The organism is Vibrio zhanjiangensis (assembly GCF_030161235.1).
In the GTDB taxonomy this organism is placed as follows: domain Bacteria; phylum Pseudomonadota; class Gammaproteobacteria; order Enterobacterales; family Vibrionaceae; genus Vibrio; species Vibrio zhanjiangensis.
In genome coordinates this window covers 1-42,142 of sequence record NZ_BSPW01000038.1, presented here as the reverse complement: position 1 = coordinate 42,142, position 42,142 = coordinate 1, and the positions used below count along the sequence as shown (strand labels likewise).

At 42.0% G+C, this 42,142-nt stretch carries 34 protein-coding genes and 1 pseudogene; 10 read left to right on the top strand and 25 right to left on the bottom strand.

Going from position 1 to position 42,142, the window contains the following annotated elements:
- Positions 1-56 precede the first annotated feature (56 nt).
- The 3 genes from QQK21_RS10805 to QQK21_RS10795 form a co-directional block, all read right to left on the bottom strand.
- On the bottom strand, positions 57-452 hold the full coding sequence (locus QQK21_RS10805; protein WP_284192204.1) for a winged helix-turn-helix domain-containing protein: 396 nt from the start codon (positions 450-452) through the stop codon (positions 57-59).
- 697 nt (positions 453-1,149) lie between these two features.
- Positions 1,150-4,269, bottom strand: coding sequence for an efflux RND transporter permease subunit (locus tag QQK21_RS10800; RefSeq protein WP_284192203.1), 3,120 nt, complete (start codon positions 4,267-4,269; stop codon positions 1,150-1,152).
- Between the two features lie 10 nt (positions 4,270-4,279).
- On the bottom strand, positions 4,280-5,425 hold the full coding sequence (locus QQK21_RS10795; protein WP_284192202.1) for an efflux RND transporter periplasmic adaptor subunit: 1,146 nt from the start codon (positions 5,423-5,425) through the stop codon (positions 4,280-4,282).
- Positions 5,426-5,753: 328 nt separating this feature from the next.
- Here QQK21_RS10795 and QQK21_RS10790 point away from each other — a divergent pair, with 328 nt between their 5' ends.
- Complete coding sequence (locus tag QQK21_RS10790) at positions 5,754-6,272, top strand: flavodoxin family protein (protein WP_284192201.1); 519 nt, start codon at positions 5,754-5,756, stop codon at positions 6,270-6,272.
- Here QQK21_RS10790 and QQK21_RS10785 read toward each other — a convergent pair.
- A complete protein-coding gene (locus QQK21_RS10785; protein ID WP_284192200.1) occupies positions 6,262-7,623 on the bottom strand; it encodes a diguanylate cyclase domain-containing protein in 1,362 nt (453 codons plus the stop codon). The two genes, QQK21_RS10790 and QQK21_RS10785, sit on opposite strands and share 11 nt — an antisense overlap.
- A 3-nt stretch (positions 7,624-7,626) precedes the next feature.
- The gene (locus QQK21_RS10780) at positions 7,627-8,622 is read right to left on the bottom strand and encodes an ABC transporter substrate-binding protein (RefSeq protein WP_431313109.1); all 996 of its coding nucleotides are present in this window, start codon (positions 8,620-8,622) and stop codon (positions 7,627-7,629) included.
- 215 nt (positions 8,623-8,837) lie between these two features.
- On the opposite strand from QQK21_RS10780, the gene QQK21_RS10775 reads away from it, so the two are divergent.
- On the top strand, positions 8,838-9,545 hold the full coding sequence (locus tag QQK21_RS10775) for an SDR family oxidoreductase (protein WP_284192198.1): 708 nt from the start codon (positions 8,838-8,840) through the stop codon (positions 9,543-9,545).
- Positions 9,546-9,584: 39 nt separating this feature from the next.
- Positions 9,585-10,058: a peptide-methionine (S)-S-oxide reductase gene (locus QQK21_RS10770; RefSeq protein WP_284192197.1), complete on the top strand. Its 474-nt coding sequence runs from the start codon at positions 9,585-9,587 to the stop codon at positions 10,056-10,058.
- Between the two features lie 94 nt (positions 10,059-10,152).
- Here QQK21_RS10770 and pulA read toward each other — a convergent pair whose 3' ends face one another.
- Both pulA and soxR read right to left on the bottom strand, forming a co-directional pair.
- A complete protein-coding gene (pulA, locus tag QQK21_RS10765; RefSeq protein ID WP_284192196.1) occupies positions 10,153-15,156 on the bottom strand; it encodes a pullulanase-type alpha-1,6-glucosidase in 5,004 nt (1,667 codons plus the stop codon).
- A gap of 315 nt (positions 15,157-15,471) precedes the next feature.
- Positions 15,472-15,945 carry a redox-sensitive transcriptional activator SoxR gene (gene soxR / locus QQK21_RS10760; RefSeq protein WP_284192195.1) on the bottom strand — a complete coding sequence of 158 codons (474 nt, stop codon included), beginning with the start codon at positions 15,943-15,945 and terminating at the stop codon, positions 15,472-15,474.
- 244 nt (positions 15,946-16,189) lie between these two features.
- Between soxR and QQK21_RS10755 the strand changes: the two genes are divergently transcribed.
- On the top strand, positions 16,190-17,782 hold the full coding sequence (locus QQK21_RS10755; RefSeq protein ID WP_284192194.1) for a bacteriohemerythrin: 1,593 nt from the start codon (positions 16,190-16,192) through the stop codon (positions 17,780-17,782).
- Positions 17,783-17,949: 167 nt separating this feature from the next.
- On the opposite strand, the gene QQK21_RS10750 is transcribed toward QQK21_RS10755, so the two are convergent.
- The 7 genes and pseudogenes from QQK21_RS10750 to QQK21_RS10720 form a co-directional block, all read right to left on the bottom strand.
- On the bottom strand, positions 17,950-18,792 hold the full coding sequence (locus tag QQK21_RS10750; protein WP_284192205.1) for a DMT family transporter: 843 nt from the start codon (positions 18,790-18,792) through the stop codon (positions 17,950-17,952).
- Between the two features lie 277 nt (positions 18,793-19,069).
- Complete coding sequence (locus QQK21_RS10745; RefSeq protein WP_284192193.1) at positions 19,070-19,729, bottom strand: HAD family hydrolase; 660 nt, start codon at positions 19,727-19,729, stop codon at positions 19,070-19,072.
- 2 nt (positions 19,730-19,731) lie between these two features.
- Positions 19,732-20,751 (bottom strand): ABC transporter ATP-binding protein, encoded by a 1,020-nt coding sequence (locus tag QQK21_RS10740; protein WP_284192192.1) that lies wholly within the window; start codon positions 20,749-20,751, stop codon positions 19,732-19,734.
- Complete coding sequence (locus QQK21_RS10735; protein WP_284192191.1) at positions 20,751-21,536, bottom strand: ABC transporter permease; 786 nt, start codon at positions 21,534-21,536, stop codon at positions 20,751-20,753. The genes QQK21_RS10740 and QQK21_RS10735 overlap by 1 nt, the downstream gene beginning before the upstream one ends.
- Positions 21,537-21,540: 4 nt before the next feature.
- A pseudogene (locus QQK21_RS10730) lies at positions 21,541-22,374 on the bottom strand (ABC transporter permease); the annotation flags it as partial.
- Positions 22,375-22,403: 29 nt separating this feature from the next.
- Positions 22,404-23,210 (bottom strand): alkaline phosphatase family protein, encoded by an 807-nt coding sequence (locus tag QQK21_RS10725; RefSeq protein ID WP_284192189.1) that lies wholly within the window; start codon positions 23,208-23,210, stop codon positions 22,404-22,406.
- An 11-nt stretch (positions 23,211-23,221) separates the two neighbouring features.
- Positions 23,222-24,289: an ABC transporter substrate-binding protein gene (locus tag QQK21_RS10720; protein ID WP_284192188.1), complete on the bottom strand. Its 1,068-nt coding sequence runs from the start codon at positions 24,287-24,289 to the stop codon at positions 23,222-23,224.
- 212 nt (positions 24,290-24,501) lie between these two features.
- Here QQK21_RS10720 and QQK21_RS10715 point away from each other — a divergent pair, with 212 nt between their 5' ends.
- Positions 24,502-25,227, top strand: coding sequence for a UTRA domain-containing protein (locus tag QQK21_RS10715; protein WP_284192187.1), 726 nt, complete (start codon positions 24,502-24,504; stop codon positions 25,225-25,227).
- 41 nt (positions 25,228-25,268) lie between these two features.
- On the opposite strand, the gene QQK21_RS10710 is transcribed toward QQK21_RS10715, so the two are convergent.
- The 3 genes from QQK21_RS10710 to lamB form a co-directional block, all read right to left on the bottom strand.
- Positions 25,269-25,997 carry a substrate-binding periplasmic protein gene (locus QQK21_RS10710; RefSeq protein ID WP_284192186.1) on the bottom strand — a complete coding sequence of 243 codons (729 nt, stop codon included), beginning with the start codon at positions 25,995-25,997 and terminating at the stop codon, positions 25,269-25,271.
- A 119-nt stretch (positions 25,998-26,116) separates the two neighbouring features.
- Positions 26,117-26,968 (bottom strand): MalM family protein, encoded by an 852-nt coding sequence (locus tag QQK21_RS10705; protein ID WP_284192185.1) that lies wholly within the window; start codon positions 26,966-26,968, stop codon positions 26,117-26,119.
- A 112-nt stretch (positions 26,969-27,080) separates the two neighbouring features.
- On the bottom strand, positions 27,081-28,289 hold the full coding sequence (lamB, locus tag QQK21_RS10700; RefSeq protein WP_284192184.1) for a maltoporin LamB: 1,209 nt from the start codon (positions 28,287-28,289) through the stop codon (positions 27,081-27,083).
- Positions 28,290-28,735: 446 nt separating this feature from the next.
- Between lamB and glgX the strand changes: the two genes are divergently transcribed.
- The 3 genes from glgX to QQK21_RS10685 all read left to right on the top strand — a co-directional run bounded on the left by glgX (position 28,736) and on the right by QQK21_RS10685 (position 32,027).
- A complete protein-coding gene (glgX, locus tag QQK21_RS10695; RefSeq protein ID WP_284192183.1) occupies positions 28,736-30,685 on the top strand; it encodes a glycogen debranching protein GlgX in 1,950 nt (649 codons plus the stop codon).
- A 105-nt stretch (positions 30,686-30,790) separates the two neighbouring features.
- Complete coding sequence (locus QQK21_RS10690; protein WP_284192182.1) at positions 30,791-31,651, top strand: glycerol kinase; 861 nt, start codon at positions 30,791-30,793, stop codon at positions 31,649-31,651.
- Between the two features lie 127 nt (positions 31,652-31,778).
- Positions 31,779-32,027: a hypothetical protein gene (locus tag QQK21_RS10685; protein ID WP_284192181.1), complete on the top strand. Its 249-nt coding sequence runs from the start codon at positions 31,779-31,781 to the stop codon at positions 32,025-32,027.
- Between the two features lie 24 nt (positions 32,028-32,051).
- Here the strand turns inward: QQK21_RS10685 and QQK21_RS10680 are convergent, their stop codons facing one another.
- From QQK21_RS10680 to QQK21_RS10655, 6 genes are all read right to left on the bottom strand, one after another.
- Complete coding sequence (locus QQK21_RS10680; protein WP_284192180.1) at positions 32,052-33,479, bottom strand: NAD-dependent succinate-semialdehyde dehydrogenase; 1,428 nt, start codon at positions 33,477-33,479, stop codon at positions 32,052-32,054.
- Positions 33,480-33,696: 217 nt separating this feature from the next.
- Entirely contained in the window at positions 33,697-34,404 is a 708-nt protein-coding gene (gene folM, locus QQK21_RS10675) for a dihydromonapterin reductase (protein WP_284192179.1), read from the bottom strand.
- Positions 34,401-35,039, bottom strand: coding sequence for a GTP cyclohydrolase I FolE (folE, locus tag QQK21_RS10670; RefSeq protein ID WP_284192178.1), 639 nt, complete (start codon positions 35,037-35,039; stop codon positions 34,401-34,403). Before folE ends, folM begins: the two co-directional genes overlap by 4 nt.
- Positions 35,040-35,417: a dihydroneopterin triphosphate 2'-epimerase gene (folX, locus tag QQK21_RS10665; RefSeq protein WP_284192177.1), complete on the bottom strand. Its 378-nt coding sequence runs from the start codon at positions 35,415-35,417 to the stop codon at positions 35,040-35,042.
- Between the two features lie 461 nt (positions 35,418-35,878).
- The gene (locus QQK21_RS10660; RefSeq protein WP_284192176.1) at positions 35,879-37,060 is read right to left on the bottom strand and encodes a right-handed parallel beta-helix repeat-containing protein; all 1,182 of its coding nucleotides are present in this window, start codon (positions 37,058-37,060) and stop codon (positions 35,879-35,881) included.
- Between the two features lie 244 nt (positions 37,061-37,304).
- A complete protein-coding gene (locus QQK21_RS10655) occupies positions 37,305-39,014 on the bottom strand; it encodes a methyl-accepting chemotaxis protein (protein WP_284192175.1) in 1,710 nt (569 codons plus the stop codon).
- A 169-nt stretch (positions 39,015-39,183) separates the two neighbouring features.
- Between QQK21_RS10655 and QQK21_RS10650 the strand changes: the two genes are divergently transcribed.
- A complete protein-coding gene (locus QQK21_RS10650) occupies positions 39,184-39,699 on the top strand; it encodes a GNAT family N-acetyltransferase (protein ID WP_284192174.1) in 516 nt (171 codons plus the stop codon).
- Positions 39,700-39,850: 151 nt separating this feature from the next.
- Here QQK21_RS10650 and QQK21_RS10645 read toward each other — a convergent pair whose 3' ends face one another.
- Positions 39,851-40,696, bottom strand: a complete 846-nt coding sequence (locus QQK21_RS10645; RefSeq protein ID WP_284192173.1) for an alpha/beta fold hydrolase — start codon at positions 40,694-40,696, stop codon at positions 39,851-39,853.
- 107 nt (positions 40,697-40,803) lie between these two features.
- Here QQK21_RS10645 and QQK21_RS10640 point away from each other — a divergent pair, with 107 nt between their 5' ends.
- Complete coding sequence (locus QQK21_RS10640; protein ID WP_348541482.1) at positions 40,804-41,694, top strand: LysR family transcriptional regulator; 891 nt, start codon at positions 40,804-40,806, stop codon at positions 41,692-41,694.
- Positions 41,695-41,866: 172 nt separating this feature from the next.
- Here QQK21_RS10640 and QQK21_RS10635 read toward each other — a convergent pair.
- The coding region (locus QQK21_RS10635) for a hypothetical protein (RefSeq protein ID WP_284192171.1) at positions 41,867-42,142 on the bottom strand (276 nt) is incomplete at its 5' end.

Here is a 42,142-nt window from a genome sequence, read left to right as displayed (position 1 = left end):
GTTAACGTAATGACAAAGTCGCTTGGTAATTAAGGTACGACAGAATCGCTTGGTGATCACACAGGTTGCGCCTCAATTTGAAATGGCTCTGTGGACAACTCGGCAGAGTTATCGCTCGGCACTTGCTCGATTTCGACCAGTTCTACGACATTTTCAAACAACATATAGCCATGCGATGGCACCGTTTTGATAAATTTTTGCTCTTTACCGCTATCACCAAGCGCAACACGAAGCTGAGCAATACACTGAGTCAAGCTGTTTTCGGAAACGATTCGCTGTCCCCAAACTTTTTCAAATAACTCTTTCTTAGATACAACATTCCCTTGCTGGGCGATCAAAATCTCCAGCACTCGACACTCTGTTCCTTTGAGTTTTTTGGCACTCCGAGTTTTCACATGGACCAGTTGCTCTCTCGCAAGAGGGTACAACTGCCACAAAGATTCATAATTCATAAACGCTTAATTATTAAGTTTTCCAACAAAATTTCAGGATACAAACCCGAGCCCCCTGCTTTCCTTAAGCTTAGCCGCAACTGGCCTTTACACCCCATATTTCAGAGTTTGACACCACTCTATCTTGAAGCCACATAATAGAAAACGATAAATCGAGGGGTAAAAGTTATCTCCTGAAAAGGATACTTATTCTCTCAGTCGTCTTGATGGGATGACTCTACCAGTCACTTTCAGAGTACGATACTGATTAATATTATAAAAAACAATAGTCGAATATCCCACCCCGACATAAGCAACAACCACCTAAGCACTCAGACGCATTTGATCAATTTCCGTGCAAGCAACCCATTAGCGGCATGTGGTTTTCGTTAAGTATTTTGGAAGAATATCTTTTTAAATTAACAAGATAAAAACAGTGAATATGAAACACACCTTTGCATTAGAACAATAACTAAACTATGAGATATTTTTCTGGGGATCGTTCCCAAACAACACATTCTTACAAGAAGAAAATCAAGGAGGTAAGACCAGTTTTCTACATTTCTAACCCTGACAACATCATATCTTCAGGTGAAAACAGATGAAGCACAGTGAAATATCAACACACCCATCAATCAAACCTCTCGTTAAGAGCAAAAGGAAATCCATGTATGCAAATAAGATGGTTTTTATTTAACCATCTTAATTGCTAAACTTATCATCTAGAACTTAACCATTGCTTCCCTGTTAACTGGGATTTCAATTTTAGCCCTAAGTCCTTTAAATCATCCAAAATCAAGTATAAGCATGGCACCAAAATCAACGTGAGTAGAGTGGCGAATAACACCGCGAAACCCAAAGCCACTGCCATGGGAATGACAAACCTAGCTTGTAGACTGGTTTCAAACATAATAGGTAAAACGCCAGCAAATGTCGTAATAGACGTTAATATAATAGCTCTAAACCGAGCACATCCAGCCTCAATGACCGCCTGTTTAGTTGAACATCCCTGCTGCCTAACTTGATTTACATAATCAGTCAAAACCAGAGAATCATTGACCACCACCCCCGCGGCGGCAATAAGACCAAACGTTGACATCATACTCAAATCAATACCAAACCAGTAATGTCCCCAAATGGCACCAGTAAGACTGAATGGAATTACCGACATGATAATTAAAGGTTGAGTGTAACTCTTTAGCGGCACGGCAAGTAAAATGTAGACAATTATCATTCCGGCGACAAAGAAAATAATTTGCTCATCTTGTTGTGCTTGCTGCTCTTCAATTGAGCCACCCAACTCGCTTTTCACACCAGGATATTGAGCTAAAATGCTTGGCATAATACTGCCATTTACCTGCTCTACGACTTTATCTGGTTCAATGAGCTCCTCATCGATAGAGCCATAAACATAAACGCTACGAAACCCACCTTCACGACGAATGCTGCTAACTCCCGGCTGCTGAACAATATCAACGACATCACCTAACATCACCTTTTGCCCTTCGGGAGTCGTGATTAATGCGTACCGAAGCGATGCAAACGCTTCTCGAGTTAGCAGAGGGTAACGAACCATCACTCTAATTTCCTCTCCGTCTCTGATCATGCGTTGCGCTTCACCACCGTAGAAGCTTCCTCCAACCTGAGCACCAATATCGGACAAGTTGATACCCAAGTCATAGGCTACAGGCTTGAGTGAAAGTAAAACTTCCCTGCTTCCTGTGTCCATAGATGAGGAAATATCGAATAGTCCCTCCTGCTGCTGGAGCTCCCAAATCAGTGCCCTTCCCGCAGCATTGAGCGTTTCGATATCCGAGCCATACAGTAAGAACCCAAATTCATCCCCTTTCCCACTATCGTTTACGTTATCTGATACCGTCAGCATTTTCTTACCCGCAATATCAGGGATTGCCTCTCGCCATTGTCGAGCCAACTCAAAAGTGTTCAAAGGACGTATCTCTTCATCAACAAGCGCAATCACCATTAGGCCTTCCTTGCGACTTTGACTGAATGTGAGTATGTCTCGAATCATCTTTTGACCTGTTTGCTGCTCAATTTTTTGGTCAATATCTAACACGGTACGCTCAATGATCTTGAGTGCTTGAATCGTCTGCTCGCTGGAGACATTATCATTCATCACAAGTTTTATGCTGGGAAAATCGTGCGGTACTTTGGGGGAAGGAATGATCCGCACATAATTGCCCATTACTAACGCAATACTCAGCGCCAATATTGCACCAAAACCGGCCAACACGCTCCAACGCCAATATGTACAAACAGTTACACACTGGCGATATGGACCATTCACAAAGTCAAAAAACCTTTTGTTGAAACGGTCTCTCCAACTGCCTTCCTTTATTGGCGCAAACTTCGAATGGGCTAAATGCGCGGGTAAAATCAACTTAGATTCAATCAGGCTAAACACTAAGCAAAGAATGACGATTGCGGCAATCCCAAAAAAGAAGGCACTTTCAATACCTTTTGACATGAGGAAAGGCGCAAAAACAGCAATCGTTGTCAGGACTCCAAAGGTCGCAGGAGTGGCGACTCGTAATGTCCCTTTCACAACACTGTCTATCCCACTACCTTGTTTTTCTATTTCAGTGTAGGCACTTTCACCAATAACAATTGCATCATCCACCACGATCCCAAGTACCATGATAAAGGCAAATAAGGATACGATATTGATACTTACACCGATAAGTGGCATAAGCATGACCGCTCCCAAAAAGCAGACAGGTAAACCAATCATTACCCACATAGCAAGCTTGACACGAAGGAATAGGCTCAACATCAAAGCAACAAGTACCGCCCCCTGCAATAGGTTCTTTAACATCATGTCAAGACGAGCATTAAGATAATAGGTCATGTCGACTAATGTCTTTATCTTGAGATCAGCGGGAAGCTGCCGATTCTTTTGATCAATGTATGTTTTTACCGACTCAGCAACAGAGACCATGTTTTGATCTTTGGTGGCTTTGACAGAAAGGTATATCGCATTCTGGCCAGAATACTTGAAGTAACGTTCATTTTCTGTAAAGCCATCTTTAATCTTGGCGACATCTTGAAGCAGTACCTTTGCACCGTTTGCCCCAACTTTGACGGGGATTTGTCGAAATTCATCCCCTTTGTAATATTGGTTTTCAATTCTGACTGATATCAGACCGGCGTTGGTTCGAACTTCACCAGCAGAATAATTGGCGGAATAGTGTTGAATAGCACGACTTATATCGGCCAACGTCAAACCGTATTTACGCAGCATTTCAGGGGCAACTTCAATACCGATTTCGTAATCTGGAGCACTAAGATCAATCAAAGCAACATTGTCCAATTGCAGCAATTCATCTTCAATTTGCTTTGCTATTGGTTTTAGTTCCAATAATGAGCGCTCACCCACCAGCACCATTTCTATAACATCTTGCTGAAATTCATATTGATAAACCTGAATAGGCTCCATGCCTAACGGGAAGTTGGATATAGAGTCGACTTTTTGTTGCACCTTAACCAGTACATCCTCGACCTTGCGATCAACATCCACTTCTATTTCTATAGAACCACTTCCACGATAGCTTGTTGATATTGCACTTTTGATTCCGGATACATTTTTCAAAGACTCCTCAATTTTAATCAGAATACTTTCTTCAATTTCCTGAGGAGAGGCCCCTGGGTACTGGACATTGACGTTAATATAATTAACCTCAAGATTGGGAAACATCTGTCTTTGAATAAAAAAGAAACTCACTGTACCAACAATCAGAACAAACACCATAAGAAGATTGGCAGCGACCGGGTTATGTGCAAAGTAGGCAATTAAGCCTGTGTGTTTTCTAACATCCATGTCACTAACCCTATTGTTTCAACGGATTATCTAGAACGCTGAGTTGAACACGAGTACCTTGTTGTGGATACTCTGGCACAGTCAACACAAGGCGATCATTGTCTTTAAGGCCTTCATTAATAAGCATAAATTCTTTTTCAGCCCTTAATACATTGACAATGCGAGGCTCAAGTTCATCATTTTCGTTCACAACCCATACTTGACGATTATTCACCAACTCTTGCGGTAACCTATATATGTGTTTTAACCGTTTACCGACAAACTGAACTTCCACGTAAGAGCCAAACTTAAGCGGAGCTTCATTGGAAACCAATGCATAGGGATCATTCACTTTAACGACCAAACTCGTCATTCGCGTCGCACTGTCGATAACCCCCAAATCCCGTTCGATATTTCCCTCACGCTCAACAGTTACTACGCCTTCTCTGATCACTTTAGCAATCACTTGAGAATAATCTTCGGGAAGAAAAACACTGTCAAAACCCGCAATCGGTATATGAATCTCAGCAGTTGCAAGGTTATTTAATGTCGCAACACGAGTGCCTGCCGCAATATATTGTCCAACACCAATTTCTCGCTCTACAACCAAAGCATCATAGGGCGCTACCACGCGACAATTGGCAAGGTCTCGTTGTGCTTTTTTAAGTGATGCGGTAGCAAACTTAACCTGAGCTTGTGCACTCAGCACCTGAGGTTTGCGCAGATATAAATCCGTTACTTGGCTAGCAGGGAGTTTTTTTGCTTGACGCTTTGCGACTTCTGCTTTGGCATTTTCTTCTATTAACGCCGCTTGAGCATTCGCCAAAGCAGCCTCTGCCTGAAGGACAGCAGCATAGTAATTTTCACTCTCAATCGAAAATAAGGTTTCACCCTTTTTGACAATACCACCTGCGACAAAACTCGGATGCCAGCTCATCACTTCGCCTGAAACTTGAGCTGAAAGTTGAGTCACCTCAACAGGGCTAACCTCACCATGACTGGTAATCACAACATTATGATCGCTAGAGCGTAGAGGAGAGACTTTAACAGTCAGAGGTTTATCATCAGGCTTAGTGGCTAACCCTCCCGCATTACTTGACGAGATAGCACTATAGCCTCCATAGGCAACTGCCAATATGATAATAGGAAGGCACCAACGCAACCGCTCCACTCTCATATATAATCCTTTTCAAACATGAATACCGTTTTTATACGGACAAAATACAAATAAGCTACCAATAGTATACGAACAAATAGAATCATTAATATTTATGTTTCCATTTGATGACTCAGCTAACAAATATGAAAATTATTGCTTATTTTTTATAAAGAATAATAACTTACAATAAATTGAGCTTTTAAAAAACTATCTATGATGAGACACAATAACTGAAGTTAGCTAACTGAGATAAAAGACCAGATTGAAAAACGCTCACACTTATTATTGACCTCAAGTAAGGTTGAGCTCTTAGGTTTGGGTCTTTTCCACTAACAAAAGGCTAACAATGAACACATTAATCCTATTCTCAAGTGCAAATCAAACAGGCAACACAGCAAAAACTATTAACAAGATAAAAGCTGATCATAGGTGTGAAATTGTTGATATTAACTCTCTGAACATCACACCATATCGCTATGATAATCAGTATCCCGATGATGATTTTTATTGCTTGCTCGATAAGATAGATTGTGCAGACAATATCGTATTCGCCTCACCAGTCTATTGGTACTCGGTCACTGCACCAATGAAAAACCTTATTGACCGTATGACGGAAATTGGTGAATCCGACAAACTCAAAGAGCGAACAAATATGCTTATATCAAAGCGAGGGTTTGTTGTATCAAGCTCCGGAAATCGTAGAATTTGTCCCGTATTTAGAGCATTTTTCAGTGAGTTTTTTGACTATAACAAGATCGAGTACGTAGCCACTCTTCATGCAAGTAATCGTAATGGTTATCAGATCAGTAGCAAGGAAATTGAACAGTTTAATTGCGCGTTAAATGGCAGAAAGATCACCGATTAATCGAGGTTAACCGGACTGGCAAAGCGTCCTTAGTGCAAACCGTTTTTCGGCCATCACAACAGGCAGAACCTGACATTTGCTTGGCTCGATACATAGCTTCGTCTGCAAGATTAACCAATACTTCCTTGTTCCTTGTATGGTCAGGGAAGTAACTCACTCCAATACTAGCCCCTACCTTTAAGGTTCGACCATTAAACTCGATAGGCAGACTGATGGCATCCAGCAATTGTTGTGCCTTGGCTGAGACAATTTCAAAATCTTGAAGCAAATCAAGGCAAATAACAAATTCATCTCCTCCTAAACGGCACGCAAAATCTGATTCTCGTACTGCCATAAGAATTCGATTAGAGACTTCAACTAAAATCGCATCACCAGCATCATGACCAAATGTATCGTTAATTGATTTGAACTCATCAAGGTCGATAAAAAATATCGCAAGTTTGCAACTCGTCCGATTTGCCTTAACGATAGCACTTTCTAAAGCTTTATCGAACGCTCTGCGATTCATTAAATTAGTCAAAGGGTCATGCTCAGATAGAAAAATCAATTGTTCTTGTTTGTTCATTAGTTGTTTTGTTTGACGTTTAACTTCATCTTCCAATTCTTGTTTCGTCACCGTAGTATCACGAAGAGAAATCGTCATTTCATTGAAAAAACGAGCCATTCTACGAAACTCGACATCCATACCAACGGCATCAACTTTCGCATCGAGATTACCGTCAGCAAGATTTACAATGGCCTTTTGCATCACTTCGGCATCAGCTTTAAATCGAAACGAAATCAACCAAGCAGTCGCGCTTACTAGAATAGAACAAATAATTAACCAAGCAGCCGCATAGACCATGACGTTATGGATGTTATCAGCATTGCGGTTCAACGCTGACTTGTGCACATACACCAACTCTTCCGTCATATTTTGCACAATCATATTGTACCTAGAGTGAAGAAATTCTAAGGAATTAATGTTCTCAGATTGCCCCCCTTCTAAGCCATCTTCCTTAGCGAGGTAGAATTGTATTTCTTTGGTTAATAAAGCATTCAAGCTAGAGTTCATCCTCTGAATATTGCCCAGTTGGTTGTTGTTTTTTTTATACTTTGCTAGCTTATTGGAAAGTTCGGTTTGAGCCAGCTCAACCTGACTTAAGCTTAATTCATCACCAAACTGCAAAAAAAACCATAACTGGCTTCTGAGCAAATCCACCGAAAGTTGAAGATCAATAATTTGATCCAGCTCTCCTTTAGTTTCTCTCTGCTCTGCAGCCACTCTCGTAAAAGAAATAATGATGAATAATGTCAACATTAAGGTCGTCGTTGATAAGACAAACAGCTTCTTAAACAGTGAATTCAACATAGCTCAGTCTCTCAACGCAGTTATTTGCTGGAAGGGTTGTTCATAAAACAATTCTCTAAAATCAGGCTGTTGATTTTTAACTAAACCCTCTTTTAACGCCCATCTTGCCTGTAGTTGCAAATTTGATAAGAGCGAATTTCCCAAAGACAAACGAAAAACGTAATCTTCCCACGACCATTTGACTTGATTCAGTGGAATATTCAATCTCTTGGCAATGAGTCTTGAAGCCTCATCAGGATGAGCGTTGATCCAATCCACTGCTTCATCAAGAGCGTTCAGGAGATGAACTGGCTCTTGTCCCGCGAATTCCAAGTAAGGCGCTGTCGATAACAAATTGAATGAATGCTGATAAATCCCCGGGGTGCCGAGATTTCTTACCGTTGAGGCTGACTGAATATCGGCCTTATATCCCATAGGCTCCCAAGCAGAAATTGCGTCAACACTAAACGACAATAATGCGGGGACAAGTTCATGAGGCTGCAAATACACTTTCTCAACATTGAGAGCTTTGTAGTTATTTGCAACTAACACAGAATCAAAATAAAACTCACTCGCACTCCCTTTTACTACCCCGACTCTTTTGTCCTCAAGCTGACCTACCTCACTGATACCAGTAGGAGTTAATGTCAAAAGCTTTAGGTCATTATCCGATTCAACAAAGCTAACTAGGAGTGCCAAATCGCTCTGATTGAAACTTTGGTACATCACAACAGATTCAGACGCTGTCGCATATTCTACATCACGACTTAACATCAGCTGAGTACAGGCTGTGCCGCTTGCACACGGAAACAAAACGACATTTAATCCGTGTTCTTCAAACAAACCTAAATGCTCTGCTACTAAGAAAGGCGACGCTAATGGAGTCAAAGACACTCCCACTCTTATTTCAGGTATAGGAGAGTCCTTATGCCAAATATGTTGACTAAAACTTAAGGTGGCAGCGATGAATGCAATAACGCAGAGTAGGGCTGCCACAAAACCTCTCCTAGCCAGTAACATAAAATTGCTCTCCAATAGTTAAGACCAACATTTCATATAAACTTAGCGTATGGATTTGTGATCTTTAGTGATAAGAGAAGCTTTTACAGATTTCAGCGCATGTCTTTATTGTTTGCGTGAATCGAATCACACAAAACACTAACAATCTAGTTACAAATCGTATGGAGCCATGATTTGATGTTGTTCTTTATTAAACACAGCGAAGCAATTAAACTATGAAAGTACTGATTTTTGGTGGTAATGGCGGGATAGGACGCTCTTTGTGTCAGAACCTTATGAGCAGGTACACAGACATCGACTTGCACGCCACTTATCACATCAAAAAACCAGAGGATCTTTCGGATAATATTACTTGGCATCACGTCGATATCACCACCGAAGCCGCAATAAAAAATCTCGCTTCTCAATTTTCAGTTCTCGATTTGCTCATCAACACGGTCGGGGTTTTACACACACCAAACCATGGTCCGGAAAAAAGTCTTCCGTCTTGTCAGACTGACTTTTTCTTGCATAATATGGCCGTAAACGCACTGCCTACTCTAATGATGGCCAAACATTTTGCTTCGAGCTTGCGCGTAAGCAACCAACCTAAATTTGCTACCCTATCGGCCAAAGTCGGCAGTATAAAGGACAACCGATTAGGGGGATGGTACAGTTATCGTTCATCTAAAGCAGCGCTAAATATGCTGATAAAAAACATTAGTATTGAGTGGGCAAGGCATATGCCCAAAGCTTGCATATTGTCTATACACCCAGGAACAACGGATACTGCTTTGTCACGTCCTTTTCAAGCCAATGTTCCACCACAAAAGCTATTTAGCCCAGACAAAGTGGCAGACGATATTCTGTCTCTTATTGAGCGAGCAACACCTGAATGCAGTGGACGCTTTTTTGCTTACGATGGACAAGAGCTTCCATGGTAGAATGCGCCGGCTTAACCTAACCGTTGCTGAGGAAAATCAATGGAAGAAATCTATTTTGCTGGTGGCTGCCTATGGGGAGTTCAAGAGTTTATCAGGCACCTCCCGGGAGTTATTTCCACTGAGGCAGGACGAGCCAATGGCGTCAATACAGATACCAAAGGTGAATATGACGGGTACGCGGAATGTGTACGAACTCAATTTGACCCTCAAACAACCAGTGTTGAACAATTGATGGCCCAATTTTTCGAGATCATTAATCCTTTTAGTTTGAATCAGCAAGGGCAAGATGTTGGCAAGAAATACCGTACAGGTGTCTACAGCCAAAGCAAGGCGCACCTCGATAAAGCGAAACACTTTATTGACCTCCACCCAAGCAGCAAGAAAATTGTCGTCGAAGTCCTGCCACTGTCCAATTATGTCAAAAGCGACCCAGAACATCAGGATCGCCTTACCCATTACCCAGAGGATTATTGTCACATTCCTTCGTCGTTACTACACAAATACAAACAGTAATCCAGTCACACCTCTTTGTATTTTACTCATACTCAATGATGTGAGCCCCGTATTTGACAATAAATACGGTTGTGAATACTTGGCTCGACCATAACTACTCGACAAGCAAAAAGCGTCCACTTATCGCTGGCACTCTCAATTGCATAGAATCCGTGGTCAGATTTACTATCTCACTGGTTAAAAGATCGCGAAAACCATGGGAGTTGCTCAAGCTACTCATGTCAATGGTGAAAGTTCGGTCAGAATTTGATGTGTTAAGCACATACAAAATTCTCTGGTTTCCATAGGTTTTGAGATCCGCATATAAATGGTCGTCTAACCAGAGATTGCGCCGCTGTCCGGCATAAAGCGCAGGGTAGTGGCTACGCAGAGACATTAACTTGGTAAAATACTGTTTTATGTCTTGCTGGTCAGCTGAAAGTACTGCATCTGCCACATTGTCTATTTTGGCACTTGAGCGTGCAACGTGATCATCACATAAACCTTGCAAGGCACAATCAGATGTGATTTTTTCAGCAAAACCCGCCACTTCATCGCCAATTTCTTCACCATAGTAGACGGTTATGGGACCAGAGTAGGCCGCAAGAAAACTTAAAGCCGCTTTATGCCTTTTAACGGCATCACCAAGTCCTCCGCGTTGAATCAGATCACCAAAACGAACCAAATCATGATTTCCTAACATAAGATTAGGCATGGCATGATAAGGGGATTTGGAGCGACTGTTCCAGGCGGCATCGAGTGCTCGAGCACTACTGCTTGCGCCCGATTCTTCAACCGCTAAAGCTTGAACTATTCCGTAGCGCAAGGGAAAGTTAAACGCAGAAGAAAGTCCCGGTTTTACATCGCTACCATAAGCAGTGGCCGTAATCTCATCGGCACCTTGCCACACTTCACCGACCATATAACCTAAGATCCCCCATTCTTTCCCAGCTTGTCTATTTTCCTCAGAGGCTTGCTCCACTGCACTACGGATACGATGCCACGTATCTAGTGGAACCTGATAGGATTGATCTAGCCTCCAACCGTCAATGCCATACTCTTTTATCCAGTATGTGGCCACTTCGGTAAAAAACGCCTCACTCGCTACATCAGGATAAATAACGTAGGTTCCTGGATAGCCTTGCTCGGTTTTTAGATGTGGTAATTTGCCTGTTGGAGATGGTTTTACACCCACTAGATTGGCATGACCAAACACACCATCCAAAAATACATATAACCCTCTTGCGTGAGCTTTATCTACCAGCTCTCTTAATTTGTCATTGCTACCAAACTTAGGCTCCACATTAAAGTAATCACAAGCAAAGTAGCCTGTCGCATCCAAGCGTTCATCACCCGCTTGCCCAGCACACGAATCAAACACTGGTGTTAGCCACAATGCATTGACATTGAGGCTTGCAATGTAATCTAAGCTGTTTATCACACCCTGTATGTCGCCGTTATGATGTGAGTTACCATAACCCACACCATAGTTGCGTGCAGGATCACCATCAACAAACGCCTCGACCATCACCTGATAGATTCGCAGGTTACATGCCTCATCATCATCTTGGTAGCAGGCATAGTCACGATTTGTATCCACCACTGACGCCAAAAGAAGATTCGGCTCAGAAGCATTGAGTGAAAAATGATGCAAACCCTGATTGCTGATTATGACTTTAATATTGCCGTTTTCGCCTTTTTCAAAGGCAATCGAGTCATTAAAAGTGGTCAGTGCATCAAACCCAATATTAACTTCACTCCAGTCCAATGAGGCAAATTTAAACTCATACACACCAGGAGTGAGATAAGCATCAAAGCGATATATGCCTTCACCTTGATAGTGCATTTCATCGCTCACCGCCCAATCATTCATTGAACCTCTTAGATACAATTTTGTTGAGCCAAATGGCGCTATGTCTTTCGGTTTGCTGATTACATTTAAGCCCAGTCCCTGCTCTCCCATCTGTGCCTGAACAAATACCGCTGCGGTTAAAGGAGGCACAGTGAAAGCACCATCTTCAAACGTAGCCTGTTTCACCGTGGCATCGTAGGAATTGACAAGCACTGGATGCAGCTCAAAATACTTTGCTTGCTGAATAAGAAAAGTTTGCTCCGACACATTGGCGTTAATCGCAACCACCAAAGCATCGACTTTATTGTCTATATCAGGGCCAGCATGAATACCATCGTCAATTGACATCACGATCATACCCGGTAATGTATTTGGCCCCGTATTGTGAAACCGAACACGCTTTAGGATATGTTCTTCACTGACCAAACGCAGCAAAGGCGAGGTAGCGCGAATCTTAAGTAATTCTTTAAATACTTCATCAGTCCAAATAATATTTTCTGGCGTCACCACTGTATTAGGGTTTGCAATAACGGAACGAATAGCATTCCAATTGGCAAGATCTTTGTCTGCGCGAGGCAAACCTATATTCCAGTTATTGGTTTGCTTACTAAAATCAACTTGGTTATACCAATCACCACTATCGTAACTGTCTCGATCCATGGATTTTGAGCGCAGAAGCTCAGACCCCATGTGCAAGAAAGGGACTCCTTGTCCTAACATGACCGTTGAAAGGCCAATTATTTGCATACGGGCGCGATCGGCTGGACTCACCCAACTGTCCGTTTTATATTGATTAAAATCCCAAAGAGTCTGGTTGTCGTGTTTTGAAACATAGTTTATCGATTCCTGAGGATCGAACGTATAAGCCGCTCCCTGCCCTCCGTATTGATAATCTCGACCATAGACAGTTGCTCCGCTGTATGTTTCTAGTGGGTAGTTTTGCAAGTTGCCCGCCATGCCATAGCGAATCAAATCCATCTTCGATTTGAGTGCATCACTAAATCGACTACCCGCATTGGCAAAGCCGGGATGTTCAAGTAGTGCATCACCGCTATCAAATGGTCCACCACCGCGAACAGCATCACGCAGTCGATCGTTATACGTTCCTATCCCAGTCCCAGCCATAGGCCATTGAGTCGCATTTTGGCCACGTTGACCATTAGCGACTTCACCAAAATTCCAGCCTTCACCATAAAACCAAGTATCATGATCGACCTGCTTAGTTTGCTCATAAACATGAAGCATAGTTGATTTCATCAAGTGGCCCATCAAGTCAAACCGAAAACCATCTATTTTGTAATCTTGGGCCCACATGACAATGCTATCTGTCACTAACTTCTCAAACATACGATGTTCTGAAGCCGTGTTATCACAGCATGTCGAGTTTTCAACGGCCCCTGTTATGGGATTAAGACGGTGGTAGTAACCGGGAACCACTTTATCGAGAACAGAATCATCAGACAGTCCTGAGGCATAAGTATGGTTGTACACTACATCCTGAACGACCCTAAACCCCATTTGATGAAGCTTTTGTATCATTTGACGATATTCTCGAATACGCGCAACGCCATCACTATCCACAGCATAACTACCTTCTGGAACATTATAATGCAGTGGATCATAGCCCCAGTTAAAGCCATCAAGAGAGCGAATCTCAGCGAATAACTCCTGCGCTTGCCCACTGCTTGGCTCAGTTTGCTTGAGCAATGAGGCAATGGATACATGACGAGGTGTACCATTAAGGCATAAATTGGATTGAGGTCTAATACTACAAAGTTTTCCTACTGTATCTGTAATATTGACTGTTTTTTCATCCTCTTCTGGTATAGAGGCAAGGTCATAAGTGGGCAAAAGATGAATGGTCGTCAGCCCCGCTTGTCTTAGTGACGCTAGTTGCTTAACGCTGTCTCTTTCATTCTCCAAAAAGGCGAGGTATTTGCCATTGTTAGCTTGATTACCTTGCTTGTCACTCGCACTAAAATCACGCACATGAAGCTCGTAGATAATATTATCTTCTGGATAGGCAAGCTCAGGAATATCCTGATTATCCCAACCAGCAGGCTTAGTTTCATGGTCGTTTAGGTCAACGAGTTGTGAATATAAGCTAGAAGTACTTAATGACAATGAGTATGGATCTGTCACTGTCATCCATTCAACGCGATCGGTATGGGGATGAAATGCGTTCACACGATACCGATAAAACACATTTTTTAGCGATGCTTCTCCTTGAAAGCGCCAGATTCCGCTAGAGGTATCCAGTGTCATATCATAGGAAGAGTGAAGCAGTGGTGCTTTATCTTGATCAAATAACTGCAGCTCGACTTTCTTAGCCGTCGGAGCCCAAAGGGCAAAAAGGGCACGATCACCTTGAATCCAACTACCCAACTTGGCCTCGTCAGCATCATTTGATCCTGTTGTATACAAGTCGTCGATAACACCTGGGATTTGCAATCGCGTGGCAGCCAGAACTTGGTCTTGCCTATCCAGAGCAACAGCGATGAGTTGTGTTTTAAGTAAAGCCTTGGCGCTTTGGGGGGCAATATTAAGTTCAAAACCCATACGGCCATTAAGATGAGGAAATTTAGTGTTATCTATAACATCCGCTGGTTCAAGATCATATTTTGCAAACTCTTGCGGCTGACCAATATTTCCCTGCCCCTCTTCGCGGCTCCAAATTTGATAACGAGCAGCATTGCGGTTATCAAACCAAGCAATCGAGTTGAGATCAAGCCAATGTGCAGCGGCACCGTCAATCTTTACTCTCTGTGGAGCGTCTGAGGAATAATTGAGAATGGCACTTCCATGTTGGGTATACACAATATTACCTTTATCAAACTCAACATTTAGATCCTCATTACCCAGTGCCTTTTCATTTCCTTTGTGAAGGATAAAGTTCATACATGGACCAAACCCTGATTTCAGCGGTACCACAAACTGAGCTCCATGGTTTGGATCAATCCCTTTCCACAATAATGGATGAGTCCAGCTAATATCAGCTAGCGTATCGCCAGAGACCGAATCACACGACACGCTATTCCATAGATGCAGCCCCCAGCGGTCATAATCGTTATCATCGCGTTTGTAGTAGATTGTGGCGTGTTCGTAGACGGTATCTGGCTCGAGTGAGCCACCAGTATTCGATGGACCAAAGGTTGAACTCTCGCCAAAATACGTTTCGAGTGCCTGCCCCTCTGGGGAGTCATCACAACCCGCTAGTAAACCAATCGTCACTGTCACTAAGCACAGCTTTGTTCGCTTGAATTTCATTCATGTTCCCACTGATTATTTGTGTTATTGAGTTAATAACCGTGTTGACCAAATTCGTTATCTTCAAGCTCACGTTATCTTCATCAGTACGTAAATTCCTTCCTCCCATACTAAGAACGAGTAGGGCGTAGAAAAGGGGGAGGAGAAATCAAAACAATATCTACTTCACAAATATATCTTAAGTGGTGATCATAAAATTACTGAATAAGTCGGCAAATAGTGAGAAATCTAACGATCCGTACCAACACATAAATAGCCTGTGTAGAATTCCAACAAACCATAAAATTACTAAAAATTAGATCTTTAACCTAAAAGTTAACGCTTATCGTTTGTTATGCCTATGCTCCCAGACCACTCCTCTGGATGAGTTAGCATGGTTTTTCCTTCAAAAACCTCTGCTCTGATGTCTTGGGGATTGTATATGGCGCACGATTTCATCGACAAACAGCCACAGCCAATACAGCTTCCCAAATCCTTTTGCAGCGCTTCTAGCTGACGAATACGATGCGTAAGTAAATCATACCAACTCGAAGCCATTTTATCCCATTGCTCTCGAGAGGGCGCGTGATGTTTTGGCAAATAAGATAGCGACTGATTTATCTCTTCCAGAGTCAACCCAACTTCTTGAGCGGCTTTAATCACAGCAAGTCTGCGCAATACATCACGGTGATACCGGCGCTGGTTGCCTTGATTTCGCCAACTTGAAATCAATCCTTTTTGCTCATAAAAATGCAAGGTCGACACTTTCACACCTGCTCGTTTCGCTACTTCACCAACCGTCATTTCCATACTGTTTCATCCGCTGTCATCAACCCTATTAAAAAGTTCAACATCATAAAAAAATCCTACGCTAGTCTGAGATATTAACATAGTGACGAACTTAATTTTCTCCAATACAAAAACTAAGAAAACCAAGGACCTTGTTTACAAATAAAGCCAATGTCTGAAAAATCACGCTTGCAAATAGGGGGAACTGGCAACTTTAGCCTAGATTTAAAAGTAGACGACAAAAGTTTGAACTAGGAGTGTAAAGATGTTGGGCAATGTTACGGACAGACTCAGTCAGTTACCACCGTGGCAACGGTTCACTTTGCTCACAATTTGTGTAGCACCTGGAGCCATATTCCTGATTAAAGCAAATGCCTGGGTTGGCCTAATACTATTAGCAATATACCATTGCCTGATACTTATCATCATTGGCACTTTCACCCAAGTACTCAACCAAGTTAAACAAGCCGCTCTCCAACTCTCTGAGGGAGATTTGACCATTAGAATATCCATGGCTCAATCTAAAGGCCCTTCTCTCTTCCATACAGTCAATCGAATAGGTGAAGATATTTCACGGACCATCCACGCGCTAAGAAAGTCGACCTCAAAACTATTAGAAGTGGCACAAACTGTTCAAAAAGATTCCGAACTTTCACAAAATGGGGCAATTGAACAAAAACAAGATGTTGATAAAGCCCAATCAAATATCACTCAACTGTTTGATATTGCTCAGCAAGTCTCAGAATACTGTGAATCCACCGCTTTGTTAGCTAGAGAAGCAAAAAGTAAATCAGAGCAAGGCACTAGAGATATGGTTGCCTTAGAGAATGCCCTAGACAATGCTCATCAGCACATCGATAGCTCTAACGAGCACTTTCAATCACTGATGGAAGAAACCGTACAAATCAGCCAAGTCATGGACACCATAAGCAGTATCGCTGAGCAAACCAATCTCCTCGCGCTCAATGCGGCCATTGAAAGTGCTCGGGCAGGTGAACAAGGACGAGGCTTTGCCGTCGTCGCCGATGAAGTCAGAAAATTGGCGATGCGCACACAAGAAGCGACAGAGGAAATCAGAAATAAAATTAGCAACTTACAGCTTAAAACTGACGATGTTTTGGAAACAATGAAACAAAACAAATCCAGTATGGATAAATCGCTAGAACTTGCGACGACAGCAGAAAACACATTTAAAGAATTAAATCGGCAGATCGATGAAGTGTACACATATGGTCAGAAAATCACGAGCTCTTCTGAATCCCAGCTTAGACAAACACAAGATTTGAATGACTGTCTTCAGCAAGTTGCTTCAGAAGCCGACAAAAACGTCAAATCAACCAGAGAAACTCTCAGAGTGAGTTTTATGGTGCGCAACTTATCTGGTGAAATCAATTCGCTACTGCATAGATTTGGCACTGATCAAAATCAAATCGATCATGAAGATAGTCAACGGGATAAATTGATGGTTTGGAATGATCAATTAGATATCGGACTCAATGAAATTAACCGCCAGCATCAGACTTTGCTGCATTTAGTCAATGAACTTCATCACCTACTGAAGCACGGTTATGGCCTTGCTGCAATTAAGCGTGTCGTACAAGGCCTGATTGATTATACAGCCAATCACTTTAAATATGAGGAGATTTTATTCGGTCAAATTGGCTATCAGCAGACCAACGAACATATCAAAAAGCACAACCAATTGGTTGAGCGCGCGCTCGACTTCCAAAAACGAGTCGAGCATGGTGAAGACATCGGTGACGAACTGATGCAATTTTTAAAAAACTGGTTAAACCAACACATTATGATCGAAGATAAAGCCTATGCTGACGCATTCAAACAACATGGGCTTGAATGATTTATGCAGTTTTATCGCATCTGTACTTAGAAGTCTTGCACCTTGTTGTACAACGAGTTCGCCACACTCGGTGGCGAGTCAAAATAAACCTCAAAGTGACACTGATAATGTACCTTTTTCTTTAACAGAGTATCCGATCTCTATCCATGTTCAGCGAAAATAAAAGTTTATCGAAGCTTTCTATAGAAAATGACAGATACAGCTACAATAACCATACCTAATATTGTGATAACAGAAAGTCCATTCCTAAAGATAACAAAGTCAAAAAAGTAGGCTAGAACTGGAACGGCATAGAATAGAACACTCACAGATGAGGCCCCGTCTTGCTTAGCCATGTACATTAAAAGCAGCAAAGCCCCTACTGAAACAACTATCGACATCCAAACCAGAGAAATACAGAATTCTAAAGTCCATGTAATATTACCTCCACAATACATGCTGACAACTAAAAATATTGGCGCAGACAATAAACTTTGATAAAACATATTTTGTACTATGTGATGAGATATATTTGCTTGTAGCACAGTACCTATCGATATTGAAAGCAGTGCAACTACTGAAAAAAACACACCTAAAAATGCTATTTTATCCATTTCACTTGATCCGAAAAGCGAAATAGCTAATCCAATAAACCCCATACTAAGAAGTAGAAACGATCTGAGGGTAAGCCTTTGTCCACACAAAAATGGTGTTAGAAGAGGTTGGAAACCCAAAATTAATGTGACTATCCCAGGAGAGGTATTGGAATCAATTGACAAAAAATAAAAAGATAGATAACTCACTTGAAGAAGTACACCAACAAATAAAATTTTTATTAGTTCACTTTTGGAAGGTGCGACAAATTTTACCTTCTCCCTATATTTAATTACAAAATATAAAAGAAAAAGACAAGCCAATGAAACGATAGAACGTGCAGCAAGAAAGCTCCAGACTGACGCATATTGTAGCCCAACTTTCACCATGACCGCTCCACTACTCCACATCAGTAGAAAAAGTATTGGAGCAAGCATCTTAAAATTGGAAAATATCATATTAAAGACCTAAATTGACATTAATAGGATAATCAGGATAAGCCTTTAATCTGCCATATAAATGTGATACATGTCCTTATAAAGTCCTAATCATTTTATACACCCAAACTCATTAGACAGTAGGGAAATATGAAACATATTATTTATTGATAAAAAATTCAACTTAAAACAGAAAAACAATTACTTTTATATTAATGTAGATATTACATTATTTTGATAAATCAAAAATTTCGGATTAAGGCCAATATCTGAACGCTCACCCCCATTTTAGTCTTGTCCAATTATGGTATTTCGCCTGCTCAGATAATTGTTGGCATGGATTAACAAGGTAAACATGATCAGCAAACTTACACAGGGGAAGATCGTTAATCGAATCAGTATAAAAGTGAATACATGAGTAAGTAGAAGGCTGGGAAGCAAGCCAGTCCTTTAAGCGTATAACTTTCCCCTCTCGGTAACTAGGAACCCCTATTATTTCTGACGTATAGCGATTTTCATTGATCTGCAAATCAATACCAAGAGCATTTGAAATACCAATTTGACTCCCCACAGCTTCAACAAGAAATGAGACACTAGCCGAGATAATAAGCATATCGATATTGTCTCGTGATAAAGTCGAAATTAAGGATTTAGACTGGGCAAACTGTTTCTCAAGAATACGGGTTTCAACGCACTCTTTGACCAATTTTTCGACTTCATCTGTCGATAGTTGTGCCAAAGGTGACATGGTAAAGTCCAAATATTCCTCCATGTCCATTTTTCCTTGAGAATACAAAGCCATCAATCGCTTGTCTTCTTTAAGAAATCCCGGTTGACTCACCACGCCTTTTTCAACCAAAAACTCATTCCACACCATTGAGCAATCAGCGCCAATTAGAGTTTCATCCATATCAAAAACGTACAGGGGCTTTGGCATAGTTAGCATCTCACAGGTTGAACTTCATTAAGGTTAAACAACAATTCTAATTGGCTACCACGAGTTAAAAGACGTTCTGATGAACGATTGAGTACATCCACCTCAAGTTCACATTGCTCGATATGGACTTTATATCTAATAACATTCCCCAAGAGCTGATGCCCAGTGATCGTCCCAAGGTGGGGAAGAGAGACATGCCCCCCATATTTTCTACCTTGTTCTCTAACGTAAATCGATTCGGGGCGAATGGCTACCTTGCAGTGAGTATCAATATTAAAAAGCTGTTTAGCAAGCTGAGATTCCATGAGGTTATAGTGACCCATAAAACTCGCTACGAACTCATTAACTGGGTGAAGATAAATCTCTTCTGGTGTATCAGCTTGGACAATCTCTCCTTTATTCATTAAAAAAATGCGATCCGACATGACCATTGCTTCTTCTTGATCATGAGTAACAAATACGGTAGTCAGGTTCATTTCTTTCTGAATGTCACAAATTTGCTGGCGAAGGTGCTTACGAATTTTTGCATCAAGGGCAGATAATGGCTCGTCAAGTAACAGGATTCGAGGCTTCACCACCAAAGCACGAGCAAGCGCAACGCGTTGACGTTGTCCCCCTGACAATTCGTGTGGATAATTTTTTTCTTTTCCTTTTAACTCAACCAGCTCAATGACCTGTGCCACTTCATGCTTTATTTGACTGCCAGTTAGTTTTTTTATTTTCAAACCAAATGCAATATTGCCCTCAACTGTCATATTGGGAAAGAGTGCATAAGATTGGAATACCATCCCGATACCACGTTTTTGAGGAGCCTGATGAGTGATGTTTTCACCTTCAACCCATATCTCCCCAACGTCTGTAGAATTGAGACCGGCAAGACTTCTAAGTAAGGTCGACTTACCACAACCACTTGGCCCAAGAAGGGTGACAAATTCACTTTGTTTGATGGTAAAACTTATGTTGTCCAACACAGTGTTATTACCAAAACGCTGGGTAAGGTTTTTCGCTGTAACATAGCTCATTATTGAACTCCTCGACCAAAACGACTTGCCAACCAAGTCAATATAAAAATGAATAAAAAGTAAGTCATCACAAGGGCGGAGGTAAAATGTCCACTCGTTTGACGCATATTGTACAAATAAATTTGTACTGTTTCGTAGCGAGTTCCGACCAATATATTGGCAAAAACAAATTCTCCAAGTAAAAAGGAGAATGAGAGAAATAAAGATGCCATTAGCCCTTTTTTCAAATTCGGTAAAACAATAAACAAAAATGCCCGAAGGCTACTCGCACCAAGCAAATGAGCGGCATCCATCAAGTCATGAATGTTGATGGCGTGAAAACTGTTTGAAATCGCCCTGTACATAAAAGGCAATGCAATGGTGAAATAGGTCCCAACGAGAATCCACGGTGTCCCGACGATGGAGACATCGCTATCGGCATAAAGCTGCAATAAACCCACAGATGACACAACAGGAGGCACGGCAAAAGGCAATAAGATCATAAGACTCATAAGCTTGTCTAGTCTAGGAAAATAGTAGAACACGACAAAAATCGACGGCAGTATTACCGCCACACTCAAAGCCAAGGAAAGAATACAAATCAGCATTGAGCGACCAAAAGCTTGCAAAAACCTTGGATCGGTTAACAGTTGGCGATACCAGTCGAGCGTATAGCTTTCAGGTAACACCGTTGCTCCCCAACGCGAAGAGAGCGAATAAACAAAGGTTGCTAGAATAGGGATCAACATAACACCAACAATGGATACCACCACCACGTTGTGAAACCGAGAATTAACTTTGTGCATCGACTTATTTCCTCTGTTTCGCCACAGTGTAACTTTTCGCAACCAACCATTGATTGATGAACGTAATCATTGCCAAAATAAGCATAAGGATCACTGAAATTGCTGCGGCGAGATTGGGCTCAAGGAATAAGTCCCCTGATACTAGGCTAGCTATTCGTATGGTAATCAAGTTGTAATTACCGGATGTTAACGCATAAACACTGGCATAAGCACCTATCGCATTGGCAATCAATATGATGAAAGTGCCAAGTAACGCGGGAAAAAGAATTGGCAAGACCACTTTCATCCAATACTGTTGAGTACTTGCGCCCAGTAATGCACAAGCCTCTTGCCACTCATCACTAAGCGCATCAAACGCTGGATATAACAATAAAACGCCTAGAGGGATCTGGAAGTAAATGTATATCGCCAGAAGCCCCCACTTACCATAAAGATCAAATTCGCCCAATACTCCATACTGTTTCATAAGCAGAGTGATTGCACCATTTGTCCCCAAAATAATGATGAAAGCAAAAGCTAAAGGCACACCAGAAAAGTTACTGCTCATATTGGTAAAAGCAATCACCCAATCCTTAACCTTACAATCTACGCGGCGCAAAGAAGAAACCAATAACGTGGCAATCATCAAGCCAATCACGCTTGACCAAACTGACAACCAAAGACTATTGCTAAAAGCCTGCAGCATGAAGGGTGAATTCAACACTTCAATATAATTGTCGAGCCCAAATTCATCCTCATAGATAAAACTATTCAACACAACCCAGCACATAGGAGCCAGTTGAAACATATAAAAAAGTAGCATAAATGGAACTAGCCATAACATTGGCTTAAAGCGTCTTATTTGGTGTAACGTTGAAACGAAGCGCATCATAATACTAATAATTCCTGAGTATAAGATTTGCTATGCTCGAGATTTAGCAGCTGACAAACCGTCCCACAAATATCTGTTTGCAGAACCTGACAACCTTTATGACTAAAGTGTTCACCGATAACAAACAGCGGCACTTCACGTTCTTCGGGTGAGATTCCACCGTGAGAGCAGTCATTATTCATACCATGATCGCTTGTGATTAGGATTTGATATCCGTCCGTCAACCACCCCTCAATAAAATGAGACAAAATAATATCTACATGACGAGTACAGTTACGATATTGACGCGAATCTAAACCATGTTTGTGCCCCATATCATCAATATTCATCGGATGAATTAGCAAAAAATCTGGCTGATATTTGAGACGTATCTGCTCTGCATCCAAAAATACTGCCTCATCCGGATAATTATCCCATTGATAAAAACAAGCATGCTGAATGTTAAGGGTTTTATCATGAGTAAAACGATCTCGCCTTGGTTCAAAAGGTGCCCTGTTGTAGAGCTCGCTAACCCAATGATAAGCGGCCGCCGCAGTCACCTTACCTTGTGACTTGGCTAAGCTGAAAATCGAATCTTGGTTAGATAAACGCACGATGTCATTATTGACTATGCCACTCTCTATGGGACGAACGCCGGTTAAAATGCACTCATATAAAGGCCGAGACATAGACGGCAATTCACATTGTACTCTATACAGTGATGAACGTTTCTGCTCTAGAAGACCATTGAGGTAACCCATACACTGACAGGCTACCTGATAGTTGAGTCCATCCAGAACAACGAGGATAACCTTGTTGATCATAATTTGGACTCTTATTGCTGATAAATAAGCACACTTTCTTGCCATTGACGTGGCAATTTTCGCGCAGATTTTTCCCAAGCAGAAAAATCTGTGACAGGCTGTACATTGCTGTATTGGTCGTTAGCAATAAGCTTATCTTGAATCGCTTTTGGTAAAGTCACATTAGTTCGAATTGGCCGTGCATAGCCTTGGGCTAGATTGATTTGGCCTTGATCACTAAAGATATACTCACGCGCCAACTTGGCTGCATTCGGGTTTTTCGCGTATTTGTTAATGATTGTGGTATAACCAGAGATGACTGAACCATCTTGTGGGATATTAACAGTAAAGCGCTCACGATCGATTTTATCTCGATAGTTCAGTGCATTGAAATCCCACATGATCGCGACCTCTATTTCGCCTTTCTCTAGGTTGGCAATATTTGGATCGGTGAACGACAAACGGCCTTGCTTCGCCAATTGTGCAAAAAACTCAATTGCCGGTTCGAGATTAGATTCATCTCCTCCATTAGCAAAGGCAGCCGCTAGCACCGCATTATTTGCTTGTGCAGCGACACCAACATCACCCACAGTGACTTTGTAGTCTCCTTCCAGTAGGTCCTGCCATGTTTTAGGTGCTGCTTTAACTAAGTTATTGTTTGCAATAAATGATATTGTTCCTGTGTAGGCAAGTGCCCAGTGCCCCTCTTCATCTTTTGCCCAATCAGGAATCTCTTCCCAAGTCGTTGGTTTATAGGCTTGTGTCACACCCTTCTTAACCGCAGCACGGGCAAATGCGAAACCAACATCTCCAATGTCAGCACTAGCATTTGATTTTTCGGCATCAAATTTGGCAATTTCCTGAGCAGAACTCATGTCCGTATCTTGGTGATCCAAATTAAAGTTCACCTTCAAATCAGACCAAGTATCCTTCCAGTTTGCCCAGCTATCAGGCATACCAACACTGTATACGTGCCCTTCTTTTTGAGCCGCCTGTATCAGTGCATCAACATTGGAATCATGCGCCATCGATGCTGTAGACAATACAGCTGAGGTAAGAATCAACGGTAATACGGTTGATCTCGCTAGTAATGCATTCATTATTTCAATCCTTATGGACTAGGTCAGTAATATATCAACCAGCATCCTATGAGTGAAATATGACGATTTAGTGCTATTGATCTGACAGTTTGACTGAATTTAAATGTCAGTTGTGTTGCAAGATAAAAAGTAGGCTTAATCATTCGCTGTCATAATTCTGTTATATCAATACATTAGCATTGATGACTAAATGCCACTGGACTAGGTCAATCATGAATTTAGCTATCGATTATCAATCATCAACACAGTTGGGGAATATCAAACATACCCTCAAACATTGGATTCGATCAGGCACTGTTTCTAAAGGTCAGAAACTACCTTCGGAAAGAGAGCTGAGCCTACTTTTCTCTACCACTCGCATCACAATTAAAGACGCATTGGTCTCGCTAGAAACAGAGGGACTGATATATAGAGAAGAACGGCGCGGGTGGTTCGTTTCACCTGAGCGTATATGCTACAACCCACTTTCACGAACACATTTTCATAAAATGATCAACGAACAAAATCGACACGCAGAAACAAAACTGGTGAGTACTCGGACTGAAGTCGCTATTGGAGAATATGCTCGGATACTGGATATTGACCAAATCACGCCCATTCATGTTATAGAACGGCTCCGTTTCATCGATAATAGAGCAGTGTTATTTGTGGAAAATGTCCTTAAAGCTGCAATGTTTGAGGGTATTTTGTCTGAAAATCTCACCCAATCTTTCACGGGTATCTATGACACAAAATATGGCTACAAAACCCATCGTTCACAATTTGAGGTCACACCAACCTCGGCACCATCACATGTTGCCAGAGCGCTTAATATTGTACCGGGTCAATCCATACTGAAAATTTGTCGAGTAAACTATAACCAAAACCAACAACTTATGGATGCCGAATTGGAATATTGGCGTCCAGATTCCGTGATGCTTCGTGTTGATCACCGCTAGCAAAGCAAACACATTGTTATGTCGAAAGCCTGCCAAGGTGTCTATTTATGCCGCGCGAGGATTTCTTCCAATGTGCCATTCTCTGTGATGATGCCTAAACCTTTATTAAATTTTTCAATGAGCTGCTCGCCATTCTCTTGATTTGCTTTACTGACAATTAGATGATTTTCTGTTTCTGAGAGAGCCTTTGGGTTGTATGAGACAATAGAGTGTTGATAATCCGTTGGCAAAGTGGAGAGGATATAAAACCCAACATGTTCATCGACAGGAAAAAGGTCGATTCGCCCATTGTAGAGTTTCATCATATTCATGGTATCGTTTTTGGCGGTGCTGACTTTGAGTCCGGCATTCCCTAATAGCTCTAAATGGGCATAACCCAGAGAGCCTCCAATCGTATATTTTTTTAGTTCAGAGAGAGAATCCCATGAAAACTCGACATCCTTACGATGAAAAAAGACTTCTCTTGATTTATACAGTGGCTCGGAAAATAAAAAATCTTCTTCTCGCAATGGCGTCTTGCGCCATGGATAAGAGATATCAACTTTACCGCTTTTTAACTCTTCATAGGCTCTCTTCCACGGCACCCAACGGAATTTAACTGTGTATCCTACCTCTCTAAATGCGGCAACCACCATCTCTGACGCCATATTGGCCTCTTTTTGTGTTTCGGAGACATAAGGAGGAAACTCATCAACCGCCGCCATTATCACCTGAGCTGCCACTATCTGAGGCATCACCATTATTAACATAATGAACAATTTTACTGACATAAAATACCTATCTACTTTTTATGGCGCGCGTAGATCAAATATAAGCATAATGTCAATAATATGCATAATACGGCGGCGGCCTACCCATTCAAAGCAGGCCGTTTATCATTGATTATTCGCTATAAAGCGGGCTTGTTTTCTTTGACCGCATCGACAAATACTTGCTGGGCTCCTTGCACATTGAGCGCTTTCGCTTCCTCTAACAAATGTATTGCCTTATTTAGGTCATCTTCAGCAACAGCGGCGGCTATCGCTTGATGGTAATACTGCTGTGTTTCTGGCTGAACAACTTCAACACTCTTTGCCATTAAAGGCTGCGAGCTTGAAGCGCTAGATGAACTCGCTGTTCCCAACGGTTTCAAAAACCCGACTCTGTCAATAGAAACGCTGATCTTGCCATAAGCCGAGTTTGGTATAGCAATGTCTTTTACTTCAGGTAGATAGTTTCCTCTTCCCTCTGCATAGAGTCTTGCAGGATGAGTAACCATAGTGTGTTTATCCAGTTCGGCTTTATCCGTATAAACGAGAAGATAAACACTCTCGCTATCTCTTGGCGGGAAAAAATCAACGTCTGCGCTCAAGCGATTTCCCGCACCGAAACGTGGTGGCTTATAAACAAACTTATCTTGACCATATCGCTCTAACTCACGTCCATTTTTATCAATGATTAGGGCACTTGGGACAAAAGCGGTTTCACCAATTTCACTCGTGATGTCAATTGAAAACTCTCCGCGATTTGCAGGCAATTCAAACAATGCCACTGGACTATCAATATCTCTGTATTTTAACGCTTGAGATTGAGGTGTTATATTGACACTCTTAGCGCTTGGTAAGCTCATTTGCACAGATTGCAGCTCTGACAATAAAGTGGCCTGCTGTATGTTTCCCGAACTCTTTTGCTCCACTACTTCAGAAGACTGGCACCCAAATAACGCCATACAACTGCCAAGGACAAGGATACGAAAATACATGATGTCTTCCCCATTTAATTCTTTACAATCGGCCCTAAGTACAAAAAATAGCCGGCTACTTATGCCGGCTACCGTCACTAAACCATCGATTGGGCACAATAAGATTTTATCTTTACCACCAAGCTTCTACTTGAATGCCGACAACGTACTCGGTATCTTCACCAGTACCAAATGCATTGTCATTTTCGGTATCGGTTATGTATGAGCCATACACGCGAAGTTCTGGGCGAGCCCAAAAGTCATTACCCATTGCCCAGCCTTGCGCCACGGTAAACTTAGTGTTGCCGAAGTCTTCTTTGGCCGAGCCAGTAGAGTTGATTCGCTCACCCATATTGACACCAGCTTCAAAGATTGTGCGCATAGTGTCGTTCCACTTATACATAGGACGAACAACAACCGAGAATTGGTCAGTATCAGACTTCAACGACGTTGTATTGTTACCAATATCGCTGCCCATCATATAGGCAAGTTGATGACCCATTTCCCAGTCGCTACCGAGGCTCACCACACCCCAGTTAATTAAGCGATAGCCTGACGCCTCATTCTGAGAATTATTTGCACGATTATAATATGCACCCGAACCGTATTCTGCAACCTGGGCGCCATATCCATTGGTTCCATACTGAAACACGGTTTGGTTAAAGCCAATGTCGATATTTTGGTGCAAAATAACTGACGCTAACAAGCCGTCATCAGCATTGATATCTTTACCCTCTTTTTCGTTGGCAAAATTATAGGCCAAAGCAAATTCAAGAGAGGCATCGTCCCAAACACCAATATTGGCTAAGCGGGTATCGAAAATGTAGCCCGCTCCATTATCATCTTCACCATCTTGTATCAGGGCAACCGACAACTTTTGGTTTCCTACAGACAGATTTTCAATACCACCACCTGTACCTGATGTATTTAAAAAGTAGAAATCCGTAATGTGTACATCTTTACGTTGGTAATAGCTCTTACCTGCCCATAGCGTGGCTTCTTTGTCTGAGGCAATCAAACCTTTGGCTTTTACGGCGAATTGAGCAACGTTAATGTCACCATCTTCACTGCCTGCTTTACCGTTGTCTCCTTTGTTTAACATGGATTCAACACGCCAAGTTTGCTCACCTGTTTTTAACTCTTCAGAGAAGCCGAACTCATAGTAGTTGTCGTTTTCGTTACCCAAACGACCAATGCCGCTTTTATTTACAGCGACATCACTACCAGAGTTACCGCTAATACCTGTTCCTGCTCTAAAATAACCATTAAATTCAACGGCTAAAGAAGGCCCAGCGGCAAGCGCTGCGGCCACTGCAACCGCAACCAAATTCATTTTTTTCATTATTGACTCCATTTAAGGGTTTATTATTCTTTTACCTAACTCATTGAGTGACCCTAAAAAGGCAGAAATAGAGTCACTAATAAGCAAAGTAATAAATACTAAAACTCTTGTTTCAATCTATTTACTCTAACTACTGACAGACTAACTATAAGAGGCAGGGTTGACTTCCTCCACCTCACGTAATTTTTAAGGGGGATGAGAAAGGATGAGAGAAATAAAAATCAAAAATATTTTAGGGGCACGTCACAAATAAAGGGGGTAGAAAATAATAAGCGTGCATTTATAAACCCAATAGAATTAGATCACGATCACTTTTTAATATTAAAAAGCTCATCTCATGTGTTTTTGTTGATAATTTTATTTTCATTAGTGAGGTGCTTGACGTCTCCACAACTAAGAGATTTACTTAGTTCAGTTATTGGACGACAAGCAACACAATGTAAATTATGCCTAGTTCTAGCCCCTACCCTCTTGGTGCCACTTTAAGCAGTGATGGATGCAATTTCTCTATTTATGCGCCAAGTCACAATAATTTGCTCCTCGCACTATTTGATGAAAATAATCAATATCAAACCTACTCGTTAGATAATGAATATAGAGGCATACTACATACCCATGTTGAGGGTATTAAAGCAGGACAAAAATATGGTTTTGTTCTTCATCATTCTGATGGGGACTATCTCATCTCTGATCCCTATGCTAAGGCTCTAGAAAAGCCGCTCTATTATAAACCTCCTTATACTCCGAGTAAGAGCTTTCAAATCGCTAAATCCATCGTGGTAGATGACAACTTCGATTGGCAGAATATCGGTAAGCCTCTTCATGCAAGAGAAGACATGGTGTTGTTTGAAACTCATGTAAAAGGAGTCACTAAGCTCAATCCTGACGTTCCACATCGTCATCAAGGTCGCTACCTTGGTTTAGCCAGTGAAGCCATGCTCACATTTTATAAGCAGCAGAATATCAATACATTACAATTGCTCCCTATTGCGGCCTGTATGCCTGAACCACACCTTCTAGAAAACAACCAATCCAACTACTGGGGATATAATCCCTATTTGTTTATGGCGCCAGATCCCCGTTTCGCAGATACCGACGCCGTATTGGAATTAAAGACCACGATCAGAGAGCTTCATCGCCATGGCATCGAGGTTATTCTTGATGTGGTATACAACCACACCGCTGAAGGTGGTCACGATGGCCCTCTGTTTAACCTAAAAGGCTTGGATGAAAATTACTATTTCAAGCATGGCGATTTATTTGCCAACTACACCGGTTGTGGTAATACACTCGATTTGTCATATCAACCGACACTCAACCTTATCATGGACAGTCTTAGATATTGGGCGCAAGAGTACCAAATAGACGGCTTTCGCTTTGACCTAGCCGCAACATTGGGCCGTGAAGGTGATAACTTCAATCCTAATTCTGCTTTCTTTAAAGCCATTGCCCAAGATCCGGTACTTAAACAAGTAAAACTGATTGCTGAACCTTGGGACATTGGACCAAATGGCTACCAAGTCGGACACTTCCCAATCGGTTGGAACGAGTGCAATGATAGGCTAAGAGACACGACCCGCAGTTTTTGGCGAGGGGATCAAGGCTATCTGAAAGAATTTACAACACGGCTAATGGGGTCTAGGGACTTATACAGCGCCGCCAATTGGCCACACAACCTCACCGTCAACTACATCACTTACCATGACGGGTTCACTTTACAGGATTTGGTTTCCTATCGGCAAAAACACAATGGCGACAATGGTGAACAAAATCGTGATGGGCACGGAGACAATCGTTCGGACAATTATGGTGTTGAAGGGGAAACAGACAACCCAACGATCATCGAAAAACGCGAAAAGCAAAAACGCAATTTCATTGCCAGTTTGCTCTTTTCATTTGGCATACCACACATACTGACCGCAGACGTCCTTTCACACAGCCAAAATGGCAATAACAATGCCTATTGCCAAGATAATGAGTTAAGTTGGTTAAACTGGCAAATGTCGGTCAAAAAAGACAACTTTAGACAATGGATAAGCCTTATGGTAAAAGCTCGCCAAGACTTTATGCCAGCGTTTATCAAAGCTTTCAGTGGTAAACATCGACATGATAACCGCATTCACTGGCGGCGCGTAGATGGAACAACCACAGAACATGATGATTGGAATACACTTAATGCCGTTGCGCTTCATCTCGGATTAGGCGAAAAGGGGGATGAAATGTTCTACTGCATCAACCAAACCAGCGCTCCTGCGCGTTTTTGTTTGCCAAGCGATGACAATCAGCACTGGGTCACTATCTGCGATACCCAGGGCTATGAAGTCAACCAAATCATCACAGATAAACAACTTCTCGTCACGCCTTGCTCATTAGTCATTCTGTATGCAAAGGCCTGATTTATATCATTTATTATTAATAAGGATGGCTTGTTTCTCTCTTGATTAAATACACGCTTTGCCCAACAATAGCGCTAAACCTTCGATAAAGACTAAGCAAGAACGATGGCAGAAAAAATTTCTACTACGGCGCTAGCAAAGTTACGTGATACCAGTGCCAAACAGTTATTTAACGTACTTAAAACGGCAGGCTATGTGAATCGCCATAACGACACTTGGATTCTCACTGAGATCGGTAAGAAATTTGGCGGGGAATACGTACAACATACCCAGTATGGCCAGTTTATTGTTTGGCCAGAAAATTTGCTGATTGATACTAGGTCAACGAGTGGAAAAGCACTCAGTGCAACGCAGCTTGGTCAGCGTTTCTCACTCAACGCCAAAAAAATCAACCAACTACTCCAAGAGCTTGGCTGGATTCAAAAAACCGCTAACGGATGGCAAGTCACTGACCATGGTCTCAAAATGGGTGGTTATCAGAAAGTCGACACTCAAACTGGTCATCAATACGCATTATGGCACGATTCAGTCGCTCATAATAAACACCTCAAGCAATCTGTCACCGAGTTTTCAGGCCTGCAAGCGGACCAATATGCCACAGACAAGTCGATCTCTCGCTTTAGACAAAAGTTTGAAGCCAAATATCGCACCTTAGATGGGCATTATGTGCGTTCAAAAGGGGAGTTAAAGATTGATAACTGGTTATACATGAACGGTATTGGGCATGCGTATGATCGTCAGCTGCCCATTGAAGAAGAGGTTCTGAGTGACTTTTATCTTCCTAGCGGTAAGGTCTATCTCCAATATTGGGACAAAGATAACTTTTCAGATAAGGCAAAAGAGACGATTCAAGCAATCTACCAAAGCCATCAATTTAGTTTGATAGAGATTGACTCCTCAGATATTGATAAGCTCGATGATGTGCTTCCAGCTAAGCTAAAAGAATTTGGTATCGTGGCATACTAATCGGTGTGTTATGGTTAATGTTTGCTCGAACAAACCAACAAGTCTAGAAATCGATAAGAATCGCCGTTAGAGTCTGAGGTTGTTTTTGCAGTCAATACTTAAATAGGCGTAGAGAGAAAAAAGTGTTATGTTCAGCGATGACCGAATTATTGATAATTTAGAAGAATTAGAAACCTTTCTTAGGGCCGTTGAAAATGGCAGCTTTGGCCTAGAAGGCATAGCAGGAATTGCTCTTGCTACCAATAACGCCGATGGACGACACTTTGTCGCTGTGCTGGATGATAACCATCAGTTACTCCTCGCTCGATGGGTAACGGATGACGTTTTCCAAAACGGACAAGATCTGGTAAGAAATGGACCAAAGAAAAGCCATTGATATGGCTTTTCTTGTCAGAACGTCTTACAAACCACCAAAACATAGATACTTAATATCCATGTATTCATCCATTCCTTGCCTTGCTCCTTCTCGCCCAATGCCAGACTGTTTAATCCCACCAAAGGGAGCCACTTCAGAAGAAATCATACTGTCATTAATCCCAACCATGCCATATTCTAGCGCTTCGGCCACCTTCCAAACTCGGCTTATATTGTTGGTGAAGAAATAGGCGGCCAATCCATGTATTGTGTCGTTCGCCATGCCGATAAGCTGCTGCTCATTTTCAAACGCGATAACCGGTGCCACAGGACCAAATATTTCCTGAGAAACAATGTCCATAGACTGAGTCACATCTCTCAAAATAACGGGCAACAAAAACTGCCCTTTCTGAGGCTTCTGAGTCGACACTTTTTTTGCTCCCTGTTTGAGCGCAGACTCAATCAAGGCCTCAATATTTTGTTTCGCCTGCGGTGTGATCAGTGGACCAATATTGACCCCTTCTTCAAGACCATTGCCCAATTTGAGCTGGTTCACTGCGGTATCAAATTTTGCGATAAACTCATCATAAACTTTTGAATGTACGTAGAAACGATTTGCGCAAATGCATGTTTGCCCTGCATTACGAAATTTGGATGCTATCGCTCCTTCAACGGCTGCATCAATGTCTGCATCATCAAACACGATAAAAGGCGCATTGCCTCCCAACTCCAATGAAGTACGCTTTATTCCTTCTGCACTTTGCCGCATTAAGATACGCCCAACTCGTGTAGAACCAGTAAAGGACAGTTTTCGAATTAGAGGGTGAGAGGTAAATATGCGACCGACCTCTTCAGCACTGTTACCCACCACCACCTGAAGGATATCTTGTGGCACACCAGCTTGATAGGCAAGCTCTGCGATAGCAAAAGCAGATAACGGCGTCAACTCCGACGGCTTGACAATGAAACTGCATCCGGCAGCCAAAGCTGGCGCTGCTTTACGAGTGATCATTGCGATTGGGAAGTTCCACGGCGTAATTGCACACGCTACCCCCACAGGTTGTTTAATCGTAAGCATACGTTTACTTGGCGTCGGTGCGGGAATGGTTTCACCGTAACTTCGTTTTGCTTCTTCAGCAAACCATTCAATAAAGCTCGCACCATAGAATACCTCAGCTTTGGACTCAGCAAGAGGTTTGCCTTGCTCCAAAGTCAGCAGATGAGCTAAGTCATTTTGGTATTCGATAATAAGTTGAAACCAGCGTTGCAGTATTTCACTGCGCTGCTTACCTGCTAATTTAGACCAATCTTTTTGGGCACTATGGGCACGAGACACTTTATCGCTTATTTCTTGTTCGGTTGATACCGGCACATAACCGAGTAACTCTTGTGTCGCTGGGTTATATACCGCAAGACCTTCCTCTCGATCTGACACCATAAATGACACCAGTGATTTATTGTTAATTGCGTGCATAGCCCACTCTCCATACCCATTATTTCTTGACGTTAATCATTTAACTATTTTGAATATCAAAAACTGACCATTTTCGCCAATGTCTGTGTTGTTTGCCAAAAACAAAAAGGGCAGCCGTTTAACTTGCTGCCCAATTAAATCACACCAAAACCATTTCTGCCTATACAAGCATGACCAATTGGGTCATACAAAAAATAATAGGGGTTGAAACGCGCATCTATCGAAGATGACGTCCACCATCAAACTGTAGATTTCTCCCTGTCATAAAACGGCTGTTTAGCAGCAATTTTACCCCTTCAATCACCTCGTCAAAGCCAGCTTCTCTGGGTAGCAGTGCTTTAGATAACGCTTTGTCCTTGTATGCGGCGTCATCATGTGGATTAAATTTTAACAACGCCGGAGAAATAGTGTTGACTTTCACATTCGGTGCGAGCAGTGATGCAAAAGACAAGGTCAGATTATTCATTGCCGCCTTACTCGCTGCGTAAGCAATATGCTTTTTACTGCCTTTTTCAGCCACATAATCTCCAATGTGGATGATGTCAGCGTGGCCATTTTCACAAAGCTTATCCTGTAGAGCCAAATTGATTTGGTAGGGAACCGAAGCATGGACTGTCATCATACGGTGCATCACTTCCGCAGCGCTAAGATGCGGGTTATGATCGGATGACCAATCGGAAGCATTATGAACAATAGCTCGAAGACTCTTATACTTATCTGCAAGTTGTGAAATAAAATCATCTACTTGGTTTTGCTGATAAAAATCCACCGGATAAAGATCAGCGCCTAATTCTTTAAGATCAGCAAGGGATGGGTATTGCGTGCGATACGTACCCACAACATGATACCCCTCTTTCAACAATGCACTGGCTAGCGCAAAGCCCAAACGCTTGCCGACACCAGTAATAACGATCGTATTGTTCATTGTAAAAACTCCGCTCGGGTATGAGGATTCATTTTAAAACACCCTCCTAAAGCGGTCGTTGTAGTGTTTGAAGTCACATCCATCACTCCTCGAGATTTCACACAATAATGCGTCGCATCAATGGTGACCGCCACATCTTCTGTTTCAGTTAACGTCTGAATGGCCGTTAAAATTTGCTGCGTCAAACGCTCCTGAACTTGAGGTCGCTGCGCAAAAAAACGAACGATACGATTAATCTTCGACAAACCGATCACTTTTGTTTTCGGCAAATAGGCAACTTTTGCCAATCCATCAATGGTGACAAAGTGATGCTCGCAGGTGGAAGTGAGGTTTATGTTAGAGACCTTCACCATCTCGTCAACCTTCATTTTATTCTCTATGACGGTGATTTTGGGAAAGTTTATGTAATCCAAACCAGAGAATATTTCATTGACATACATCTTTGCTATACGATGTGGCGTTTCGGCTAAACTGTCGTCATTTAAATCCAACCCGATCACTGATATCACCTCGGTGAGCAGCCCTTTAATCCTCTGATATTTCTGCTCAGGGCTCATCTCAGTTTCAACAATCGGTGTTTCCAATCCCTGTTCAATCAGTGCCTCTTTCACTCGTTTCGCTTCGTCACTAATCATCTACCCACCTTTGTATTCGTCGTTTGAGTAGCTCAACGTCAGTGACACTGAGTCAGCAAACCTTAGCGCGTGAGGTTTATCAATCGTTACTTTTGCAAAGCTCACCATTGGGTTATCGACACATAATCCAAGCACGTCACTAGTGAGTTTTTCCAATAGTAAAAAACGACCGTTTTCAACATGGTGGATAATATTCTTGCAGATCACTTTGTAATTCAATGCATTATCAACATCATCACTAAGGCACATAGTGTTGGCTGGATAATGTATTTCTGCATTAATGATGATGTCTTGCTGTTTGCATTTTTCGTCTTCATTGAAACCTATGTAAGTTCTAAGCCTCAGGTTAGTGATATTGATTATTGCGTTATGAATCATGATAATTACTCACTACTAGGTACATTTTATCAGTACGCTCACCACCACAGAACCGATCATTAAACTGGAAAAAAGCTTAACTAAGTCAGCTATATAGTCACAATGCGCCTTGGTCATACTAGTACACGTTACAGAATCATTTCAACCTGACACCTACTAAATCAGACTCGACTAACTTAAACAGCGGTGCTTTGCTTACCTATCCATCAGCAAGAAACATCTTGAGGCTGATCACCACCAGTTACAAAATGTATCCATTCAACCAGCTGATACACAAGAATGAACAGGTATTGCCTTTCATCGAGACAATCCTAATCCGATTCGCAACCGCTTATACACGCTATTGGCCCCAAGTCACATCTAGAAAAGCTTGCAAACACAAGCTTTAGCAACTTAGCACTGAATTTACAATGTAAATTAATGCGATGTTTTCTCTCGCTCTACACGTAATGACAAAGCCGTTAGTCACCGGTGGCATCATAAATATAGTGTTGATTATTGTAGAGCACGCGCTCAACTTGGTCGTTTAAAAACGAGAACGTCATTGGGCGGCTTGCCGCATCGAGCCGACCGTCATTTTCAATGGTGTTATCGCGAATGATATGAGCTGATGTGGTATTGGTGGCATACAGGGTTATGCCATAGGTTACAGGATGAATGATTAAATTATCCTTGTACACATGAGGTAAGCCACCACTCATTTGCGAATTTTGTTGTGCCGCATTGCGCGCAAAAATGCCATTTTCACCAGGAAAAACTATCTTGTTATTAATCACTTGCAGATCATCACCGTCGAGCATCATACCGTTGCCACCACTGCGATAAATAAGGTTGTCCCTCACCAGTACATGGTCACCACCGACTTGAATGCCGGTATTTTGCCATACGGGAGCAAAGGGGCTAACGCCTGTGCGATAAATTTTGTTGCTGTAAATCTGCGCATCCCCCTTTACCGCATTTAACTGAATGCCATCTGCAGCGATTTGTTCTAACTTGTTATTGTAAATACGTACCTGTTCAAGCTTATGCGGGTAAACGGTGGTGGGAACGCCATCACAAACGAGTTGACGACTTAAAGCAGTATATCCCACATACATACCTTCACCCTCTTTGGTATGATGAACATAGTTATCGTGAATACGAATGCCCGTCATGGTGAAGTTCTCAGCCCAAGTATCGGGATCGCAATCAGGATCAGTTTTGATCAACATACCAGCGAAGCGCGCACGGTATATTTCGATATTATCGATTTCTACTTGTTCGCTTAACTTACCTACGCTTAATGTCCCCCCTAAACGAATACCGTATGGGTGAGCTGGGTCTTGCGAGATGGACGTCAGCCTTAGCCACTTTGATTGTTCAATGGCGATGCTGTATTCATAGGGCTGGGTTGTTACCACACCATCAGTATTACGAATGACGATAGGCTGTGACTCGGTGCCTACGATATTTTTTAACCTCAGCGGTCCACGTTCACCCGCTGCTAAACAAATGGTGTCCCCCGGCTGAATATTCATTACTGTGCCGTCGACGAGATAATGGGAAGAAGGGATCTCAACATCACATGACGCGCTCGATTCAGCAAACGCGGTAGTTGAAAATAAAATTGGTAAGCCTAACACTGCGATAACGGCGTGTTTCATCACGATGCCCTTAATGAGAATAATTTTTGTCCTCAATAATTAAACAACAAAAGATAAGCGTTGCAAGGATTATTCGATGGAGGACAACGCTAGCGAGCAGTTTTGTGAAATGAGATAACACTGGATACCATGGTGCTGGTGAATAACAATCTTCTCCTCTTGCTATCTATTGGCTTATCTTTTTACGCCCATAGGTGCGACGTAAGGCGCAACGAGAGCCCACATCGGTGGGCGCAAAAGACAGTTAAACACGATAGTGCTCGATTTCGCTGCGCAATACTTCTGCCAATTGAGCCAGCTCTTGGGTCGCAGCGGTACTTTGTTCCGTGCCAACCGCATTCTGGCTGGAAATCTCGCTGATACTGCTAATGTTGGCGTTGATCTCTTCGGTGACTAAGCTTTGCTCTTCAGCCGCGGTCGCAATTTGGGAATTCATTGCGGTGATCTGATCGACACTCGCTTTGATTTGAGTCAGTGCATCACCAGCCTCACGTGCTTTCTCTACGGTGGCAAGGGCGTTACTGGCCCCTATTTCCAAACGCTGCGTTGAATCTCGACTTCCCTGTTGAAGGCGTTGAATGGTTTGGAGAATTTCTTCCGTTGATTCTTGAGTTCGGCTTGCAAGTGTACGCACTTCATCAGCAACGACGGCAAAGCCTCGGCCTTGTTCACCTGCTCGCGCAGCTTCAATGGCCGCATTAAGCGCCAACAGATTGGTTTGTTCTGAAATTCCCTGGATAACATCGACGACACTGCCGATATCTTCAGAATACTTAGCCAGTTGGTGCATCGACTCCACCGATTCTTGCATCTCTTGTGACAAGCTTTCGATCATGGTTACGCTATCCATGACGACTTGTTGGCCACTGGCTGCTGCCACATCGGCTTTTTCAGAGGCATCGGCAGCAGAAGTCGCACTTTGCGCCACTTCGTGTACAGTAGCGGTAAACTGATTGATCGCCGTTGCCACCTGCTCAGTTTGTGATTGCTGGGTCATAATGTTTTGCTTGGTTTGCATCGCGGCCTTTGAATTTGCTTCAGCAGACCGAGCCAATTGACCAATAGAATCACGGTTGGTTTGTACAACATGTTGAAAGCTGGTCACGATTCGGTTAACCGACTCTGCAATGTGGGAAAACTCATCATTTCCTGACGCCTCTAAACGTTGAGTTAAGTCACCTGCGGCGATTTTATCTGAGCGGTCTTCAAGTTCAGACACTGCATGATTGACTCGTCTTATCACAAACAGTGATACCGAAATAATCACCAGCAGCGATATGATGGTGATGGCACTCACTACCCAGATAAAACGCTCGCTATTGGTTTCTGCTTGTTGAAAAATATTCTGTCCTTCTTCTGTTTGCATGGAAAAGAACTGCTCTGCATACTGGTATGCATGTTCGAACTTGGGGTTTATTTTCTGTAAAAATAAAATGTTCGCGGCGTCATACTCACCATTTTGGAGTTTCGCAATCGCAGGTATGAAGCCTTGTTCAGTAATGTCATCCATCACTTGCGCGAGATCATTAACGACTTGTTGCTCTTTAGTTGTCAGCTCGGATTTAAGTAATTCGTTGTCAATAATATTGTGTAATGTCTCGAGTGAACTCTCAATCTGCTTGATATGAAAGCCAACCGGATGATCATGCATCGATGCCGTATTGGATGAAGGGGCATGTTGGAACGCGAGTAATAAGGCACTCCTTGCATTTCCAAGTTCATCAATAACCTTACTGGTTCGTATGATATGTTGCATGCCCTGACTATAAAGCTCTTCAATATAAAGGGTCGATGTTTGCATCCCAAAGATGCCTTCATAACCCAAGACACCGAACGCAATTATGATCAGCAACACATTGATTTTCAGCTTAGTTCCAACCTTGGCGAAAGCACTCGATAACGTCATTGGCTGTTGGCCATTAACCTCAGTAGATTCAAGCTTGGTTGAAGTCATACGCCACCCTTATTGTTAACAACCACAATAACAATATAGACAGTATTGGGAATACTCGCCGCTGTATTTATTGACGTAAATCATGAATAGACGTAAAAGACAATCCGCATTATTCCTACCTATCTCATAGCCACTTACGGTAGCGAGCATCTAAACCGTTAGTTACTGTTTGAAGCTAGCAGTTGTCAAAATTATACACTATAGAGCGGTCAAACTCGTTTGGTGGGATTTATATTCTGGTTCTACTTCTTCCGCAAAGTACATTTCAACGTTACCTCATGACACGGTGAGAACCACACTCGCAAAAATTAAGCAGTGGAAAAAGTCCTATTTGGATAGTACTCCCAAAGTGCTAGTTTATGGTGTTGCAGAAAGCCAAAATGACTTAGTGTTTGGGGTCGTTGTGTTTGTATTCAACGCACAACATGCTGAGATCCATTTTGGTATATCAGACAAATTTAGTAGTCGCGGAATTTCAACGCAATTGTGTCGTGCTGGCTTGGAATACTTGAACAACTTGGGCATCAAGGAAGTAAGAACAAATCCATTTGTTAACCACATAGCAAGTATAAGGGTTTTAGAAAAGTCAGGTTTCTCAAATCATGGAACGCTCAAAAGCTATGCGCGTTTTCCAATGTTAGGTGACGGTCTTTTCAATTGTGCAGATATGCGCATAAATCTATGAAAACTCTCCTAGCAAAAACGTTCAGTACACACACCAAAAGGACTAACAAGGCACTTTTATACATTAATCAACCAAATAGTTATTTTGACTATTCAAACGAATATCGCCCTCAATATTCCAATTGCCAGTTGTGTACAATTATGAAATTTCACTAATGTTCAAATACGCTTAAAATCGTATCAACAAATTTATCTGGTGCTTCAAGCATCGGTGTATGTGATACATCTTCTAACTTAATCAGTTGTAATGACTGAAATGCGCCATCAATACTTTCCCAAGTTTCAATCGGAGCAATACTAAAATCGAGCACTCCATTAATGACGGTGACATTTAAGTCCGATGAAAATTGCGTAACATCTATATCTCGGAATATTTCGCCCCAAAGCTCATCCAGTAGGGAGGTATTCATTTCAACATCATCCCATAAAGATAACTCATCGAATGATGGGTCTTTCCATCTCATTGGGGCTAATCTTCGACAGATATGTGCAAACTTACGAGCAGGTTGTCTGGCAATGTCACTTTCTAGCTTAGCCATACTTATCTCCAACAACTTTTTTCTCTGTTCGGAGGCGTTTGCTGACCAATGATTAAATTGTTTTTCTTGCATATGACCCGACAAGTTAGGTGCTACACCAACCACTATTAACTTTACAATCTCAATGTTGGTGTTACTTGCAAAATGCATAGCCATATAGCCGTGGCCTGAATGCCCTAGTATGCTAACTTTGGTCAAGTTAAGACTATCGCATATTACTTGAATATCACGGGTTATAAGTTCTAAGCTGATCGATTTGACAGGCTTCGCAGCATGGCTCTTGGCGAATCCACGATGATCCACATACACACAAGTAAAATTCTCATGCAATGCCTTGGGAATAATTTTTTTATAATAGTTAACACTACCTATAATCAGCAGGTATGGCCCTGAGCCGTATTGCTCGACATTAAGCTGATAGCCCCCTCGTTCAACTGCAAATTTTTTACCATTAGTCATAATTCTTAGCTCATTTTATTACTTGAATTAATGACTCTACCAAGTTAAATACTTCAAATAAATGGGCTAAAATGAAACCAAATAACCTATAAAATGGGATAGTCGTGTTGGATAGAATTGATAACGGTTGGTTGTATACTTTCATGTGTGTTTATGAACATCAAAGCTTTGCTAAAGCCTCGGAGCATCTTGATACACCTAGCTCTAACGTGAGTCGGCACATTCAACAGCTTGAATGTGAACTTGGTAGTAAGCTGTTCTACAGGACAACAAGGCGAGTGACTCCTACGCCAATAGGAGAGTTACTTTTTAGTGAAATAAAGGAGCCACTCTTTAATCTCAACCAATCAATTCAAAATATCACAGCAGCGTCATCCTCGCTAAAAGCAACAGTTCGTATAAGTGCTCCAGATATTCCAGAAATTGGTAACGTACTGGCTGATTTCCTTACCGAATATACAAACATCCACCTTTCATGCGAGCACAGCACCTCAATAGAAAGTGCAATCAAGGGAAGTCCTGATATCATTATTAGTTTCGAACGTGGTGTTTTGGATGATAGAGATTGGATTTCAAAGCCCATTTACCAGTGGGAAAGTACCGTCTTAGCTTCCCCAAAATGTATTAAGCGATACGGTTTACCTCGCACTGTTTCTGAACTAGAGACTCTTCCATGCATTTCCAGCTACAAAGCCTTTAACGGTAATCCATGGATATTTACTGAACCTACAACAAACACGATTTTACGATTTGCGCCAAAGACAAAAATTGATGTTGATGGTGGTTTTATTGCTAGAGCTATTGCGATTCGAGGATTAGGCTTTGTAGCTCTTCCCAAAACTTTTTGCTCGCAAGAGATTTCTTCTGATCATTTGCGAGAAATCAAATTAGATTATCCACTATCACCACTCACGCTATTCATTCATTACCGTGCAATAAGCTATCACTCATTCATTACAAAAAAGTTAGTTGAGTTCATATTAAATCGAATATCTTGATAACTCGTTTCGGGGATATTTCTGCGTTATAACTTATCTTTGATACCAGAGGGAGTGTAGTTTACGATCTGAAGGGTCAACGAGACGAAGTTTTCGTCACGGTCTGACACTTGATAGCCGAGCGATTTATAGAACCTTATAGCTCGCTCATTACGCGCAAAACTTGATAGCGTTACACTATAGGGAGCCTTTTGTTTTCACCTACCCAGTCTAACACCCAGCCAAATTTTTCTCGCATAGATTCATCTGTATCCCAGTGAATATAATTTCGCTTACGGAAGTTATCGTACCCATGGACTATACCAACACTCAGATTTTTTCCTGCTAACCAAACGGATACCCAGCTAGCACTCCATCGTGAACCTTTGGCAGTATAAACTGAAGTTTTGTCATTACTGAGGGATCTTGACGGGATAAATACCATTCGACTCTGTCGTATCCTTACATT

Excerpts from the sequence above, each read along its gene's own strand:
- QQK21_RS10805 (WP_284192204.1), bottom strand. The coding sequence starts at position 452 with ATGAATTATGAATCTTTGTGGCAGTTGTACCCTCTTGCGAGAGAGCAA.
- QQK21_RS10800 (WP_284192203.1), bottom strand. The coding sequence starts at position 4,269 with ATGGATGTTAGAAAACACACAGGCTTAATTGCCTACTTTGCACATAAC.
- QQK21_RS10795 (WP_284192202.1), bottom strand. The coding sequence starts at position 5,425 with ATGAGAGTGGAGCGGTTGCGTTGGTGCCTTCCTATTATCATATTGGCA.
- QQK21_RS10790 (WP_284192201.1), top strand. The coding sequence starts at position 5,754 with ATGAACACATTAATCCTATTCTCAAGTGCAAATCAAACAGGCAACACA.
- QQK21_RS10785 (WP_284192200.1), bottom strand. The coding sequence starts at position 7,623 with ATGTTGAATTCACTGTTTAAGAAGCTGTTTGTCTTATCAACGACGACC.
- QQK21_RS10780 (WP_431313109.1), bottom strand. The coding sequence starts at position 8,622 with ATGTTACTGGCTAGGAGAGGTTTTGTGGCAGCCCTACTCTGCGTTATT.
- QQK21_RS10775 (WP_284192198.1), top strand. The coding sequence starts at position 8,838 with ATGAAAGTACTGATTTTTGGTGGTAATGGCGGGATAGGACGCTCTTTG.
- QQK21_RS10770 (WP_284192197.1), top strand. The coding sequence starts at position 9,585 with ATGGAAGAAATCTATTTTGCTGGTGGCTGCCTATGGGGAGTTCAAGAG.
- pulA (WP_284192196.1), bottom strand. The coding sequence starts at position 15,156 with ATGAAATTCAAGCGAACAAAGCTGTGCTTAGTGACAGTGACGATTGGT.
- soxR (WP_284192195.1), bottom strand. The coding sequence starts at position 15,945 with ATGGAAATGACGGTTGGTGAAGTAGCGAAACGAGCAGGTGTGAAAGTG.
- QQK21_RS10755 (WP_284192194.1), top strand. The coding sequence starts at position 16,190 with ATGTTGGGCAATGTTACGGACAGACTCAGTCAGTTACCACCGTGGCAA.
- QQK21_RS10750 (WP_284192205.1), bottom strand. The coding sequence starts at position 18,792 with ATGCTTGCTCCAATACTTTTTCTACTGATGTGGAGTAGTGGAGCGGTC.
- QQK21_RS10745 (WP_284192193.1), bottom strand. The coding sequence starts at position 19,729 with ATGCCAAAGCCCCTGTACGTTTTTGATATGGATGAAACTCTAATTGGC.
- QQK21_RS10740 (WP_284192192.1), bottom strand. The coding sequence starts at position 20,751 with ATGAGCTATGTTACAGCGAAAAACCTTACCCAGCGTTTTGGTAATAAC.
- QQK21_RS10735 (WP_284192191.1), bottom strand. The coding sequence starts at position 21,536 with ATGCACAAAGTTAATTCTCGGTTTCACAACGTGGTGGTGGTATCCATT.
- QQK21_RS10725 (WP_284192189.1), bottom strand. The coding sequence starts at position 23,210 with ATGATCAACAAGGTTATCCTCGTTGTTCTGGATGGACTCAACTATCAG.
- QQK21_RS10720 (WP_284192188.1), bottom strand. The coding sequence starts at position 24,289 with ATGAATGCATTACTAGCGAGATCAACCGTATTACCGTTGATTCTTACC.
- QQK21_RS10715 (WP_284192187.1), top strand. The coding sequence starts at position 24,502 with ATGAATTTAGCTATCGATTATCAATCATCAACACAGTTGGGGAATATC.
- QQK21_RS10710 (WP_284192186.1), bottom strand. The coding sequence starts at position 25,997 with ATGTCAGTAAAATTGTTCATTATGTTAATAATGGTGATGCCTCAGATA.
- QQK21_RS10705 (WP_284192185.1), bottom strand. The coding sequence starts at position 26,968 with ATGTATTTTCGTATCCTTGTCCTTGGCAGTTGTATGGCGTTATTTGGG.
- lamB (WP_284192184.1), bottom strand. The coding sequence starts at position 28,289 with ATGAAAAAAATGAATTTGGTTGCGGTTGCAGTGGCCGCAGCGCTTGCC.
- glgX (WP_284192183.1), top strand. The coding sequence starts at position 28,736 with ATGCCTAGTTCTAGCCCCTACCCTCTTGGTGCCACTTTAAGCAGTGAT.
- QQK21_RS10690 (WP_284192182.1), top strand. The coding sequence starts at position 30,791 with ATGGCAGAAAAAATTTCTACTACGGCGCTAGCAAAGTTACGTGATACC.
- QQK21_RS10685 (WP_284192181.1), top strand. The coding sequence starts at position 31,779 with ATGTTCAGCGATGACCGAATTATTGATAATTTAGAAGAATTAGAAACC.
- QQK21_RS10680 (WP_284192180.1), bottom strand. The coding sequence starts at position 33,479 with ATGCACGCAATTAACAATAAATCACTGGTGTCATTTATGGTGTCAGAT.
- folM (WP_284192179.1), bottom strand. The coding sequence starts at position 34,404 with ATGAACAATACGATCGTTATTACTGGTGTCGGCAAGCGTTTGGGCTTT.
- folE (WP_284192178.1), bottom strand. The coding sequence starts at position 35,039 with ATGATTAGTGACGAAGCGAAACGAGTGAAAGAGGCACTGATTGAACAG.
- folX (WP_284192177.1), bottom strand. The coding sequence starts at position 35,417 with ATGATTCATAACGCAATAATCAATATCACTAACCTGAGGCTTAGAACT.
- QQK21_RS10660 (WP_284192176.1), bottom strand. The coding sequence starts at position 37,060 with ATGAAACACGCCGTTATCGCAGTGTTAGGCTTACCAATTTTATTTTCA.
- QQK21_RS10655 (WP_284192175.1), bottom strand. The coding sequence starts at position 39,014 with ATGACTTCAACCAAGCTTGAATCTACTGAGGTTAATGGCCAACAGCCA.
- QQK21_RS10645 (WP_284192173.1), bottom strand. The coding sequence starts at position 40,696 with ATGACTAATGGTAAAAAATTTGCAGTTGAACGAGGGGGCTATCAGCTT.